The organism is Citrobacter sp. Igbk 16 (genome assembly GCF_028069755.1).
GTDB lineage: Bacteria > Pseudomonadota > Gammaproteobacteria > Enterobacterales > Enterobacteriaceae > Citrobacter.
This window is the reverse complement of sequence record NZ_JANEWJ010000025.1, coordinates 1-57,671: the sequence shown is the minus strand read 5'-3', so window position 1 is coordinate 57,671 and position 57,671 is coordinate 1. Positions and strand designations below refer to the sequence as shown.

The following is a 57,671-nucleotide window of genomic DNA, read 5'->3' as shown; positions in this document are numbered from 1 at the left end:
GATAAAATCGCGGTCCTGTTAGGGGGAACCTCCGCAGAGCGAGAAGTGTCGTTGAATTCTGGCGCAGCAGTGCTGGCGGGTTTGCGCGAAGGCGGTGTGGATGCACATCCGGTTGACCCAAAAGAGGTCGACGTTACGCTTCTGAAATCGATGGGTTTTCAGAAAGTGTTTATTGCACTGCATGGCCGAGGTGGTGAAGACGGAACGTTACAGGGCATGCTGGAGCAGATTGGTTTGCCTTATACCGGTAGCGGTGTCATGGCATCGGCTATCTCAATGGACAAACTACGCAGCAAACTGCTGTGGCAGGGGGCAGGATTGCCCGTTGCGCCATGGGTGGCATTGACCCGTGCTGAGTTTGAAAAAGGACTTAGCGATGAAGTGGTTACGAGAATTTCTGCGTTAGGCTTGCCGTTGATTGTGAAGCCAAGCCGTGAAGGTTCCAGCGTAGGGATGTCAAAAGTTGAAGAAGAAAATGCTTTGCAAGCTGCATTAGCATTGGCTTTTCAGCATGATGAAGAAGTACTGATTGAAAAATGGCTCAGTGGACCGGAATTCACAGTTGCGATACTTGGCGAAGAAATTTTACCGTCAATACGTATCCAACCCGCGGGAACCTTCTATGATTATGAGGCGAAGTATCTGTCTGATGAGACACAATATTTCTGTCCTGCAGGTCTGGAAGTTGACCAGGAGGCCGAATTACAGGCATTAGTCCTGAAAGCGTGGAACGCATTGGGCTGTAAAGGTTGGGGCCGTATTGACGTCATGCTGGACAGCGATGGCCAGTTTTATCTGCTGGAAGCGAATACCTCTCCGGGTATGACCAGCCACAGCCTGGTGCCGATGGCGGCGCGTCAGGCGGGGCTGAGCTTCTCGCAGTTGGTGGTACGAATTCTGGAGTTGGCGGACTGATATGTCGCAGGCTGCGCTGAACACGCGAAACGGTGATGAAGACGAGGTAGCCTCCTCACGCCGCAATAATGGAACGCGTCTTGCAGGAATTCTGTTTCTGCTGACAGTGCTGTGCACCGTGTTTGTGAGCGGCTGGGTCGTGTTGGGATGGATGGAAGATGCGCAACGTTTGCCATTGTCGAAGCTGGTATTGACCGGTGAGCGACACTACACGCGCAATGACGATATTCGGCAGTCCATCCTGGCGCTTGGCGCACCGGGAACCTTTATGACCCAGGATGTGAACATCATCCAAAGTCAGATTGAACGTCTCCCCTGGATTAAGCAGGCGAGTGTCAGAAAGCAGTGGCCTGATGAATTGAAGATTCATCTGGTTGAATATGTGCCGATAGCGCGTTGGAATGACCAACATATGGTGGATGCCGATGGAAATACGTTCAGCATACCAACCGGTCGGGCTAACAAGCAGGTATTACCTATGTTGTATGGCCCTGAAGGCAGCGCAAGTGAAGTGTTGCAAGGGTTCCGCGATATGGGGCAGGTGCTGGCTAAGGATAGATTCACCCTGAAGGAAGCGGCGATGACCGCTCGTCGTTCCTGGCAGTTAACGCTTAATAACGATATTAAGCTCAATCTGGGCAGGGGCGATACGATAAAACGTTTGGCTCGCTTTGTGGAACTCTACCCGGTTTTACAGCAGCAGGCGCAAACCGATGGCAAACGGATTAGCTACGTTGATTTGCGTTATGACTCAGGAGCAGCAGTAGGCTGGGTTCCCTTGCCTCCTGAGGAATCTAATCAGCAACAGAATCAGGCACAGGCAGAACAACAATGATCAAGGCGACGGACAGAAAACTGGTAGTTGGACTGGAGATTGGCACCGCGAAGGTAGCCGCTTTAGTAGGGGAAGTTCTGCCCGACGGTATGGTCAATATCATTGGCGTGGGCAGTTGCCCATCGCGAGGTATGGATAAAGGCGGGGTGAATGACCTTGAGTCAGTGGTGAAATGCGTACAGCGCGCCATTGACCAGGCTGAACTGATGGCAGATTGCCAGATTTCCTCGGTGTATCTGGCGCTTTCAGGTAAACATATTAGCTGTCAGAATGAAATTGGTATGGTGCCCATTTCCGAAGAGGAAGTGACCCAGGAAGATGTGGAAAATGTTGTGCATACGGCAAAATCCGTACGTGTGCGCGATGAGCATCGTGTACTGCATGTTATTCCACAGGAATACGCGATTGACTACCAGGAAGGTATTAAAAATCCGGTCGGTCTTTCCGGCGTGCGTATGCAGGCAAAAGTACATCTGATTACCTGCCACAATGACATGGCGAAGAATATCGTCAAAGCCGTTGAACGCTGTGGACTGAAAGTTGACCAACTGATATTTGCCGGGTTGGCAGCCAGTTATTCCGTGTTAACGGAAGACGAACGTGAGCTGGGTGTCTGCGTGGTCGATATTGGTGGTGGTACAATGGACATCGCCGTTTATACTGGCGGGGCGTTGCGCCATACCAAAGTAATCCCTTATGCAGGGAATGTGGTCACCAGCGACATTGCGTATGCCTTTGGTACGCCGCCGAGCGATGCTGAAGCTATTAAAGTTCGTCATGGTTGTGCGCTGGGTTCTATCGTTGGCAAAGATGAGAGCGTTGAAGTGCCAAGCGTCGGTGGTCGTCCGCCACGCAGTCTGCAACGTCAAACTCTGGCTGAGGTCATTGAGCCGCGTTATACCGAGCTGCTTAACCTGGTCAACGAAGAAATTTTGCAATTACAGGAACAACTTCGCCAGCAGGGTGTGAAACATCATCTGGCGGCGGGGATTGTGTTAACCGGTGGTGCTGCGCAAATTGAAGGTCTTGCGGCCTGCGCTCAGCGCGTGTTCCATACGCAGGTGCGTATTGGTGCGCCGCTCAATATTACCGGTCTGACAGATTATGCCCAGGAGCCGTATTATTCAACGGCAGTGGGGTTGCTTCATTACGGGAAAGAATCCCATTTAAGTGGTGAAGCTGAAGTTGAAAAACGTGTAACGGCATCAGTTGGCTCGTGGATTAAACGACTCAATAGCTGGCTGCGAAAAGAGTTTTAATTTTTTATGAGACCGGCATCGATTACGGTCTCAGGCGACAGGCACAACGGAGAGAAAAACTATGTTTGAACCTATGGAACTGACCAATGACGCGGTGATTAAAGTCATCGGCGTCGGCGGCGGCGGCGGTAATGCCGTTGAACACATGGTGCGTGAGCGCATCGAAGGTGTTGAATTCTTCGCGGTGAATACCGACGCTCAGGCGTTGCGTAAAACGGCGGTTGGACAGACCATTCAGATTGGTAGCGGCATCACCAAGGGTCTGGGCGCGGGTGCAAACCCGGAAGTCGGTCGCAATGCGGCAGACGAAGATCGTGAAGCTCTGCGTGCAGCGCTTGACGGCGCAGACATGGTGTTTATCGCAGCAGGCATGGGCGGCGGTACCGGGACCGGTGCAGCGCCAGTGGTTGCTGAAGTGGCAAAAGATTTAGGTATTCTGACCGTTGCTGTCGTGACTAAGCCTTTCAATTTTGAAGGCAAAAAGCGTATGGCATTTGCGGAGCAGGGTATCACCGAGCTGTCCAAACATGTGGACTCTCTGATCACTATCCCGAACGACAAACTGCTGAAAGTACTGGGTCGCGGTATCTCCCTGCTGGATGCGTTTGGCGCAGCGAACGACGTGCTGAAAGGCGCAGTCCAGGGTATCGCTGAACTGATCACCCGTCCGGGCCTGATGAACGTCGACTTTGCCGACGTGCGCACCGTAATGTCCGAAATGGGCTATGCGATGATGGGTTCTGGCGTGGCAAGCGGTGAAGATCGTGCAGAAGAAGCGGCTGAAATGGCTATCTCTTCGCCTCTGCTGGAAGATATTGATCTGTCTGGCGCGCGTGGCGTGTTGGTAAACATTACTGCGGGCTTCGACCTGCGCCTGGATGAGTTCGAAACCGTAGGTAACACGATTCGTGCATTTGCATCGGATAACGCGACCGTGGTTATCGGTACTTCTCTGGACCCGGATATGAATGACGAACTGCGCGTTACCGTTGTTGCCACTGGAATTGGTATGGACAAGCGTCCTGAAATCACACTGGTGACCAACAAGCAGGTTCAGCAGCCGGTAATGGATCGTTACCAGCAGCACGGTATGGCGCCGTTGACGCAAGAGCAGAAGCCGGTAGCGAAGGTGGTTAACGACAATACGCCGCAGACCACTAAAGAACCGGATTATCTGGATATCCCTGCATTCCTGCGTAAGCAAGCTGATTAAGAATTAGCTGGAATTTGGGAATTGTGGCTCTTTGTGCTAAACTGGCCCACCGAATGTATAGTACACTTCGGTTGGATAGGTAATTTGGCGAGATTATACGATGATCAAACAAAGGACTCTTAAACGTATCGTTCAGGCGACTGGTGTCGGTTTACATACCGGCAAAAAAGTCACCCTGACATTACGCCCTGCGCCGGCCAACACCGGGGTCATCTATCGTCGCACCGACTTGAATCCTCCGGTAGATTTCCCGGCCGATGCCAAATCTGTGCGTGATACCATGCTCTGTACGTGTCTGGTCAACGAGCATGATGTGCGGATTTCAACCGTTGAGCACCTTAATGCTGCTCTGGCGGGCTTAGGTATCGATAACATCGTTATTGAGGTTAATGCCCCGGAAATCCCGATCATGGATGGTAGTGCTGCTCCGTTCGTCTACCTGCTGCTTGACGCAGGTATTGAAGAACTGAACAGTGCGAAGAAATTTGTCCGCATCAAAGAGACTGTTCGCGTCGAAGATGGCGACAAGTGGGCTGAGTTTAAGCCGTATAATGGTTTTACGTTGGATTTCACCATCGACTTTAACCACCCGGCGATCGACTCCAGCACGCAGCGCTATGCGATGAACTTCTCTGCTGATGCGTTCATGCGCCAGATCAGCCGTGCGCGTACTTTCGGCTTCATGCGTGATATCGAATATCTGCAGTCCCGCGGCCTGTGCCTGGGCGGCAGCTTCGATTGTGCCATCGTTGTTGACGATTATCGCGTACTGAACGAAGACGGCCTGCGTTTTGAAGATGAATTCGTTCGTCACAAAATGCTCGACGCGATCGGTGACTTGTTCATGTGTGGTCACAACATTATTGGTGCATTTACCGCGTATAAATCCGGTCATGCATTGAATAACAAACTGTTGCAGGCGGTCCTGGCAAAACAGGAAGCCTGGGAATATGTGACCTTCCAGGACGACGCAGAACTGCCGCTGGCGTTCAAAGCGCCTTCGACCGTACTGGCATAATAACTATACACAAAATCATTCAAGTTGCATCAAGGCGGCAACTGAACGAATCCACAGGAGCGTACACTAGTACGTGACTGGGGTGAGAGAAAGCAGCCAACAAAGAGGCAGCTTGAAAGATGAAGTGTATATCTGTCGCATAAATTCGACTGGTTAATCTGGCACTCTCTCCGGCCAGGTGAGCCAGTCGTTTTTTTTATCCTCCGATAGCTCACCGTCTTTTCCGATGCGACTTTTCCCCCGCTGTCAGATTAAAATACAGCGCGATCGATGCTTTCTTAAGCATATTTAACCGCGACTTGCTGTCATTACTGCTGTGGAGTGCACGCTTTAATGATAAGATTTGTGCGCAAAAATCGTTTTGAATTTAAAACCCCAAATGCAGGGTAGATCAGGTGGCACTAACGTGAGTGGAATACTGACGCGCTGGCGACAGTTAGGCAGACGGTACTTCTGGCCGCATCTCTTATTAGGGATGGTCGCGGCGAGTTTTGGCCTGCCCGCGATCGGTAATGCCGCTGAACCGAATACGCCCGCGAAAGCGACCGCCAGCAACCACGATCAATCCGCTAAGGTTAACTTTAGCCAGCTTGCTTTGCTGGAAGCCACTAACCGTCGCCCGAATTTTACTGTCGATTACTGGCACCAGCATGCCATTCGTACGGTTATACGTCATCTTTCCTTTGCAATGGCTCCTCAGGCACTGCCCGTTGCCGAAGAACCTTTGCCAATCCAGGCGCATCATCTTGCTTTACTGAATACGCTCAGCGCGCTGCTGACGCAGGAAGGCAGACCACCGGCGACTGTCAGTCGCGTGACATATGCCCATTTCACTTCTCAGGCCGCGTTTAGTGTTCCTGTCTGGATAAGCCTGCAGCAGGGGATCCGCGCTGGCCCTCAACGCCTCAGCTAAAAAAGAACCTTCCAACTTATAATTTTTGACTCCGCACCGCGGGGCGTTTGAGATTTTATTATGCTAATCAAATTATTAACGAAAGTATTCGGTAGCCGTAACGAGCGTACGCTGCGTCGTATGCGCAAAGTGGTCAACGTCATTAACGCGATGGAACCGGAGATGGAAAAACTCTCCGATGACGAGCTGAAAGCGAAGACTGCGGAATTCCGCGCGCGTCTGGAAAAAGGCGCCAGCGTTGAAAGCCTGATCCCGGAAGCATTCGCGGTCGTCCGTGAAGCCAGTAAGCGTGTGTTCGGTATGCGTCACTTTGACGTGCAGTTGCTGGGCGGTATGGTCCTCAACGATCGCTGTATCGCTGAAATGCGTACCGGTGAAGGTAAAACACTGACCGCAACGTTGCCGGCCTACCTGAACGCATTAAGCGGGAAAGGTGTACACGTGGTTACCGTGAACGACTATCTGGCTCAGCGTGACGCCGAAAATAACCGCCCACTGTTTGAGTTCCTCGGCATGACCGTAGGTATCAATATGTCAGGTCTGCCAGCACCGGCCAAGCGTGAAGCTTACAACGCTGACATCACTTACGGTACCAACAACGAATACGGCTTTGACTATCTACGCGACAACATGGCGTTTAGCCCGGAAGAGCGCGTTCAGCGTAAACTGCACTATGCGTTGGTGGATGAGGTCGACTCCATCCTGATTGATGAAGCGCGTACGCCACTGATCATTTCCGGCCCGGCTGAAGATAGCTCGGAAATGTACAAGAAAGTGAACAAAATCATTCCAAACCTGATCCGTCAGGAGAAGGAAGATTCTGACACGTTCCAGGGCGAAGGCCACTTCTCTGTCGATGAGAAGGCGCGCCAGGTTAACCTTACCGAACGTGGTCTGGTTCTGATTGAAGAACTGCTGGTGAAAGAAGGCATTATGGATGAAGGCGAGTCGTTGTACTCTCCGGGCAACATCATGCTGATGCATCACGTGACTGCCGCACTGCGCGCACATGTGCTGTTCACCCGTGATGTAGACTACATTGTGAAAGACGGCGAAGTTATCATCGTCGACGAACACACGGGTCGTACCATGCAGGGGCGTCGTTGGTCCGACGGTCTGCACCAGGCTGTTGAAGCCAAAGAAGGCGTAGAAATCCAGAACGAAAACCAGACGCTGGCTTCCATTACCTTCCAGAACTACTTCCGTTTGTACGAAAAACTGGCCGGTATGACTGGTACAGCAGATACCGAAGCGTTCGAATTCAGCTCTATCTACAAACTGGATACCGTAGTGGTGCCAACTAACCGTCCGATGATTCGTAAGGATTTACCGGATCTGGTGTACATGACCGAAGCGGAAAAAATTCAGGCCATTATCGAAGATATTAAAGAGCGTACCGCGAATGGTCAGCCGGTGCTGGTGGGTACGATCTCCATTGAAAAGTCTGAAGTGGTTTCCAACGAGCTGAACAAAGCGGGTATCAAGCACAACGTGCTGAACGCCAAGTTCCACGCTAACGAAGCGGCAATCGTCGCTCAGGCGGGTTACCCGTCAGCTGTCACTATTGCCACAAACATGGCCGGTCGTGGTACTGATATCGTGTTGGGTGGTAGCTGGCAGGCAGAAGTTGCCGAGCTGGAAGATCCGACGCCAGAGCAAATTGCACAGATCAAAGCCGAGTGGCAGGTGCGTCACGACGCGGTGCTGGCTGCCGGTGGTTTACATATCATCGGTACTGAGCGTCATGAATCTCGTCGTATCGATAACCAGTTACGCGGTCGTTCCGGCCGTCAGGGTGATGCGGGTTCCTCTCGTTTCTACCTGTCGATGGAAGATGCGCTGATGCGTATTTTTGCCTCCGACCGTGTCTCAGGCATGATGCGTAAACTGGGTATGAAGCCAGGCGAAGCAATCGAACACCCATGGGTAACGAAAGCTATTGCTAATGCCCAGCGTAAAGTAGAGAGCCGTAACTTCGATATTCGTAAGCAACTGCTGGAATACGATGACGTTGCGAATGACCAGCGCCGCGCTATCTATACCCAGCGTAACGAACTACTGGACGTGACTGACGTTAGTGAAACCATCAACAGTATTCGCGAAGATGTCTTCAAAGCGACTATTGATGCGTACATTCCGCCTCAGTCTCTGGAAGAGATGTGGGATATTCCGGGTCTGCAGGAACGTTTGAAAAACGACTTCGATCTGGAAATGCCGATTTCAGAGTGGCTGGATAAAGAGCCTGAACTGCATGAAGAGACGCTGCGTGAACGTATTCTCGCCAACGCTGTAGAGGTCTATCATCGCAAGGAAGAAGTCGTAGGCGCAGAAATGATGCGTCACTTTGAAAAAGGTGTGATGCTGCAAACGCTCGATTCCCTGTGGAAAGAGCACCTTGCGGCGATGGACTACCTGCGCCAGGGGATCCACCTGCGTGGTTATGCGCAGAAAGATCCGAAGCAGGAATATAAACGCGAATCCTTCTCCATGTTTGCCTCTATGCTGGAGTCACTGAAATATGAAGTGATCAGCACCCTGAGCAAAGTGCAGGTGCGTATGCCTGAAGAAGTCGAAGCAATGGAGCAGCAGCGTCGCGAAGATGCTGAGCGTTTAGCGCAGATGCAGCAACTGAGCCACAAAGATGATGAGTCTGCTGTTGCAGAAGAGCTGGCTGCACAGACCGGCGATCGTAAAGTGGGACGTAACGATCCGTGCCCTTGCGGTTCCGGTAAAAAATACAAGCAGTGTCATGGCCGTCTGAGCTAAGAAAGTAACTTACTGAAAAGGCGCAGAATTCTGCGCCTTTTTTATGGGCGATAAATATGAAAGTACTGCAAATTGCTGTTGGAATTATTCGTAATAAGCACAACGAGATTTTTATCACTCAGCGTGCCGCCGATGCTCATATGGCAAACAAACTGGAATTTCCCGGCGGTAAAATTGAACCGGGTGAAACACCAGAGCAGGCGTTAATTCGTGAGTTACAGGAGGAGGTGGGGATTACACCCGTTAATTGCTCACTGTTCGAAAAACTGGAGTACCAGTTTCCGGACCGGCATATCACTTTATGGTTCTGGCTGGTTGAACGCTGGGAAGGTGAACCGTGGGGGAAAGAGGGGCAACCCGCTCAGTGGATTGCGCAAGATGCGCTAAATACGGACGATTTCCCGCCTGCGAATGCACCGGTCATTGAAAAGTTGATTGCTGGCTAATGGTGTTCTTAATTTGTCGTTCGTAGGCAGGATGCGGCATTTTATGTTGTTTTGCCTGATGGCGCTGCGCTTATCAGGCCTACGAACTAAAACGTAGGGCGGGCAAGCGTAGCGCCCCCGCCATAATTGGCCGGATGCGGCGTTGCCTTATCCGGCCTACCGTATTAGCAGAATTACTTCTGCTCTTCGCTCCAGTCATCGCTTTCTGATAGATCGCCAGAGCTTGGGATTCGCTTCTCTTCCGCGGCCCATTCACCCAGGTCGATTAACTGACAACGTTTGCTGCAGAATGGACGAAACGGACTGACTTCTGCCCACACGACAGCTTTACCGCAGGTTGGGCAGTTTACGATAGTTTGTTCAGACATCTTAACTCCTTAACAGCACGCCAGATCGAAATCGAGGCGTTCAGGTACCTGACCGTTCTCGCTATCCAGCGGCATAAAGCGAATGGCAAAGCGGCTCTTATGACCTGATATTTGCGGATAAAGCTGCGAAGCGAGCGGCAATTGTAGACGCAATAGATCTGCATCATCGCCGTTGTCCTGGTAAAAACCATTCAGGCTGGTTTGCTTACGAAACGGTGCAGAGTTGCGGATTAAATCCAGCACCAGAGACAATGCCTGGTTGAGAGGATTCAGGCTGGCAAGCCAGGTCTCAACCTGCGCGTCACGCTGAGTCTGTGGTAGATGCAGCCAGATATGTAAAGTCGGCAAATCAAAACTGCAGCATCCGCCGGGAATACTTAAACGCTGACGAACAAGGCCAATCAGACGGTCTTCACGCAGGGTTTGTCCGATGCGCGGGGCTGAAATCAGAATGCTGCCCGCACTTTTTAACTGCTGACGTAAAGAGTCGATTCTGCTTTGATCGACGCCGGGAACTTCAACCCAGGCCTGAAGTTTTCGCTGCTGTCTTTCCAGCTCTTTGAGGAGTTCAGTACGGACTTCGCCACGTTCAAATACATCCAGTAAATCCCCCACATTGCGGAAAAAATGCAGTGCACCTGCGTGATCCACAATGGGCAAATTAACGGAGAGTTGCTGGATCAGAAACTCAATGCGCAGCCATGTACGCATCTTCTCATTGAGAGGGTGTTCAAAAAGGACCTGGGTGTGCATTACGGTTTTTCCTGTGAGACAAACTGCGACGCGAGTTGCAAATAGAGCGCGTGCAGGCGGGCGACATCCGAGACGATAGCATCCGGTGCGCCATTATTATCAATAACATCATCTGCCACGGCAAGGCGCGCTTCACGTGTTGCCTGGGCAGCCAAAATTTGTTCAACGTGTTCGCGCGTAACATCATCACGCTGCATGGTTCGCCTGAGTTGAGTCTCAGGGGTGACATCCACGACGAGTACGCGATCGGCTTTTTTATACAGCGCGTTTTCTACCAACAAGGGAACGACCCATAACAGATAAGGGGAGGTCGCTTGCTGAAACTGACGCTGTGTTTCCTGCTGAATAAGTGGGTGGAGCAAGGAATTTAGCCATTTTTTCTCATCAGGATCGGAAAAAATGCGTTCGCGTAAAATTCGCCGCTGTAACGAGCCATCCGCAGCAATAACGTCGGAGCCAAAATGTTCCGCAATTGCCTGTAGGGCAGGCATGCCGCGTTCGACCACCTGGCGCGCAATGATATCCGCATCAATCACGTTTATTCCGAGGTCAGCGAATGCATTTGCAACGGTACTTTTACCACTGCCAATGCCGCCGGTTAAGGCTACCGTATACCTCATAGATCCAGATCCTGGAGTTTTGGTTTGATTATCAAACAGTTAAAAATTAAGCATGCAAAGGCGAAGCTGATGCAGGATTAACCTACTAATCGCCAGGTAAATTTATGGGATTGTAGCGTAAAAAAAGAGAATTTCGCAGTCTTGCGCGGCATTGATTAGTGCGTATGATAGCGTCACTGGAGTTGTGAGTTTCGATTTTTCGCCATTAACCCCAGGAATCCGCACATGCGTATCGAAGAAGATCTGAAGTTAGGTTTCAAAGACGTTCTTATCCGCCCTAAGCGTTCTACTCTCAAAAGTCGTTCCGATGTTGAACTGGAACGTCAATTCACCTTTAAACATTCAGGTCAGACCTGGTCCGGCGTGCCGATTATCGCCGCGAACATGGACACCGTCGGGACGTTTGCCATGGCAACGGCGCTAGCCTCCTTCGACATCCTGACCGCTGTGCATAAACACTATTCTGTTGAAGACTGGGCCGCTTTCATTGCGGATTCCTCTGCCGATGTACTGAAACACGTGATGGTTTCAACCGGGACTTCGGACACTGATTTCGAAAAAACCAAACAGATCCTGGCACTGAATCCAGCGCTGAACTTTATCTGCATTGATGTGGCAAATGGCTACTCAGAGCACTTTGTTCAGTTTGTGTCGAAAGCACGTGCGGCCTGGCCGACAAAAACGATTTGTGCTGGCAACGTGGTCACCGGCGAGATGTGTGAAGAGTTGGTACTTTCCGGTGCTGATATCGTCAAAGTGGGTATTGGCCCAGGTTCTGTATGTACCACCCGCGTAAAAACCGGCGTTGGCTATCCGCAGCTTTCTGCCGTCATTGAATGTGCTGATGCAGCGCACGGTCTGGGCGGCATGATTGTCAGCGACGGTGGCTGCACAATGCCTGGTGATGTGGCAAAAGCGTTTGGCGGTGGTGCGGACTTCGTGATGCTCGGCGGCATGCTGGCTGGTCATGAAGAAAGCGGCGGTAAAATCGTTGAAGAGAACGGCGAGAAATTCATGCTGTTCTACGGTATGAGCTCTGAGTCTGCTATGACGCGCCATGTTGGTGGTGTTGCTCAGTATCGTGCCGCTGAAGGTAAAACCGTTAAGCTGCCACTGCGTGGCCCGGTTGATAACACGGCTCGTGATATCCTTGGCGGCCTGCGTTCAGCCTGTACTTATGTCGGTGCATCCCGCCTGAAAGAGCTGACCAAACGGACAACCTTTATTCGCGTACAGGAACAAGAAAACCGCGTCTTCAATAGCCTGTAAGAACAGCTTGTACTGTTAAACGCCTGATGGCGCACAGCATATCAGGCCTACGCTCATGCTCGGTGTAGGCCTGATCAGGCGTTTATGCAGCCATCCGACATTTGAACTTATCCCACGCCACTCATTGCATCTCCCAGATGAAATATCGGTAAATACATTGCCACAACCAGCGTACCGATAATCAACCCCGTAATGACAAGCAAGGCTGGCTCAAGTAATGCCGCCAAATTTTCGGCCTGAGACAGCGTGTATTCGCTGTGATGTCGGGCGAGGTTTTGCAGCATCGCATCCAGAGAGCCGGAAGCTTCACCGGTTCTCACCAGTTGCAAGCACAGTGGACTAAATTCACCGCTATTCTTAAGTGCCAGCCAGACTGGCTCCCCGGCGCTGATATCGTGATGCACCTGTGCCAAACGTTGGGACCAATAAGGGCAGTTAAGGGTTTCAGTGACACTTTCCAGACCTTGCAGAAAGGGAATGCCCGCGTTTTGTGTTAATGCCAGTACGGTGAAGATCTGTGTGAGTTTTTGCCCCCTGACCATCGGCCCGATGATGGGAAAGTGCAGCAGTATTTTCTGGCGTAGAATAAGCCAATAAGGCTTCTGCTTTATCAACCCGTATGCTGTTCCCAGCCCCAGGCAGAGCAACCCTGCCAGCCATCCCCATCGACTGCTGTAATATGCCGCGTTAATCATCCATTGAGTGAGCGCCGGTAGCGGTGTGTTGAACGTGCGATAGATGGCTGCAAATTCAGGTAACACAAAATGCAGCATCGCCAGCACGACCATTATCGCCATGGCAAGAATGATAATGGGATACCGTAGTGCTTTTTTAACTTTATCCGCCAGTTGCTGTTGGTTTTTTTGCTGACGGGCAAGTTCAAAGCAGCAGTCGTCCAGTTTTCCCGTTAGCTCTCCGGTGCGGATCATTGCTTGGTACAGCGGGGGAAATACGTGTTGCCACCGTGAAAGCGAGGCTGACAGCGCAATGCCTTGTTCCATATCGTAAGCCAGTGTGCGCAGCAATGCTTGCCACTGGTTGCTGGGATGCTGTTCAGCAAGCAGAGTTAACCCAGCGGAAAGCGTCAATCCCGCTTTAAGCAATGTTGCCAACTGGCGTATGGCTTCGGCACTGTTTGTTCTGCTCCAGTGCGAGGTTTTAACTCGCATCCGGTTAATGCGAATCGGTGTAATCTGCTGTTGTTCGAGCACAAACAGGAGCGATGGTCGGGTATCAGCCCATAGCATCCCCGCTACAGGCTGGCCTTCGCGCGTTATTCCTTGCCAGCGCCATAGCTGTTTAGCTGACATGGGGCATGCCCAGTACGCGGATCAGTTCTTCAAATGTCGTTAACCCTTGTTCCACAGCCTGACAGCCATCTTCGAAAAGAGTACTCATGCCCGCTTGCTGAGCATCTGATTCCACAACGTCTGCGGATGAGCCATCGGCAATACGTTGCCGTAATGCTGGCGTAATGGGCAGTACTTCAAACAGAGCGGCTCGCCCATAGAATCCGTGATAGCAGTGTTGGCAACCGGGTGCCTGCCAACGCGGTAGTGGCGTGGGCCAAAGTGTTGCCGGGAGTGTTATGGGAGTATCAAGTCGTCGCCGACAATGTGGGCATAATTTTCTGACTAATCGCTGTGCAACAATTAACGTCAGCGCGGAGGCAATCATCCAGCGTGCAACCCCCATTTGTTGCAGCCGTATCAGTGTTTCACTGGTGGAATTGGTATGCAGTGTCGAAAGAACCAGATGACCGGTTTGTGCGGCTTTTAGGGCAATCTCAGCTGTTTCGCCGTCGCGGATTTCGCCCACCATAATAATGTCGGGATCCTGGCGTAGCAGTGCACGTAATACACCCTGAAAATTAAGCCCGGCGCGAGGATGGATTTGTGTCTGATTGAGCCCATCAATGGGGATCTCGACCGGGTCTTCTACGCTACAGAGATTCACGTCGGGGGTGTTTCGGGTTTGTAGCGCACTGTACAGGGTAACCGTTTTGCCGCTCCCGGTCGGCCCGGTGACCAGAATCAATCCCTGTGGTTGCTGTAATGCTTGTGAAAACGCAGCCAACTGTGCCTCATGCATGCCCAGTGCGTTGATCTCCAGCGTTTGATTAACCTGGTGAAGCAGGCGTAGCACTACTTTTTCACCCCATCGGCAAGGCAGCGTGGCGATGCGAAACGAAATGGGTTCACCTGAAATCTCCACGGTAAATTGCCCATCTTGCGGGAGCCGGTGCTCGGCAATATCCAGACTGCCTAATACCTTTAATCTTGCGGTGAGAGCTATGCCCATCTCTGTGGTGACTTCCGGCAATGTGTGTAGTACGCCATCCACACGCATCCTGATCCGGTAGTGATTCTCCGCAGGTTCAATATGAATATCAGAAGCCCGCTGTGCCAACGCGGATTGAAAAGCATGGTTCAGCAAACCCGCGGCAGTTGCGCTGCTTTCTGTGATGATGGCCGGGAGCATTTTATGTGGCGTGTGTGTGTGGCCCTCCATTTGCTGACGTGTCCAGCACACAATATCGATACGCCTGGTCGTTGCAAAATGCAGTGCATCCAGCAGTTCGTGGGAAGGGGCATCCACAACGGCGATATGCACCACGTCATTGTCTGCATCCAGCAATATTCCCTGATAACGTTGGCAAAGTGCCGTCAGTTGTGTGGTATTCATCTCTTTTCCTTAGTTGGCATCAAAGCGAAAAACGTCTTCACAAGCCTGTTGCAGCGCACTGTCATTCTGGATAGCGCAGTTGCGATTCCAGCCCGTTATACCGTTGGCGTTGTCCCAACCGGGCGTCATCGTGATGCTTAGCCCGTTCAGGCTTTCCTGCCCAGTGAGGCTGACGACACCTTTTTCAACGCTCATACCTGAGACATAGCGGGTGGTGGTCGCAGAGGGGATCCCATTTGTCCCAGCATCACAGGTTTCTGTTCCGCCGTGCTCCAGTGCGCAGAGTTCGACGGCAGTACGGTAGGGGACAAAGGTTTGCAGCATGTCTGTCAGCGCGGCTTTGCGCAGATAGTTTTGATAAGCAGGGATACCGATAGCGCTGAGGATGGCAATGATGCCAATGACCACCATCAGTTCGATAAGCGTGAAGCCTCGTTGTTTGTCCATTGTTGATTTGCTCCTTGAGTTAGCTGGCGCTACTTTGGCAAATCGAAGGGATTTTAGGCGAGGGGCAAAAAATAGAACGAGAAAGCCGGTTCAGAGGAATTTTACGAAATTACAGAGTCAGACAACGTATTTGCGAAGGCACTCGAATAAACAGCCAGACTGCGGCGTATAAGGCTTATCTGGCTGGGGGCTGTAGCCCGGTAGGCGAAACGCCATCGGGCAGAACAGTCAGCGATTAGCGAAAACGCATCGAAAGATCGAGTGCGCGGACATGTTTGGTCAGTGCGCCTACAGAGATGAAATCCACGCCGGTTTCCGCGAATTCGCGTAGCGTTTCATAGGTGACGTTACCAGATACTTCCAGACGCGCCTGGCCGTTGGTACGTTTGACCGCTTCGCGCATTTGGTCGGTTTCGAAGTTGTCCAGCATGATGATGTCCGCTCCGGCTTTCAACGCATCGTCCAGTTCATCCAGGCTTTCCACTTCCACTTCAACCGGAACATCCGGGTGTAGCCAGAAGGCTTTCTCCACGGCCTGACGTACCGAACCGGAAGCAATAATGTGGTTCTCTTTAATCAGGAAGGCGTCAGAAAGACCTAAACGATGATTCGCACCGCCGCCACAGAGCACCGCGTATTTCAGCGCCGTACGCAGCCCAGGCAGCGTTTTACGTGTATCCAGCAGTTGGGTTTTTGTCCCGGCCAGCAGGTCGACGTATTTTCGCACTTCGCTTGCCACGCCAGACAGCGTCTGCACAAAGTTGAGTGCGGTACGTTCGCCGGTTAGCAACACGCGGGAAGGGCCGTCCAGTTCAAACAGCGGTTGGTTAGCCTTAATGCTGTCGCCATCTTCAACATGCCAGTTGATGCTGACATCATCGCCAGCAAGCTGAATAAAGACCTCTTCCACCCAGCGTTTCCCACAAAAAACACCCTCTTCGCGTGTAATGACGGTGGCATGGGAACGCATATCCTCAGGTAAAAGCTGTGCGGTGATATCGTTATTGGCATCAACTTCTCCGCCTAAATCTTCGCGCAGCGCCTGGGCAACCGCGGCAGGGATATCGAGATTTATGCGTTCCAACAGCGCGTCACGTCGGTAGTCAGGGTTATAGCGGCGAGGCGGCATGATAAAACTCCAAATTGCTAACGAATCATAAGGTAGAAACATGCTACCCTGAACCTGATATGAGCACCACCAATAAGGAGATTCTGCATGTTGTTAGACGAGGGCTGGCTGGCAGAGGCACGACGCGTTCCCTCTCCTCATTACGATTGCCGCCCGGATGACGAAAGCCCTTCTTTGCTGGTGGTGCATAATATCAGCCTGCCACCCGGTGAATTTGGCGGCCCATGGATAGACGCGTTATTTACTGGAACAATTGATCCCAACGCCCATCCCTTTTTTGCACAAATTGCCCATTTGCGCGTTTCTGCCCATTGCCTGATCCGCCGTGACGGTGAGGTTGTGCAATATGTTCCCTTTGACAAACGTGCCTGGCATGCAGGCGTCTCCTGCTATCAGGGGCGTGAACGCTGTAATGATTTTTCAATTGGTATTGAGCTTGAAGGTACGGATACGCTGGCTTATACCGATGTTCAGTACCAGCAACTGGCTGCCGTGACGCAGACGCTGATTCAGCGTTATCCGGCGATTGCCAGCAACATGACTGGGCATTGCAATATTGCGCCCGAACGGAAGACCGATCCTGGGCCATCTTTTGACTGGGCAAGGTTTCGCGCCCTGGTCACCCCCTCGTCACACAAGGAGATGACATGACGCTGTTTACAACATTACTGGTGCTGATTGTTGAGCGCTTGTTTAAGCTGGGTGAGCACTGGCAGCTTGATCACCGGATTGAGGCTTTTTTCCGGCGGGTTAAGCATTTCTCTATGGCGCGAACGTTAGGAATGACCATTATTGCGATGGTAGTGACATTCCTGTTACTGCGCGCGCTGCATGGGTTGTTGTTTAATGTTCCGCTGTTGGTGGTGTGGATCTTAATTGGTTTGCTGTGCATCGGTGCTGGCAAGGTGCGCCTTCATTATCATGCCTACCTGAATGCGGCTTCACGTAATGATGCGCACGCCCGTGAGGCGATGGCCAGTGAGCTGACGCTGATTCATGGCGTGCCGCCGGATTGTGATGAACGAGAGTTTCTGCGTGAGCTACAAAATGCGCTGTTATGGAACAACTTTCGCTTTTATCTGGCTCCGCTATTCTGGTTGATCGTCGGTGGTCCGTGGGGACCGGTGACGCTAGTCGGCTATGCTTTTTTACGTGCGTGGCAGTCATGGCTGGCGCGCTACCAGACGCCGCATCAGCGTCTGCAGTCAGGTATTGACGCGATCCTGCATGTCCTGGATTGGGTTCCGGTACGTCTGGCGGGTGTGGTCTATGCGCTGTTAGGACACGGTGAGAAGGCGTTGCCCGCCTGGTTTGCATCGCTGGCGGATCTGCATACTTCGCAGTATCAGGTGTTGACCCGTCTGGCGCAGTTCTCGCTGGCGCGTGAGCCGCATACTGATAAGGTCGAAACGCCGAAAGCAGCCGTTGCAATGGCGAAGAAAACGTCGTTTGTCGTGGTTGTGGTGATTGCGCTGCTCACCATTTATGGGGCATTAGTGTAGCGTTGTGCCGGATGGCGCTAACGCTTATCCGGCCTACACCATATGTAAGTGCCGTAGGCCCGGTAAGCGCAGCGCCACCGGGCAAACATTTTAAAGCGTATCGGCAGGCGGCACGCCAAAATCTGGCATCCCGTTTTCGTCCCAGCGCACGAGCTTCAGACGAGTGTGGCGATTCGGGTCATACAGCGGATCGCCCTCGATTTCGGTATAATTCCTTGCGTGATACACCAGTACATCATCCCCTTCCGGCGTTTGCGTAAAGCTGTTGTGCCCGGGTCCATACTGACGGTTTTCATAGCTGGTGGTGAAGACCGGACGCGGTGATTTGTGCCAGTTTTCCGGGTTTAGTGGATCGGCATGGAGATCAACCCACAGTAACCCCATGCAGTAGTTCTCATCGGTTGCGCTGGCGGAGTAACTGACAAACAGTTTGTCTCCGTGCACCACGACGGCTGGACCTTCGTTGACCCAAAAGCCCCGACATTCCCAGTCATATTCCGGATGGCTGAGCATCACCGGCTGACCTTTGATTGTCCAAGGGTTTTCCATCTCTGCGAGATAAACATTGGAGTTTCCGGCAATATCAGGCGATTTCTGCGCCCACAAATACCACTGTTTCCCCTGATGGTTAAACGTTGTGGCATCAAGCGCGAAGGTATCAAACTGGGTTTTAATTTGCCCCTTCTCAACCCACTTTCCGCTTAGTGGATCGGCATCTGCGCACTCCAAAGCAAACATGCGATGCTGGAACATACCCAACGTATCAAGCGCCTGGGTGTGCGTGGCCGCAAAGTAGATGTACCACTTACCGGCAATAGTGTGGATCTCGGGGGCCCAGATAAGTTGACTCATTGGGCCGCTGTCCGGTTTGCGCCAGACAACAACGGGCTCCGCGGTGCGTAATCCCTCCAGAGAGTCAGCCCGACGCAGCTCCAGTCGGTCATATTCAGGTACTGAAGCAATGAAATAATAGTGGTTACCGTCACGCAGGATAAACGGATCGGCACGCTGTTCGATAAAGGGATTCGGCCACTGATTCATCAGGCTTTCCTTACATGGTCAGTCGATTTAATGTCGTGATACTCATTTAATTCGCGGTAGTTGGCGCGGCGTTTTTCCAGGTCTGACTGGATTTGCTGCATAAATTCGCGGTCAACTTTCAGCAGACGAACCACGCCTGCGGTAATCAGATAACCGACGCCCGGAATAATAGTGAACAACAGCATAATGCCGTTAATCGCGGAGTCACTTTGCGCTTTCGCGCCTGCGTCGTAACCGTACCAGGAGAGCAGGAAGCCCACCATCGCGCCGGCAATCGCCAGCCCCAGCTTCAGGAAGAACAGGTTGCCCGAGAAGCTGATCCCGGTAATACGTTTACCGGTTTTCCACTCGCCGTAGTCATCCACATCCGCCATCAGCGACCAGTGCAGTGGAGAAGGGATCTGATGCAGGATGTTGAGCAGGAAGTAGAGCACCATAATCATCATGGTGGCTTTCGGATCGAAAAAGTAAAACGCGCCGGAGAACACCGCCAGTACGATGTTGGTCCAGAAGAAGACTTTCAGTTTGCACCAGCGGTCAGTTAATACCTTCGCGAGCATACTGCCGATCATCATGCCGACAACGCCAAGGCTGATAAACAACGTTGCGAACTGTGTGCTTTGCTGCATAACCCAGGTGACGTAGTACATGGTGGCAGCCATACGAATAAAGCCCGGGCAGACGTTGCACAGGGTTAATAGCAGGATTTTTACCCACTGATCGTTCTTCCACACGTCTTTTAGATCGGCTTTCAAATCGTCGTTCGTGGGTACCGCAGGGCGTACACGTTCGCGCACGGTTGCGAAACAAAACAGGAACATGCACATACCAATGAAAGCCAGCACGGCCATCGCCATCTGATAGCCTTTGGCTTTATCTTCCCCGCCAAACCACTCTGCCATTGGCAGTAGCGTGAGTGAGAGTAGCAGAGTGGCAATCCCGACCAGCACGAAACGATACGACTGGCAGGCGACGCGTTCTTTCGGATCGTTGGTGATGACGCTACCGAGTGAACAGTAGGGAATGTTGATTGCTGTGTAGGTAATAGAGAGCAGGAAGTAGGTGACAAACGCATAGATAACTTTGCTGTTATACGTCCACTCCGGGGTGGTAAACATCAGTACGCTGAATAATGCGTAGGGGAAAGCCATCCACAGAAGCCATGGACGAAACCGACCATATTTACTGCGAGTACGATCGGCCATTGCCCCCATGATAGGGTCAGTAACAGCATCAATAACGCGTACCGAGAGCAGCAACACGCCGACAAGTGCAGGCGCAAGACCGAAAATATCTGTGTAAAAATAGTTAACAAACAGCATGATAGCGCCGAATATGATGTTGCATCCGGCATCGCCCATTCCATAGCCGATCTTTTCTTTCACCGACAGCTTTCTGGTTTCCATCAAGCGCACTCCATTAATGTGATATGGAGAGAATTATTGTCTGGTGCTGGTGTTTTTGCGTTGCAGGATAGCGCCGCTGATATGGACTAAACAGTCATCTGTGGGAAAGTGTGAAGCAGATAACAACCCCCACCTGGTGCAGGTGGGGGGGGGGGAAAGGATTAATGCGCTTTTACGGCCCCGGCCGTTTTCTGTTTACACAGATAGCCAATGCCAAGAATGGCAATCCATACCGGGATCAGGTACACAGAGATCGCCATGCCCGGCGTCATCAACATAATCACCAGTACTGCAGCCATGAAAATCAGGCAGATCCAGTTACCTAGCGGGTAGAGCAGTGCCGGGAAGCGAGTGGCGACGCCCTGCTGCTGTTTCGCTTTGCGGAACTTAATATGCGCAAGGCTAATCATTGCCCAGTTGATGACCAATGCGGAAACCACCAGTGCCATCAGCAAGCCAAACGCAGATTCCGGTGCCAGATAGTTAATCAGTACGCACAGTGCGGTAACCAGTGCGGAGACCAGAATGGTGTTAACCGGCACGCCGCGTTTATCCACGTTCATCAGCGCTTTTGGCGCGTTACCCTGCTGAGCCAGGCCGAACAGCATACGGCTGTTACAGTATACACAGCTGTTATAGACAGAAAGGGCGGCGGTCAGCACCACGATGTTCAGGGCGTTAGCAACAAAGGTGTCACCCAGTTCGTGGAAGATAAGGACAAACGGGCTGGTATCTGCTGTTACGCGCGTCCATGGCATCAGGGAAAGCAGTACCGCCAGGGAGCCTACATAGAAAATCAGGATACGGTAGATGACCTGATTAGTCGCTTTTGGAATGCTTTGTTCCGGGTTATCGGCTTCTGCTGCGGTGATCCCGACCAGTTCCAGACCGCCGAAAGAGAACATGATGATAGCCATCATCATTACCAGCCCACTGAAGCCGTGTGGCAGGAATCCACCCTGGCTCCACAAGTTGCTGACGCTGGCCTGTGGGCCGCCATTGCCGCTAAACAGTAGCCAACCGCCGAACAGGATCATTGCGACTACGGCAATGACTTTAATAATGGCGAACCAGAACTCCATCTCACCGAACACTTTTACGTTGGTCAGGTTGATGGCGTTGATGATCACAAAAAAGGCTGCTGCCGAAGCCCATGTTGGGATCTCCGGATACCAGAACTGGATGTATTTACCCACGGCAGTTAGCTCAGCCATGGCAACCAACACGTACAGCACCCAATAGTTCCAGCCGGAAGAGAACCCCGCGAAACCGCCCCAGTATTTGTAGGCAAAGTGACTAAAGGAGCCTGCCACCGGCTCTTCCACCACCATTTCACCTAACTGACGCATAATCAGAAAAGCGATAAATCCGGCGATAGCGTAACCCAGAATAATACCCGGCCCTGCAGACTGAATAACGGATGCGCTACCGAGGAATAACCCGGTACCAATCGCGCCACCCAGCGCGATAAGCTGTATATGGCGGTTTTTAAGGCCGCGCTTTAGCTGATCGCCATGCTGTTGACTTTCCATCATGAAACCTCGTGTGTGGTTTTACTCTTCATCTTTCGAGTACTTATATTTTGAACCACGCAGTGACGCGTGTGTAAGTTTGCAATTCCGTTTGTTGTATTAATTTATTTACAGTAATGAATTATGAAATGTTGCCTAAAGACTTTTGTCTTGATCAGAATAATGTTATGCGAGCGCGAATGCACCTGCTTTATGCGGCGTGAGTGACGAGTTGAATAAAAAGAAACCATTTGTAAGCGCGAGTTTATCTACCACAAAATTTCCAATTTGAATTTTTATTCGAAAATAGTGATTGATAAATCGATAAATAAGCAGGTGAATCGGTTCAGATAATATATTTTTTCGTTTCAATTCGGTTAAAACTACCTCGGGATGGGTAAATTTAACATTTGTGCATAGTTACATGTTTGAAACGTTATTTCTGTAATGTTGTTAAAATATGCCTCCTTTACTGATTTCAATCAAAACCTGTATGGACAGAAGGTGAATACTTTGTTACTTTAGCGTCAAGAACATGAAATTGGTAAGACCAATTGACTCCGGGCAAATGGCTTAAGACAGGAAATCATGGCCTACAGCAAAATCCGCCAACCAAAACTCTCCGATGTGATTGAGCAGCAGCTGGAGTTTTTAATTCTTGAGGGGACACTTCGCCCCGGAGAAAAACTCCCACCGGAACGCGAGCTGGCAAAACAGTTCGACGTTTCCCGCCCCTCCTTACGTGAGGCGATCCAACGCCTCGAAGCGAAGGGCTTACTGCTTCGTCGTCAGGGCGGTGGCACTTTTGTTCAGAGCAGCCTGTGGCAGAGCTTTAGCGACCCACTGGTAGAGCTGCTCTCCGACCATCCTGAATCCCAGTTTGACCTGCTCGAAACGCGCCATGCGTTGGAAGGTATTGCGGCCTATTACGCCGCACTGCGCAGCACGGATGAAGACAAAACGCGTATCCGTGAACTCCATCAGGCGATCGAGCTTGCGCAACAGTCCGGCGATCTTGACGGTGAATCTGATGCCGTACTTCAGTATCAAATTGCTGTCACCGAAGCGGCACATAATGTGGTATTGCTCCATTTGCTAAGGTGTATGGAGCCGATGCTGGCCCAGAATGTCCGTCAAAACTTTGAATTGCTGTATGCGCGTCGCGAGATGCTGCCTCTGGTAAGCAGTCACCGCACCCGTATTTTTGAAGCAATTATCGCCGGGAAGCCGGAGGAGGCGCGTGAAGCGTCGCACCGTCACCTGGCATTTATCGAAGAGATTCTCCTGGACAGAAGCCGTGAGGAAAGTCGTCGTGAACGCGCCTTACGCCGCCTGGAGCAACGAAAGAATTAGTGATTTTTCTGGCAGAACGTTAACCAGAAGATGTTGTAAATCAAGCGCGAACTAAAAGCGCGCGGCAACTAAATGCCAGGCCCATAAGGCTATTTTATTTGCCATTTTGGCCCTGGGCAGTGCTCACAATCCTCACGTACTACGTGTACGCTCCGGTTGTTCCGCGCTGTCCGTGCCCAAACTGGCTGCAACAATGACGCCTGATGGGTCAGGCAATAAACGCAGAACCTGTCTTATTGCGCTTTTAGTTGTTCAAAATAATTCGGGTTGTATCGCGGCGGCAAGCGAGCGAGTCGCCAGGAGCATAGTGAACTATGTGACTGGTGCGAGGAAGCGCAGCCAACAAAGAGACAACCTGAAGTATGAAGAACAAAGAGCGCAATGGGACAGGTTCCAGATAACTCAACGTATTAGATAGATAAGGAATACCCCCATGTCAGAACGTTTCCCAAATGACGTGGATCCGATCGAAACTCGCGACTGGCTACAGGCGATCGAATCGGTCATCCGTGAAGAAGGTGTTGAGCGTGCTCAGTATCTGATCGACCAACTGCTTTCAGAAGCCCGCAAAGGCGGCGTGAAAGTAGCGGCAGGTGCAGGGGCCAGCAATTATGTAAACACTATTGCCGTTGAAGATGAACCGGAATACCCGGGCAATCTGGAGCTGGAACGTCGTATTCGTTCTGCTATCCGCTGGAACGCCATCATGACCGTACTGCGTGCGTCTAAAAAGGATCTTGAACTGGGTGGCCATATGGCATCCTTCCAGTCCTCCGCAACGGTATATGATGTTTGCTTCAACCACTTCTTCCGTGCACGCAACGAGCAGGACGGTGGCGATCTGGTGTACTTCCAGGGTCACATCTCCCCGGGCATCTACGCACGCGCATTCCTGGAAGGTCGTCTGACTGAAGAGCAGATGAACAACTTCCGTCAGGAAGTGCATGGCAAAGGCCTGTCTTCCTACCCGCACCCGAAACTGATGCCGGAATTCTGGCAGTTCCCGACCGTATCTATGGGTCTGGGTCCAATCGGTGCTATCTACCAGGCTAAATTCCTGAAATATCTGGAACACCGTGGCCTGAAAGATACCTCTAAACAAACCGTTTACGCTTTCCTGGGCGACGGCGAGATGGATGAGCCAGAATCTAAGGGTGCTATCACCATCGCGACCCGTGAAAAACTGGACAACCTGGTCTTCGTTATCAACTGTAACCTGCAGCGTCTTGATGGCCCGGTCACCGGTAATGGCAAGATTGTCAACGAACTGGAAGGCATCTTCGCTGGCGCTGGCTGGAACGTAATTAAAGTCATGTGGGGCGGTCGTTGGGATGAGCTGCTGCGTAAAGATACCAGCGGTAAGCTGATCCAACTGATGAACGAAACCGTTGACGGCGACTACCAGACCTTCAAATCCAAAGACGGCGCTTACGTACGTGAGCACTTCTTCGGTAAATACCCGGAAACCGCAGCACTGGTTGCTGACTGGACTGACGAGCAGATTTGGGCGCTGAACCGTGGTGGTCACGATCCGAAGAAAGTCTACGCTGCACTGAAAAAAGCGCAGGAAACCAAAGGCAAAGCAACTGTAATCCTGGCCCATACCATCAAAGGTTACGGCATGGGTGACACCGCCGAAGGTAAGAACATCGCTCACCAGGTTAAGAAAATGAACATGGACGGCGTGCGTTATATCCGCGACCGTTTCAATGTGCCAGTAACCGATGAGCAGGTTGAAAACCTGTCTTACATTACCTTCCCGGAAGGTTCTGAAGAGCACACCTATCTGCACGCTCAGCGTCAGAAACTGCACGGTTACCTGCCGAGCCGTCAGCCGAACTTCACTGAGAAGCTGGAACTGCCGGCGCTGGAAGACTTCGGTGCGCTGCTGGAAGAGCAGAACAAAGAAATCTCTACCACTATCGCTTTCGTTCGTGCCCTGAACGTGATGCTGAAGAACAAATCGATCAAAGATCGTCTGGTTCCAATCATTGCCGACGAAGCGCGTACTTTCGGTATGGAAGGTCTGTTCCGTCAGATCGGTATCTACAGCCCGAACGGCCAGCAGTACACCCCGCAGGACCGTGAGCAGGTTGCTTACTATAAAGAAGACGAAAAAGGTCAGATCCTGCAGGAAGGTATCAACGAACTGGGTGCAGGCGCGTCCTGGCTGGCTGCTGCAACATCTTACAGCACCAACGATCTGCCGATGATTCCGTTCTACATCTACTACTCCATGTTCGGGTTCCAGCGTATCGGCGACCTGTGCTGGCAGGCAGGCGACCAGCAGGCTCGCGGCTTCCTGATTGGTGGTACTTCCGGTCGTACGACGCTGAACGGCGAAGGTCTGCAGCACGAAGATGGTCATAGCCATATTCAGTCTCTGACTATCCCTAACTGTATCTCTTACGATCCGTCTTACGCGTACGAAGTTGCGGTCATCATGCATGATGGTCTGGAACGCATGTACGGTGAGAAACAAGAGAACGTTTACTACTACATCACCACGCTGAACGAAAACTACCACATGCCGGCAATGCCAGCAGGTGCCGAGGAAGGTATCCGTAAAGGTATCTACAAACTCGAAACCCTTGAAGGTAAGAAAGGTAAAGTTCAGCTGCTGGGCTCCGGTTCTATCCTGCGTCACGTCCGTGAAGCAGCACAGATCCTGGCGAACGACTACGGTGTAGGTTCTGACGTATACAGCGTAACGTCCTTCACTGAACTGGCGCGTGATGGCCAGGATTGTGAGCGTTGGAACATGCTGCACCCGATGGAAACTCCGCGCGTTCCGTACATCGCTCAGGTGATGAACGACGCTCCGGCAGTTGCATCTACTGACTATATGAAACTGTTTGCCGAACAGGTTCGTACTTATGTACCGGCTGATGATTATCGCGTACTGGGTACTGACGGTTTCGGTCGCTCTGACAGCCGTGAAAACCTGCGTCACCACTTCGAAGTTGATGCTTCCTACGTGGTTGTAGCGGCCCTGGGCGAACTGGCTAAACGTGGCGAAATCGATAAGAAAGTGGTTGCTGACGCAATCATCAAATTCAACATCGATGCAGATAAAGTTAACCCGCGTCTGGCGTAAGAGGTAAAAGAATAATGGCTATCGAAATCAATGTACCGGACATCGGGGCTGATGAAGTTGAAATCACCGAGATCCTGGTCAAAGTGGGCGACAAAGTTGAAGCTGAACAGTCGCTGATCACTGTAGAAGGCGACAAAGCCTCTATGGAAGTTCCGTCTCCTCAGGCTGGTATCGTTAAAGAGATCAAAGTCTCTGTTGGCGACAAAACTGAGACCGGCAAACTGATCATGATTTTCGATTCCGCCGACGGTGCAGCAACTGCTGCACCTGCTCCGGCAGAAGAGAAGAAAGCAGCCGCTCCGGCCGCTGCACCAGCTGCAGCTGCGGCAAAAGACGTACACGTACCAGACATCGGCGGTGACGAAGTTGAAGTTACCGAGATCATGGTTAAAGTGGGCGATACCGTTGCGGCTGAACAGTCTCTGATCACCGTAGAAGGCGACAAAGCGTCTATGGAAGTTCCGGCGCCGTTCGCAGGAACCGTTAAAGAGATCAAAATCAACACCGGCGACAAAGTGTCTACCGGCTCCCTGATTATGGTCTTTGAAGTCGCAGGCGCAGCGCCTGCTGCTGCACCGGCTCAGGCTGCGGCTCCTGCTGCTGCACCGGCTCAGGCTGCGGCTCCTGCTGCAGCGGCAGCTCCGGCGGCAACGGGTTCTAAAGAAGTTAACGTACCGGACATCGGTGGTGACGAAGTTGAAGTCACTGAAGTGATGGTTAAAGTGGGCGATAAAATTGCCGCTGAACAGTCACTGATCACCGTTGAAGGCGACAAAGCCTCTATGGAAGTGCCGGCACCGTTCGCGGGCACCGTGAAAGAAATCAAAATCAGCACCGGCGACAAAGTGAAAACCGGTTCTCTGATTATGGTCTTCGAAGTTGAAGGCGCAGCACCTGCTGCTGCACCGGCACAAGCTGCGGCACCGGCTCCGGCCGCTGCACCTGCACAAGCAGCTCCAGCTCCGGCTGCAAAAGCGGAAAGCAAATCTGACTTCGCAGAAAACGATGCTTACGTCCACGCAACTCCGCTGATCCGTCGCCTGGCGCGCGAATTTGGCGTGAATCTGGCGAAAGTGAAAGGTTCAGGTCGTAAAGGCCGTATCCTGCGTGAAGACGTTCAGGCATACGTGAAAGACGCGGTTAAACGTGCTGAAGCTGCTCCGGCAGCCGCTGCTGGCGGCGGTATCCCGGGCATGCTGCCTTGGCCAAAAGTTGATTTCAGCAAGTTTGGTGAAATCGAAGAAGTGGAACTGGGCCGTATCCAGAAAATCTCTGGTGCTAACCTGAGCCGTAACTGGGTGATGATCCCGCACGTTACCCACTTCGATAAGACCGATATCACCGATCTGGAAGCGTTCCGTAAACAACAGAACGCCGAAGCGGAGAAACGTAAACTGGACGTGAAATTCACCCCAGTGGTCTTCATCATGAAAGCCGTTGCTGCCGCTCTGGAACAGATGCCGCGCTTCAACAGCTCTCTGTCTGAAGACGGTCAGCGTCTGACCCTGAAGAAATACATCAACATCGGTGTTGCGGTAGATACCCCGAATGGTCTGGTTGTTCCGGTCTTCAAAGACGTGAACAAGAAGAGCATTACCGAGCTGTCTCGTGAACTGACCGTGATCTCCAAGAAAGCACGTGATGGCAAGCTGACCGCTGGCGAAATGCAGGGCGGTTGCTTCACCATCTCCAGCATCGGTGGCCTGGGTACTACCCACTTCGCACCGATTGTTAACGCGCCGGAAGTGGCTATCCTCGGTGTCTCCAAGTCCTCTATGGAGCCAGTGTGGAACGGTAAAGAGTTTATGCCGCGTCTGATGATGCCGATTTCGCTCTCCTTCGACCACCGTGTAATCGACGGTGCAGATGGTGCGCGCTTTATCACCATCATCAACAACATGCTGTCTGACATTCGCCGCCTGGTGATGTAAGCGAAAAAGCCGGCCCGACGGCCGGCTTTTTTCTGGTAATCTCATGAAGTCAGTGAGGTTATTGTGCGAAAGACAAATCGGTTGCCGTTTGTTGTTTCAAAATTGTTAACAATTTTGTAAAATACGGGCGGATAGAACGACCCGGTGGACGACGGGTATAAATTAAGAGGTCATGATGAGCACTGAAATCAAAACTCAGGTCGTGGTACTTGGGGCAGGCCCGGCAGGTTACTCTGCTGCCTTCCGTTGCGCAGATTTAGGTCTGGAGACCGTCATCGTAGAACGTTACAGCACCCTTGGTGGTGTTTGTCTGAACGTCGGCTGTATCCCTTCTAAAGCGCTGTTGCACGTAGCAAAAGTTATCGAAGAAGCCAAAGCACTGGCTGAACACGGTATTGTTTTTGGCGAGCCGAAAACTGATATCGACAAGATTCGTACCTGGAAAGAAAAAGTTATCACTCAACTGACCGGCGGTCTGGCTGGTATGGCCAAAGGCCGTAAAGTGAAAGTGGTTAACGGTCTGGGTAAATTTACCGGGGCGAACACCCTGGAAGTTGAAGGCGAAAACGGCAAAACCGTCATCAACTTCGACAACGCGATCATCGCGGCGGGTTCCCGTCCGATCGAACTGCCATTCATTCCGCATGAAGATCCGCGCGTGTGGGATTCCACCGATGCACTGGAACTGAAAACTGTTCCTAAGCGCCTGCTGGTAATGGGCGGCGGTATCATCGGTCTGGAAATGGGTACCGTGTACCATGCGCTGGGTTCAGAGATTGACGTGGTTGAAATGTTTGACCAGGTTATCCCGGCTGCCGATAAAGACGTGGTGAAAGTCTTCACCAAACGCATCAGCAAGAAATTCAACCTGATGCTGGAAACCAAAGTGACTGCCGTTGAAGCGAAAGAAGACGGTATTTACGTTTCCATGGAAGGCAAAAAGGCGCCTGCTGAAGCACAGCGTTATGATGCCGTGCTGGTTGCTATCGGTCGTGTACCGAACGGTAAAAACCTCGACGCGGGCAAAGCTGGCGTTGAAGTTGATGACCGTGGTTTCATCCGCGTTGACAAACAGCTGCGCACCAACGTGCCGCACATCTTTGCTATCGGCGATATCGTCGGTCAGCCGATGCTGGCGCACAAAGGTGTTCACGAAGGTCACGTTGCCGCTGAAGTTATCGCCGGGAAGAAACACTACTTCGACCCGAAAGTTATCCCATCCATCGCGTACACTGAACCAGAAGTTGCATGGGTTGGCCTGACTGAGAAAGAAGCGAAAGAAAAAGGCATCAGCTACGAAACCGCCACCTTCCCGTGGGCTGCTTCTGGCCGTGCTATCGCTTCCGACTGCGCAGACGGTATGACCAAACTGATTTTCGACAAAGAATCTCACCGTGTGATCGGTGGTGCGATTGTCGGTACCAACGGCGGCGAGCTGCTGGGCGAAATCGGTCTGGCGATCGAAATGGGTTGCGACGCTGAAGATATCGCACTGACCATCCACGCGCACCCGACTCTGCATGAGTCCGTGGGCCTGGCGGCAGAAGTGTTCGAAGGTAGCATCACTGACCTGCCAAACCCGAAAGCGAAGAAAAAGTAATCTTCCCGCTTTTGTGAAAACGCCTCTTTGGAGGCGTTTTTTTTTGCCTAAAGCTACCCGTTATTTCAGGCAACATGCCGGGTGGCGCTAGCGCTAACCCGGCCTACGGCTTAACCTCGCTTTACGGTGCTACGGGCTGCCAGTTTTTATCCGGATGGAATGTGGTTAACGCCTGTGCTTTTTGCTGAGAATCAACGCCGAGATTGGCCTGATAGACTTTGTCATCGCCGCTAATCATAAAGCTCATCACCCCTGTGTGACCGTAGCTAATGGGCCATGCAATCATGGCAAAACCACTGGCGTTGTCCGGCAGTATGCGGAAACTATAACCGTGATAACCCGTGCCGGGCTCTTGTGGGCTGAAGGCGGGTCCCAGAGGGCTTGGCGCTTCGCCTGGTGCGGCGGGCCAGTAAAGCCCATCTTTTTTACCTTCGCTACTGACAATTTTTTGCGCATACGATTTGTTCAGCGCGTAATAGCTTTGCTGCGCGTCAACGTAGGCGTGCAGTGCTTCGATGGCTGAAAGCTCGTTGCGACCGATCGTTCGAGTGAGGATCTCCTCCTGGGCTTCGGTCATATCGAACGCCCAACCTTTGCTGGTTTTCACCATCGGTATGGGTAACTGCCAGTCATCTTGCCCTACGTTGAGATGCGCCATGTTGTCCTGCAGCACAATGTGATGGCTCACCTTCCAGTCGCGATTAAAGCGTGCCACCGCTTCCGGATCGGCCCCTTCTGGTGGTAAAAAATGTCGCCAGTTTTCACCCAGTAGCGCCGTGAGCTGCTTTTCATTTTGCTGCGCCACCGCAGCGGCAAATGCACTGGCCGCTTCTTCGGGGGAGGTGAACGCCTGTTGCGCATAGCTCACCAGCGGCAAGGAGAGCAACAGGGCACTTAACATAATTTTTTTCATCATCGGCTCCGGTTAACGACGGCGAAATTCGTGGTGCTCAGAAAAATTCTCGCGTGCCGCAGCGCGCTGCCCGCTGTTGAGGTTGCTCGCGCGACGGCTTTCCTGTCCACGCAGTTGCTGGGACTGCCACGACGGTGAGCGGCTGTCATTCCCGCTGAAGACGTTTGAATGTGTATTCTGACGGGAGGCCAGACGTTGTTGCGAGTTGGATGATTCAACGCGTTGGCGAGCGGTTTCCCTTTGCTGCTGTGAAACCGGATGTTGCTGAGCTTTTGACTTCAGTTCAGAGCGGTGCTGCTGTTGCGTAGTGGATTTATTCAGCGTCTTCTGTGCTGCTTCACGACGGCTGTTGTTTTGTGTTTCGTCATAGCCACGATAGTTATTGCGCTGGGCAATTTGATTTAGCTGTGAAGAGGCGGCTTTACGTTGAGCATCCCGCGATGTCTGACCCGACAAGTTTGCCGGAGAGGTCTGGCTACGCTGTTGGAACTGCGTCATTGCGGCCTGACGCTGGCTGTCTCGTGTGGCAGCGGTGGTCGGTGTATGTTGAGTGGCGCTTAAACCCCCGCTAACGTTGGTCTGATGAAAACGTTGTGCGACCGCGTCGTTCTGGTAAGGCACGCCGTTACGGTACGCAGGGTTGTGCTGCCAGGCAATGTTTTGCCCTTTCAGGTTTTGTCCGGAGATATGGTTGAAATTGTTAACATCAATATTGATGTTATCTCCGTTGTGCTGGTAGCCATTACCGCCGTGAGGGCCGTCATGGTCATGGTAGTCATCATCATGGTGATGGTCGTCGTCATCCCAGTCGATGTTACTGAACAGCGCATAGGTCGTCGCAACGCCCAGGCTATAGCCGAAACCTTTGACGAAGCTATCGGCAAACTGCTCTCCCGGAGGGGGCGGCAGATAGACGGGCGGGTAGGCGGTATTAGGCCAGCTGCCGTAAACAACGGTTGGATTGTAGTTCGGCACATATACCACCTGTGGATCGGTCGGCTCAATTTTGATAACCGTCGAGGTGGGGGCGCTACTGGTCACTTTCGTCGTTGATGATGATGGCGTCTGAACCACGGTTGTTTTCTGGGTGTTCGTGACCGTTTGCTGTGGTGTGGATTTTAGCGAACCTGTTTGCTGAGCCAGCAAACGCAGGCGTTGTACGGCATCCATCACGTCCTGTGGCTGTGCCAGAAACGCATTCCCCAGGTTTTGTACCCAGTCAGGGTTTTCGCCCATCAGAGCCATCAGTTGCGGAAATGCCACCAGCGACTTCACGCTGGGGTCCCATGACTGGCCGGACACTGCCTGAATGGCGGCATCACCTTGCAGTGTCGGATTATCACGAGACCACTGAACCGCCTGTACCACGTTCGATGGATACGTTGAGGCCATCAACACCTGAGAAAGTAACGGGTCAGGGTAGAGCGCAACTGGGGCGACCCACTGATCGAGTTGAGCAGTGGTGTACGTTGTTGCCGCAACCGGGGCGACTGCGGGAGCCGCTGCAACGGGCGGTTGAGGCGCTACTGCCGGGGCAGGCTGCGAGGGGGCTTCTGGTGTGCGGCTGTTTACAAACAGCACGCCCGCACCGACAAATAACCCTGCACTGCACGCCAGAGCAATGATATGGGGCTTAAAGGGCAACGTCATTTTATCTCTCCCGACTCAGTAAGAATCGTCATAGTCATTATGCCTGCCGCCAGTGGGTGCAGTGTTCCGTGAGTATAAAGAGACAATAGTTTAATTTTTGACGAATCTTGGGATCGTTAACGCAAGTTTATTATCAGGGAGCTAAATAATGTGACTAAACATTGCTGGTGAAAATTATCATTCCCCTTCTGCTATTGTGAAGAGCATTAGACCATCCTTAACGATTCAGCCAATTTTTTATGTTGCTTTTTTGTAAACAGATTAACACCCAACGAAAATCCTGTTATTGTGCCTTTTGCGGTACCGGGCATTTACCCTACTAACTGCTGTCTCACAGGAGCGTGAAGAGAATCGCCCATATACAAAAGCGCCGCATTATGACAATGAGAGCGAGGAGATATCGTCGTGCTAGAAGAATACCGTAAGCACGTAGCTGAGCGTGCCGCCCAGGGGATTGTGCCGAAACCCTTAGACGCAACCCAAATGGCTGCACTTGTCGAGCTGCTGAAGACCCCGCCTGTGGGCGAAGAAGAATTCCTGTTAGACCTGTTGATTAACCGCGTTCCCCCTGGTGTAGATGAAGCCGCTTACGTTAAAGCCGGTTTTCTCGCCGCTGTCGCTAAAGGTGACACTACCTCTCCGCTGATCACGCCAGAAAAAGCCATCGAACTGCTGGGTACCATGCAGGGCGGTTATAACATTCATCCGCTGATTGATGCGCTGGACGATGCCAAACTGGCGCCGATTGCCGCCAAAGCGCTCTCTTCAACGCTGCTGATGTTTGATAACTTCTACGATGTAGAAGAAAAAGCCAAAGCTGGCAACGAATATGCTAAGCAAGTGATGCAGTCCTGGGCTGATGCCGAATGGTTCCTGAACCGTCCTGCGCTGGCTGAAAAAATCACCGTTACCGTCTTCAAAGTGACGGGTGAAACCAACACTGATGACCTGTCTCCGGCCCCGGACGCGTGGTCTCGCCCTGATATTCCGCTGCACGCCCTGGCGATGCTGAAAAACGCCCGTGAAGGTATCGAGCCGGATCAGCCGGGTGTCGTTGGCCCGATCAAACAGATCGAAGCATTACAGAAAAAAGGTTACCCGCTGGCCTATGTGGGTGACGTTGTCGGTACCGGTTCTTCGCGTAAATCTGCGACCAACTCCGTGCTGTGGTTTATGGGTGATGATATCCCTCATGTACCGAACAAGCGTGGCGGTGGTTTGTGTCTGGGCGGCAAAATTGCACCGATCTTCTTCAACACCATGGAAGATGCGGGCGCGCTGCCGATTGAAGTGGACGTAAGCAACCTGAACATGGGCGACGTAATTGACGTTTACCCATTCAAGGGCGAAGTGCGTAACCACGAAACCAACGAACTGCTGGCTACCTTCGAACTGAAAACCGATGTGCTGGTTGACGAAGTGCGCGCCGGTGGCCGTATTCCGCTGATCATCGGCCGTGGCCTGACCACCAAAGCGCGTGAAGCGCTGGGTCTGCCGCACAGTGATGTATTCCGTCAGGCGAAAGATGTGGCGGAAAGCAGCCGCGGCTTCTCTCTGGCTCAGAAAATGGTTGGCCGCGCATGTGGCGTAACCGGCGTCCGTCCGGGTGCCTACTGTGAACCGAAGATGACTTCCGTCGGCTCTCAGGATACCACCGGCCCAATGACCCGTGACGAACTGAAAGACCTGGCGTGCCTGGGCTTCTCTTCTGACCTGGTGATGCAGTCGTTCTGTCATACCGCTGCGTATCCGAAACCGGTTGACGTGACCACCCACCATACTCTGCCTGACTTCATCATGAACCGTGGCGGCGTGTCGCTGCGTCCGGGTGATGGCGTAATCCACTCCTGGCTGAACCGTATGCTGCTGCCGGATACCGTAGGTACCGGTGGTGACTCCCATACCCGTTTCCCAATCGGTATCTCTTTCCCGGCGGGTTCTGGTCTGGTGGCGTTCGCGGCTGCGACTGGCGTGATGCCGCTGGATATGCCGGAATCTGTTCTGGTGCGTTTCAAAGGCAAAATGCAGCCGGGTATCACCCTGCGTGACCTGGTTCATGCCATCCCGCTGTACGCGATCAAACAAGGTCTGCTGACCGTTGAGAAGAAAGGTAAGAAAAATATCTTCTCTGGCCGCATTCTGGAAATTGAAGGTCTGCCGGATCTGAAAGTTGAGCAGGCATTTGAACTGACCGATGCCTCCGCTGAGCGTTCCGCTGCCGGTTGTACCATCAAGCTGAACAAAGAGCCGATCGTTGAGTACCTCAGCTCCAACATCGTTCTGCTGAAATGGATGATCGCGGAAGGCTACGGCGATCGCCGTACGCTGGAACGTCGTGTACAGGGCATGGAAAAATGGCTGGCGGATCCGCAGCTGCTGGAAGCCGATGCTGACGCCGAATACGCGGCAGTGATCGACATCGATCTGGCGGATATCAAAGAGCCGATCCTGTGTGCACCGAACGATCCGGACGACGCGCGTCTGCTGTCTGACGTGCAGGGCGAGAAGATTGACGAAGTGTTCATCGGTTCCTGCATGACAAACATTGGTCACTTCCGTGCCGCGGGTAAACTGCTGGATGCGCATAAAGGCCAGTTGCCAACGCGTCTGTGGGTTGCTCCACCAACGCGTATGGATGCGGCACAGCTTACCGAGGAAGGCTATTACAGCGTCTTTGGTAAGAGCGGGGCGCGTATCGAGATTCCTGGCTGTTCACTGTGCATGGGTAACCAGGCGCGTGTGGCAGACGGTGCGACAGTCGTTTCTACCTCAACCCGTAACTTCCCGAACCGTTTAGGTACGGGGGCGAACGTCTACCTGGCTTCTGCAGAGCTGGCGGCGGTTGCTGCGCTGATCGGTAAACTGCCGACAGCGGAAGAGTATCAGACCTATGTGGCGCAGGTAGATAAAACGGCCGTGGATACTTACCGGTATCTGAACTTTGACCAGCTCTCTCAGTACACCGAGAAAGCAGATAGCGTGATTTTCCAGACTGCGGTTTAATTCGCGACCACATTTAGCGTAAAAACGCATCAATGCCCGAAGAAGCTGACTTCTCCGGGCATTTTTATTTCTATTCCTTATACCCGCTACACTTTTTTTCTGCCGCGCTGCTGCGATAATTACAGCAAGGTGCAATGCGGTATTGGCGCATTGCCGGGAGCAGAGGAAGACATTATGGATTACGAATTTCTGCGCGATGTTACCGGGCGGGTTTTAGTGCGTATGTCCATGGGCCATGAAGTCGTGGGGCACTGGTTTAATGAAGAAGTGAAAGAGAACATGGCCTTGCTTGATGAAGTGGAACAGGCAGCGCGTGCGGTAAAAGGCAGTGAACGTTCCTGGCAGCGAGCAGGGCATGAATACACGCTCTGGCTGGATGGCGAAGAGGTTATGGTTCGCGCCAATCAACTGGAGTTCACGGGCGATGAAATGGAAGAAGGAATGAATTACTACGACGAAGAGAGTTTATCTTTGTGCGGCGTTGAAGATTTCTTGCAGGTGGTTGCCGCGTATCGTGAATTTGTGCAACAGCGTTAATTTGCACTCGCCTCTGCCGGGGGCGCTGTGCTACCCGGCCTGGCACAACGATGTCATTCCTGGTTCGTAGGCCCGATAAGCGTAGCGCCATCGGGCAAGGTGTATTATTTGACGTAAGCCAACAGACTTAAGGAGTCGCGCGCCAGCGCTTTGCATTTTTTCGCGACCGGAATACCAATACCGCTCAAATCGCGATAGCTGTCTTCACCGAGTGCTTTCATATCGAAGGTATCGTAATTACTGAGGTCCCACTGGTTCTGTTGGGCAAAAAAGACCAGTGCGCGACGTATCTGCCCGTTGGGCAAATTCTGGTAGCCACAGTCATTTTTCAGAAAAACAAAAACTGCCGTTAAATCGGCCATATCTTCGGCTTCGGATTCACTAAGCGCGTAGCTATTTGCGCATACTGCCATCAGGCTGCCGAACAAAACTGTTCTGAAAAACGTCTTCATTGCTTCTACCACTGCATCACGGAAATTAAACGTTAGCATACTGCGAGCGAAGCGACGACCTTTATTATCAGCCGTTCACTTGACCTTCCCGTAAGGGGAGGGCTTATGCTTAAAAGATAGCCTGCTTAAGCTGCTGAATATAAGGAAATGAATATGCAACGTCGTGACTTTTTAAAGTACTCCGTGGCGCTGGGCGTCGCGTCAGCTTTACCTTTGTGGAGCCGCACCGTTTTTGCGGCTGACCGTCCTGCGTTACCCATTCCTGACCTGTTAACTGCGGATGCTTCTAATCGCATACAGCTGATTGTGAAAGCTGGGCAGTCGACGTTTGCGGGGAAAACCGCCACCACCTGGGGATATAACGGTAACGTGCTCGGACCCGCGGTAAAACTGAATAAAGGTCAGGCGGTGAGTGTGGATATCCATAATCAACTGGCCGAAGAGACGACGCTGCACTGGCATGGGCTGGAAATCCCCGGAGAAGTCGATGGCGGGCCGCAAGGCGTTATTCCGGCGGGTGGGAAGCGTTCAGTGACCTTTACCCCTGCGCAACGGGCAGCAACCTGTTGGTTCCACCCACATCAACACGGGAAAACCGGACGTCAGGTTGCGATGGGCCTGGCCGGACTGGTGCTGATTGAAGATGACGAGATCCGCAAACTACTGCTACCGAAGCAGTGGGGTATCGACGATGTGCCGGTGATTATTCAGGACAAACAGTTTTCCGCAGACGGGCAAATTAATTATCAGTTGGATATGATGACCGCCGCCGTCGGTTGGTTTGGCGATACGCTGCTAACCAATGGGGCGATTTACCCACAACATGCCGCACCACGCGGCTGGTTGCGCCTGCGTCTGCTGAATGGCTGTAACGCACGCTCGCTTAATATCGCGACCAGCGATAACCGTCCCCTGTATGTGATTGCCAGTGATGGTGGATTGTTAGCTGAGCCGGTAAAAGTGACCGAACTGCCGATGCTGATGGGTGAGCGTTTTGAAGTATTGGTGGATGTGAGCGACGGAAAAGCCTTTGATTTGGTCACTCTGCCGGTGAGCCAGATGGGGATGGCGATCGCGCCATTTGATAAACCACATCCGGTGATGCGTATTCAACCGCTGCTTATTACCGCTTCCGGGACGCTGCCGGATACGCTGACCACCCTGCCAGCGCTGCCTTCTCTGGATGGACTGACGGTGCGTAAACTGCAATTGTCGATGGACCCGATGCTCGACATGATGGGCATGCAGATGCTGATGCAAAAGTATGGCGATCAGGCGATGGCCGGGATGGATCACGGGCAAATGATGGGCCATATGAACAGCAGCAACATGAGTCACGGTAACATGAGCCACGGCAATATGAATCACGGCAATATGGGCAGCATGAAACAGGGTGATATGAGCAATATGAAACATGGCGGGTCGTTTGATTTCCATAACGCCAATCGGATTAATGGCCTGCCCTTTGATATGAATAAACCGATGTTTGCTGCGGCGAAAGGCCAGCATGAACGCTGGGTCATTTCCGGTCAGGGTGACATGATGCTGCATCCGTTCCATATTCACGGCACGCAGTTCCGCATCCTCTCTGAGAATGGCAAAGCGCCGGCCACGCATCGCGCAGGCTGGAAGGACACCGTGCGTGTCGAAGGTGGCGTCAGTGAGGTGCTGGTGAAGTTTGACCACGACGCGCCGAAAGAACATGCCTATATGGCGCACTGCCATCTGCTGGAGCACGAAGACACCGGCATGATGCTCGGTTTTACGGTTTAAACAACGACGTCTCTTCGCTTACCCGGCCTACAGGATATTTCTTGTCGGCCGGGTATGGCGCATCCCCTGCATATTCTGCCATTGAACATAAAGTAATCGCCTTTGGGGCCGATAATCATCATGTACCCAATGTGAGTTCAATGGATGAAAAAACGTGATTAAAAATATTCGTGTTATTACCGGTATCCTGCTGGTTCTCGCCATTTTCTGTTTACTGCAGGCCGTTACGGGAAGCCTGTTTTATTCTGCGGTAAACAATGATAGGCAGAATTTCCAGAACTCAGGCACCCTCAACGCTCAGCAAGAAAATCTGAGTGACAGCGTCAATACGTTGATTAAAACCCGTGTTACGGTGACACGCGTCGCCATCCGCTTTTTAAAAAATCAGAGCGATCCTGCCTCTTTAGCCGCGATCAACACGCTGCTCAATACCGCCAGTGATTCAATGAAGAAGGCGGAAGGCTATTTCGCCCAGTATCAGGGATTACCACAGGTTACAGGGCAAGATCCGCAGATCGCCAGTGAAATGGAAAAGCAATATCGCCAGATGCACGAAGTGATGAAATTATCGATTGAGTATCTGCGAGCGAATAACTATCAGGCCTATGGCGATCTTGATGCCCAGAAAGCGCAGGATGAAATGGAAGCGAGCTATGACCACTGGCGAAACGAGAATAATGCGCTGCTGCAGCACGCTGCTGCGGAGAATCAGCTCAGTTTTTCCCGTATGCAGTGGACGCTGGGAGGCATCGTTCTGGTTGTGCTGATCGTTCTGGGCATGATCTGGAGCGGGTTGCAACACATCCTGCTGAAGCCGCTGGCGCAGATTATGGAGCATATTCGCGTCATTACCGGTGGAGATTTAACCCATAAGCTTAATGTTGAAGGTCGCAACGAAATGGGCCGACTGGCGATGGGGTTGGAAGAGATGCAACAGTCGCTGATTTCGACAGTCACTGCCGTACGTAATAGCTCGGAGTCAATTCATACCGGGGCCGCTGAAATTTCCTCGGGCAATAACGACCTTTCTTCGCGCACCGAGCAGCAGGCGGCCTCGCTTGAGGAAACAGCCGCCAGTATGGAGCAGTTGACTGCGACAGTGAAGCAGAATACGGACAATGCGAAACAGGCGACCCAATTGGCGAAAAACGCCTCTGATACTGCCGCTCGCGGGGGGCGTGTTGTTGATACCGTTGTTCATACGATGAGTGAAATAGCGGACAGCTCGCAGCAAATCGCGCAGATCACGAACGTTATCGACAGTATTGCATTCCAGACCAACATTCTGGCGCTGAACGCCGCGGTAGAAGCGGCCAGAGCCGGAGAGCAGGGGCGCGGTTTTGCGGTTGTGGCAGGTGAAGTCCGGACTCTGGCAAGCCGTAGTGCCCAGGCAGCAAAAGAGATCAAAGCGCTGATTGATAATTCAACTCACTGTGTCGGCATGGGATCGCAGCAGGTTTCGGATGCCGGTAAAACCATGGCAGAAATTGTCGCGGCGGTAACCCGTGTGACCGATATCATGGGCGAAATTGCGTCTGCTTCTGAAGAACAGAGTCGGGGGATTGAACAGGTTAGCCTCGCGGTTTCGCAGATGGACAGCGTCACCCAGCAAAACGCCGCCCTGGTAGAGGAGTCTGCGGCGGCGGCGGCCTCACTGGAGCAACAGGCCGAGCAGTTGCGGCAGGCTGTTGCGGTATTTCGTATTACCCGTGAGAAGGCGGTAAGCGGGGCACGAAAACCATCGCAGGACGCTCCGCGCCAGGATCGCGTTGTCTCTACTACCCAGGATCAACATTGGGAAACGTTCTGACCTGAAAAAGTCCGATTTTGTTCACGCTAAAAGCCGGGTTCGTTGCCCGGCTTTCGTATATTCAGTGCACGTTAAAATGCGTGTGCAGGTTCTCTGAGTAACTATCAGAGGAATGCGGTCTCTTTGCTGGTATACTTCACCCACTGAATTGTTTGTATGCTGTCGCAAGTTTTGTGGTTAGTGCGAGCCACCGCCTCTCTGTCGGTGTATCAAGGTAAGCGCTTTCTTTCGATTTGCATGATGTGTTAACTGATAAAAATCAGTGAGTTATTTCTTTTATGAAACATACTGTAGAAGTCATGATCCCGGAAGCGGAGATCAAAGCGCGTATTGCCGAATTGGGGCGTCAGATTAACGAGCGTTACAAGGACAGCGGCAGTGATATGGTGCTGGTAGGCCTGTTACGCGGTTCATTTATGTTTATGGCTGACCTGTGCCGCGAAGTGCATGTCTCCCACGAAGTCGATTTCATGACCGCCTCCAGCTACGGCAGCGGAATGTCCACCACACGTGATGTTAAAATCCTCAAAGACCTGGATGAAGACATTCGTGGCAAAGACGTGCTGATTGTTGAAGACATCATCGACTCCGGCAACACGCTGTCTAAAGTGCGTGAAATCCTGAGCCTGCGTGAACCTAAATCTCTGGCGATTTGTACGTTGCTGGATAAACCTTCTCGCCGTGAAGTGAATGTACCGGTCGAGTTTATCGGTTTCTCCATTCCAGATGAGTTCGTTGTTGGCTACGGCATTGACTATGCACAACGTTATCGCCATCTGCCGTATGTTGGCAAAGTGGTGTTGCTGGACGAGTAATTGGCTGGAGCGCCTGATGGCGCTTCGCTTATCAGGCCTACAGCGCTGATTTGTAGGCCTGATAAGGCGTAACTGCCACCCGGCAGTATCGCCTTACTTATGGTTGCTGTGCTTCTGGCTGAGGTTCGACAACCCCTGTCGGTAGCGTTGTTCCAGCGTTTCGCGGCTGGTGGCCGTGACGTCCAGATCGCGCAGCAGGCCATCATGAATACCGTAAGCCCATCCGTGAATCGTCACTTTCTGACCGCGTTTCCAGGCTGAACGCATGATTGTCGAATGGCCCAGGTTATAGACCTGCTCCATGACATTCAGTTCGCACAGGGTGTCCATGCGACGTTCCTGCGGCATTTCGCCCAGCAGTGAGCTGTGTTTAAACCAGATATCGCGAATATGCAGCAACCAGTTATCAATCAGCCCCTGTTCTTTATTTTCAATGGCTGCCTGGACACCGCCGCATCCATAGTGGCCACAAATAATAATGTGTTCCACTTCCAGCACATCCACCGCATACTGAACCACTGAGAGACAGTTCAGGTCGGTGTGAATAACCAGATTAGCAACATTACGGTGAACAAACAGTTCACCCGGTTCAAGACCGGTTAAACGTTCAGCGGGAACGCGACTGTCGGAACATCCAATCCATAGAAAACGCGGATTTTGTGCATGTGTCAGCGTTTCAAAAAATCCGGGATCCTCTTCTACCAGCATCTTTGACCATAGTGCATTGTTGCTGATAAGTGTATCTATGTCTTTCATGGAGTTGTACAACCCGAAGCCAGATAAATTCGATGGGCTAATATAGGGTAACTCCAGCATTATTTAAACTATATATAAAATGTCAGAACGTAAGGTAAGTAAAAAACCATGACCATTGCTCTGGAACTTCAAAAACTTAAAAAAACCTATCCCGGTGGCGTTCAGGCGTTGCGTGGCATAGATTTGCAAGTCGAAGCGGGTGATTTCTATGCGCTGCTAGGTCCCAATGGCGCGGGAAAGTCCACTACCATCGGCATTATCAGCTCGCTGGTGAATAAAACCTCCGGTCGGGTTAGCGTCTTCGGGTTCGATCTTGATAAAGATACGGTTAATGCCAAGCGCCAGCTTGGGCTGGTGCCGCAGGAGTTCAACTTTAACCCGTTTGAAACCGTGCAACAGATCGTGGTGAATCAGGCGGGTTATTACGGCGTTGAGCATAAAGAGGCGGTTAAGCGCAGTGAAATTTATCTAAAACAGCTCGACCTGTGGGAAAAACGCAACGAGCGTGCTCGTATGCTGTCCGGCGGGATGAAGCGCCGCCTGATGATTGCCCGCGCGCTGATGCATGAGCCAAAGTTGCTTATCCTCGATGAACCTACTGCCGGTGTTGATATTGAATTACGCCGCTCAATGTGGGGATTTTTGAAGGATTTAAACGATAAAGGTACGACGATTATTCTGACAACCCACTATCTCGAAGAAGCGGAAATGTTGTGCCGGAACATCGGCATTATTCAGCATGGTGAGCTGGTAGAAAATACCTCGATGAAGAATCTGCTCTCCAAGCTCAAATCTGAGACGTTTATTCTCGATCTGGCGGCGAAAAGTCCGCTACCTAAGCTGGAAGGCTATCAATACCGTCTGGTTGATACCTCAACGCTGGAAGTTGAAGTTCTGCGCGAGCAGGGGGTGAACAGCGTGTTCTCGCAGCTGAGCGCTCAGGGTATTCAGGTATTGAGTATGCGGAACAAGGCGAACCGACTGGAAGAGCTGTTTGTTTCTCTGGTTCATGAAAAACAAGGAGATCGCGCATGATGCAGCTCTACTGGGTCGCGCTGAAAAGCATCTGGGCGAAAGAGATCCACCGCTTTATGCGTATCTGGGTGCAAACCCTGGTGCCGCCCGTTATCACCATGACGCTCTATTTTATTATCTTTGGTAATTTGATTGGCTCACGGATCGGTGAAATGCACGGCTTTAGCTACATGCAGTTTATCGTGCCGGGGCTTATCATGATGGCGGTGATTACCAACTCGTACGCCAACGTGGCGTCGTCATTTTTTAGCGCCAAGTTTCAGCGCAACATTGAAGAACTGTTGGTTGCACCGGTACCGACGCACGTTATCATCGCCGGTTTTGTCGGCGGTGGTGTGGCTCGCGGTCTGTGTGTGGGCATTCTGGTCACAGCTATCTCTCTGTTCTTTGTTCCGTTCCAGGTGCACTCCTGGGTCTTCGTGGCGCTGACGCTGGTGCTGACGGCGGTACTGTTTTCGCTGGCGGGTTTACTGAACGCGGTTTTTGCCAAAACCTTTGACGATATCAGTCTGATCCCGACCTTCGTGTTAACGCCGCTGACCTATCTGGGGGGCGTTTTCTATTCGTTAACGCTGCTGCCGCCATTCTGGCAGGGACTGTCGCACCTGAACCCGATTGTCTACATGATTAGCGGCTTCCGCTACGGCTTCCTCGGCATTCACGATGTGCCGCTGGTGACGACCTTCGGTGTGCTGGTGGTGTTTATCGCCGCATTTTATTTACTGTGCTGGTATCTGATTCAGCGCGGGCGCGGGCTGCGCAGCTAAATGTTAAAAGGCGACGTGAGTCGCCTTTTTTTAGCGAATTTGTACTTCCAGTGTGGCCGTTGCCTGATACTGTCCGGTGCGTGGAATATTGCCGGTGGTATTTACCGGAGCGGTGGTAAATGTCGAACTGCCACTGCCATCCTGATAATCATCGACGGGCAATTCCGTGCTGCCGTTCGGCACGATGGTATTGTCCTCTTTGTCAGAAATACGAATTCCAATATTCTCATTATCGGTTTGCAAATAGTCGTTGTTATGCGGATCGTTAGTGCCTGCTAATGACAGCGAGAGATTGGTGCCATTGGCAACGTTGCTGCAGGTTAAGTTGACGCGGGTTGTGACATGAGATTCCTGCGGGCTGTCGCCAAGGTTGCGGATATCTTTTCCCTGAATATCCGGTAGCTTCACTTCGATAATCTGTCCGGCGTTTATAGAGCAAGACTGAGGAACGGTGATCGTGCCAGAGAGCGTGACGCGCGCGACCGGCGGCACGCCTGGCGGTACGTTATCGCCGCCGCCGGTGGCGGATTTCGATAGAAACAGGTTCACGATGGTGGTTTCTGGGATGATTATCTCACCGACCAACGGATGGGTAATGTAGATCCTGACCCTGCCGCGGTTTCCTGCTGTCATCGCCCTCATATCTGCCCCAGTGCAGCCACCTCCTGTTGCGTCAAGGTTGCTGACGGCGGAAAAAGGCACGGGGACAAATTGCCCGAGTTTGCCAGCAATGTAGGTTTCAGAGCCGATCTCCAGCTTTCCCGCGACCAGTACGTAATAATACATATAGCCGTAGTAGCGGCTCTCACTGTAGGTGCCTTTTTGCGTCAGGTCGCCGGTTGTGGCGGTAAAGTAGTTATAGCCCCGATAATCAGTATTATCGCAATCACATACGGCGTTGTAGGTAGCGCTGCCGGACCAATTCGATTCAATAATCGTCCCCCGCTGGTTGTTGTCTGTGCTGTCGATCGTCTGATTGACATCAAACGGATAATTTCGGGTGCCGCTTGTCGATTCGCACCATCCTGTACCGTTGCCAAAGTCTTCGGCCCTGGCGCATCCGGAAAGCGCGACTAACAGTAGTGCACAATACTTCAATTCTTTCAGGTTCATCGTATTCCTTTATTGGCACTGAGCCTGGCTTGTCACAATGCCATTGAGATTTTTTTGCGGGTCGAGGTGGTAGCTGGCGCGGCAGGTTTCATTCGCACTGTTTCCCCATCTCACGACAAGCACGCCTTCCTCTGGCAGCCCGCTCAAGAACACCTGTCCTTTATCAGCGACAATATTGGCCAGACTCTCGTTTTGTTGCGTAAGGCTGACTGTCGCGCCAAAGGGCACCGCGCTTGCGTTCGCGCGCAGAAGCGTGATGAGTGCCCGGTAGCCTTTGCGCGCGTCGTAATCAGCACGCACGATGGCATTACGTGTCGGGTAGACGGTCTGGTTATTCATGGGGATATCAACGTTGTCTGCAAAAGTGCTGCTGTCCAGCGCGATATCGTAGCGGTAGTAAGGCGTGACGTTCGGGATCACTGTATATCCGCGGAAGTCGGTCGTAACGCCAGTCTGGTTGACGACCGAGACATTAGACGCGCCGGGCGCTTTGATGAGCACGGCCGCTCCGGTAATCGGTTGGCTCAGCGTTAGCCCATTTTCGTGGGCCAGCATGCCGCCGCTAATACCGTAGCTGACTTGCCGGGAGTCGGGAGACTGGCTATAACCGGCGTTCACGTTGGCATACGTTCCTTTATAGTTGGCGCTTAACCCGCCGGAGTCGCCGCCGGTAGTGCTGTGGCTTTGCTGTATGGACCAGTTCAGGTTATCGTCGCGAAGGGCAGTACCGCTCAGGCTGGTGCTGTTAACGGTAGCGTCATGCTTACGGGTGCTGAGCATATAGTTAGCGTACATGCGCGAATCGAGCAGCGCGAAAGGTACGCTTACCGAGAGCGTGAACAGTTGATCGTTTTGATAATACCGATCGTTATCTGTTGAGCTGGACTGATAGGTATTGCGGTTATAGCTGTAACCCAGGGTGTAACTCACCGCGCCAAAACGGTTGTTATAGCTTGCGCCCAGTGATTCCATTTTACGTTCACTGTGCCAATAGTTTTCTTTTATCCAGCTCAGTGTGAAGGCCCCAAGTTTTCCACCAAGCTGCTGATTTAACGAACTTTCAAAACGATTGTGGCGCTTGCCATAGTAATCGTTGAAGCTCTCGTCTGGGTCCAGCACTTCTTCAAGCGAGTTGTAGTGTTCGCTGGCGTAGCGATACCCGGCAAGTGAAAGCGTGGTCCCTGTACTGACTACCCCTTTGCTATAGCGGACGCGCCAGGATTGACCGGTTTCTTTGTGACCATCATCAAACCGGGCATGTGACCAGGTTCCGTCCAGCGAGATAGCGCCGAGCATCTGCATATTCTGCCCGATCCCCAGTGCGGCAGATTGGTATGTGTTTCCGGCAACCTGTCCGCCGCCATAGAGTGTGATCCCCCAGGGAAGGCCATAGAGCAGGGTTGCCTGGGTGAAGCTATCGCCGGTGTGGTTGTTGCCGTCCCGGTACTTCCCTGCCGTTACGCTATATTTGGCGTGCCCGGTTCGTTGCAGAATAGGCAGTGAAGCGTAGGGGACAATAAAGTGTTGTTCACTGCCGTCGGCTTCCTTGACCGTCACGTCGTAGTCGCCGTTGCTGCCGGTGGGGAACATATCGTTAATTTCGAACTCGCCAGGCGGGACGGCGGTCTGGTAAGCAACCCGGCCATTTTGTCGCACGGTGACCTGCGCGTTCGAACGGGCAATGCCGCGAATTGTCGGCGCGTAACCACGTAGGCTGTCCGGTTGCATTTGATCGTCTGATGCTAGCTGTATACCGCGAAAGGCAAGGCTGTCGAAGATGTCCGTGGGCGTGTTGCTGTCGCCGAGGGTGAGTTGACTCTTCAGCGCAATAATGTCGCGCTGAAGATAATTGTATACGGTATTCCAGCTCTGCTGCGTGTTGCCATCGCTGGTGTTGGCGTTCCAGTTGGTATAGTTACGAAAACGCCATGGTCCAACATTAATACCCGGCTGAAGTGCCAGATATTGCGAGTCGGTATCCGCCACATCGCGATTTTTTCCGAAGGTCTGATAACCGCTGAAACTGTAGTTGAGCAACAGGGCTGGGATTCCCTCCTGCCACTTTTCCGGCGGCACGTATCCTCGGGCGCTACTGGCAATGTACATTTGCGGGATGCTAATAAACAGTTGCTGTGCCTGAAAATCAAACTGCTGGCTGGCACCTGGGATCAGTGAAAGATCGGCGCATCCCCTGGCGGTATTCAACGCGGGAAAAAGTTCAGTCTTTACTCCTGCGCTTTTTAATTCCGCTGTGAGTAAACAACCCTGTAATACCTGGCGGCCATCGGGTAGAGCGACCTGTTGATAATCAACGTTTCGCGAACCCAGTGATGTCTTGTTGATTAAAATATCGGTGTAATAAGTACCCGGTAGCTGGCTTTGGTCAGTGGAAAATATGGAGAGATCTGCCGCTGTGATCTGTTGCGATCCGCGGTTTTCAATAAATGCCGGATCGAAGTAGTCCCTGGCCCAAACCTGATGCGTCAGCGCGCAGTGAAGCGCAACCATAAGAGCACTGCGTGAGAGATAAAACTGCACAGATTGTCCATTCCTCGTGCCCATAAATCATCCTTGGCCGTGTTTTTACTGCTCTTGTTTATGTATTGGTCCCGTCCCCCCAAAGTCATTAATAATTGACCAGGTGATGACACCACTCGCCCCCGACTGCAATGTGTACTGCGCGCTACCAAACGGCGGTGCATAGCGCGGTGCTTTCAGTTTGCTGCCACCGACCGCTATTTCGCCGAAATTCATGTAGTAGGGCGTTGGGTTGCGGACCGTTAATATGCTGCCGCTTCTTGACCACTGCAGCTGATTGGTCACTTTTTCGGGTGTTTGCTTTAATGACGTGGGACGGTAAATCAGTTTAAATTCCGCTTTAATCGCAATTTTAAGTTTGTTGCCTTTATCATCCGGATTAGTTCCGGGAATGGACTTGATATCTAACCAATAAAGGGACTCTCTGTCTTCGGGTATATTTCCACCTGTGCGAATAACACGTAAAACATTTCTTTTACCACCATCAAGTCGAAATAGTGGAGGGGTTACCATAAAAGGTGCATCACCTGTTTTACCCGTTTCACTAATTGACTGTACCCACGATTGAATTAAGTATGGGACGTTGTCATTATTGCTTATTGATATTGACTCATCTTTTGCATCGCCGTTAAAAATAACGCGCGTGGCACCAATGTTGATTCCTGCAGCATGAGCAAAAGGACAGGCGAAAAGGCTGACAGCAAGAACTGCCTTCGTCAAAGGATTCATCATGACCTCAACAAACAAAAGGGCCAACCCGCGTTGGCCGCTATGGATTAGTTGTATTGCAGGTAGAAGGTTGCAGTCGCGTCAACGCTGCCCGCCGTTACGGTGTCGCTGGTTGAGATAAACTGGGCAGAGAATGGCATGGAAATTTCGGTCTGGCCGCTGGTGAGCGTAGATTTCGTTGACCATGCTGATTCATCATTCAACGCCAGCGCAGTATTGGCACTATCCAGAATTTGCACGCCTACACCGGTTGCATCACCCGTGTTTGCCAGTACGCTGGTGTCATACGGGTCCTGCGTACCTTCAAAACGGGTTTGGATATTTTCGTAGATTGATGAATCGCAGTTTTCCAGATCGATGGTGAAGGCTTCATTACTTTGCGTTTGCCCGGCAGCGGTAAAAACGGAGGCAAACTGGTCTTTCAGCGTGACGTCAATAGAGCTGGTCTTGACAGTACAGGCGTTTTGCAGAATTGTCCCTGTGATGTGGACGGTGCCATCGCTTGCGGTATCGGCTAATGCAGAAGTGGATATCAATAATGAAGCGAAAACCATTGTTTTCATTTTTTTGTTCATGAGCTTAATCCTTTAAGACTAATTATTAATAACACAGTGTTAATCAAGAGTGTTAATTCATTTACTTCGTTTTTATTTTCTTATTTTGCTATATTAAAGTAAATATATAATGCTTGCTGAAATATGAGGCTGGTAAAAAATAGGAATAAACCCATACTATATTCGAATGGTGTTTAATTTATTATTTGCGCCAATTATGCCTTATGGTTTTTAAGTGTGTGTATTGTTAATAAAGTATTTAATTTTATTAATGATTCGATTAATAATATGAGGGGAATGGCTATTTCATGCGTTAAAAAAATAAATTAACCCAGGATGATCGCCATCACTGTCAAGCATGTTTGTCTGTGTCAGGATGGTTTATAGCAAAAGGAGGGATGATGATGCTAGGTTGGGTAATTACCTGTCATGACGATAAGGCACAGGATATGCTGCAGCGTCTGGAAAGAAAGTACGGTCCACAGGCACAGTGCCAGGCAGTCAGCTTCTGGCGTGGACTCAGTTCGAATATGTTAAGCCGTATGATGTGCGATGCTTTGCATGCCACAGACTCCGGTGAGGGCGTCATCTTTCTGACGGATATTGCTGGCGCTGCGCCGTACCGTGTCGCCTCGCTGATGAGTCATAAGCATCCCCAGTGTGAAGTTATTTCCGGTATCAGCTACGCATTGCTGGAGCAAATGCTAATGTCGCGGGAATCTTTGAGCAGTTCTGCCTTTCGTGACCGTATCGTGACGCTTGGTGGGCCTGACGTCTCGAGCCTCTGGCATCAACAACAGAAAAATCCGCCTTTCGTATTGCTGCATGATTTGTATGCGTGTTAATCATTGGTATTGATAGCGATTTTGCTACAATAATCGGAGTTTCTCGCCTCGGTTATCTTATATGGTGATGCGCGTTCTGTTGGTTTTGTTGCTCCTGTTCTCCGGTAGCGTTGCTGCGGCGTTGCCAGCTCGTTATATGCAAACGACCGAAGCGGCTGCTGTTTGGGCACAGATCGGTAATAAAATGGTGACGGTAGGGAATATTCGTGCCGGCCAAATCCTCTCAGTAGAGCCAATTGCCGCTGACTACTATGAATTCACCTTTGGCTTCGGTACCGGGTTTATCGATAAGGGACATCTGGAGCCTGTTCAGGGGCGGCAGAAAGTTGACGATGGTTTAGGTGACCTCAACAAACCGCTCAGCAATCAAAGCCTGATAACCTGGAAAGACACACCCGTTTATAATGCCCCGGATGTTGGGAGTGCTCCGTTTGGCGTACTGACGGACAACCTGCGCTATCCCATAATTAGTAAGCTTAAAGACCGACTCAATCAGACCTGGTTTCAGATTCGCATTGGTGGCAGGCTGGCTTATATCAGCGCGCTGGATGCACAGGAAGACCACGGTATTCCCGTGTTGACCTACCATCATATTCTGCGTGATGAAGAGAATACCCGTTTTCGCCACACCTCCACGACCACCTCTGTGCGTGCGTTCAGTAACCAAATGGCCTGGCTACGGGATCGCGGTTACACAACGTTGACGATGTATCAACTGGAAGGCTACGTGCAGAATAAAATGAATCTGCCAGCACGGGCTGTTGTGCTGACGTTCGACGATGGCCTGAAGTCGGTCAGCCGTTATGCTTATCCTGTCCTCAAGCAGTACGGGATGAAAGCGACAGCGTTTATCATTTCGTCGCGTATCAAGCGCCACCCCCAGAAGTGGGACCCGAAATCGCTGCAGTTTATGAGCATCTCTGAATTGAACGGTATCAGGGATGTTTTTGACTTCCAGTCACATACCCATTTTTTACACCGGGTAGATGACAACCATCGGCCGATCCTGCTGAGTCGTAGCTATCACAATATTCTGTTTGATTTCGCGCGCTCGCGGCGGGCGCTTGCGCAGTTTAATCCCCATGTTATTTATCTTTCGTATCCGTTTGGCGGCTATAACGCAATAGCTGTCAATGCGGCAAAAGAGGCCGGGTTCCACATGGCGGTCACGACGGTGAGAGGGAAGGTGAAGCCTGGGGATAATCCGTACTTATTGAAACGACTCTATATTTTAAGAACGGATTCACTGGAAACGATGTCGCGGCTGATCAGCAATCAGCCGCAGGGGTAGGTCAGTAGTAGGTCATCAACACGGTGGCGGCGGCTTTGAACTCTCCAGCCTTCATCGTATTGCCGTCTTTGACCAACTGAGCGGTAAAGTCGATTACGTTGGCCGTGGTACTTGAGCCTGTATCGAAGTTATAGTGTGTCTCGGCGAATGAGTTGGGGATAAACTGAGATGACGTGTTTGACCCAGACATCAGCTTGACGCCCACGCCGGAGGCGGCGTTGGTGGTGAGCGTATTCCCCAGTAGATCGTTACTGCTTCCCGTGGTTTTATTCGAGGTGATTTTTACATCAACGCCAAACAGGTTATTGCAGCCCTTAAGCTGTACGGCAACGTCATGACTACGTGCCGACTGGTTAAAATCGGCAATCATATAGTCACCGAGGTCGATATTGGTTGAGCCATCGCTGAGTGCTGCGGTCTGGCAGGTGGTGGTAGTAATGGGGATTTGAAAGCTGGTTGGGGTAACGTTGAATGTCCAGGGCTTGTTATTGCTATCGGTTCTGTCGCCAATCGCCATTTGTCCCAGCGAGAAGCTGGCTTTTGGCGTTAACGTGGCGATACCGCTGGTATTCCCGGCAAACTCGGCGTTGTACTGATAAATATGAATAAGCGCTTTCCAGGTCTTGTTTTTCCAGCGTTCGTCGTCGTGGTCAGCTTCAAGAGTTTCCCAGCCATCGGTGGTGACTCCCGTCTCTTTAAAAAAACCACCGCCTGCATCGGAATAAATTTTGGCAGTAAAGTAGATACCTGGAATATTGGTGTAATACAACGCTGCGTTGTCATCATACGCGCTCCCGGCGCGAACATAGGCTGTATCTACCTTTTCCTTCAACACCTCGCCATCGTTACCCAGGCTACAGGTGGATTGCAGAGACGGGCTTAGCGTTAAATTAACTGTGGCGAGCAATACCTCATCATTCGAATACCCGGGCCCACTGGACTGGCTCCAGCGGATATTATTTGAGGATATGCCATTCACCAGTGTTGTCGTACCGCCGCCGCCGTTACCAAACCGACACTCAATAGCGGCTTGCGCTGGACCCGCCGTAATTAACAGCGCGGCGAGCAGAAAATAAATATGCCTTACTGGCGTTCGCCGTGTGATAAACATGAGTAACCTTCCTTCATCCTGAATTAGTTATAAATGGTGCTGACCAGTACGTTGCTGGTAATTTTTCCTGTACTCACCGGGCCCGTATTTTGCAGCCGGGCATAGAACTCATACTCGGCGGCCCAGGCACTGTTCTCTATATTCATTGTGACGTTAGATGTGCCATCGCTATTGAGCACGTTAGTGTGGTGCGCAGTAGAGAAAATAACGATGCCGACGTTATCCGCGCCGCTTGCTGTCACGGGGGTCTCATTGATAAACACCTGCTTGCTGCCCGTTGGCCACTGTCCGTTTTGCGGCTGGAAACTAAAGTTCAGTGAATTTACCGTAATATTATCTCCCGGGCAGTTTTCCACTTTTATTGAGAAGGCCGTACCCGCAGCCGCATCGGTGGGGGCAAGACGTGAGCTGCCGTCAGCGTTATAAAACCAACCTTTTCCGACGGTGGGGAGATGTACCTGCCCACCGTCAGAAACCGAGATCTGGCAGGTGTTTTCAACAATATTGGCGCTGAGGGTCATCTCCAGATTTGCGTCACCGGCCTGGCAACCACATGCGACTGCCAGGCACGCCGAAAGGCTGAAGATAGAACGTATTTTTTTACTCAGCGTGAATAACACGATTCCCTACCTTATCTTCTATTGGTACGTCACCAGGAATGTGACCGGAGCTCTGATGTTGCCAGCCTTCACGTCGCTGATAGTGCGTGCCTTGGCAATCACGATCCGGGCATCCATCTCAACATCGACGTTGCTATCGCTAATGGTGATGTTCTGTGCGGGTTTGCTATTGCAGCTTAAGAGCGTGCCCGCGCCAGCTTCTCCCTTCCAGATTTCAAAACCAGTGGCGTTGCCCGCCGAGAAAGAATCGCCGTCAGAATCCGGGCCGGAACAGCCGCCACCGCTGCCGGAAGTGGCCTGAATACTGGCAGATTTAACGCCTACGCAATCGCTGAAGGCAATTTTGAAGGCTTCGCTGCGGCTCTGAGCAACCAGATCGGATTTAAATACGTCACCAAAAGCGAGTTCACTGATAGATTGTCCGCCCGCACTCTGGATTTGCGCTGTGCAGGTACCGGCTTCAATCGTTGATGTGAACGTCGCCTGGACGCTGGTGGTGCCGGTGATGTCCGCGAGCGTCACCGTGGAGTAACCGGCGGTGAGTAAGGTGGCGACGATCAAAGATGTCAGGATATATATTTTCATTTTTTGGTTCCTTGCCGTTATTCATACTCAAAATTGAACGTTGCGATGGCGCTGAAAATACCGGTTGTTCCTTTACCGGTTGCCGTTTCCATGAGGCGGGCAACTAATGGCACCTCCTGGGCGCTGATTTCGCTTGATGTCCAAAATAGGCTTTTGGCATCGTCGGTGGCGTTTATTTCAAAAGGCTGATCGGGAGTCACGGCTCGGGCAATGCTGACGCCAACGTTGCTGGCCGCATTATCGGTCGCCGAATTGCCAATGGCCGTCTGGATGCTGGAGACGTTACCGGTGATGGTGGTTTTCAGTTTGGTTAAGCTTGATGGGCAATCGACGATTTTGAGCTTAAACGCGGTTGTCGCGGAGTTGTCGGCGTTGATGATTTTATCCAGTTGGGTAATCCCGCCGCTGCCGATGGGAATAATATTGTTTGTGCCGTCACCGCTACCGCCTTCAAGGGTCATATCGCAGGTGGTCTCGCGAAGCGTTGCGGTTAATGTCAGGTCGAGATTGAGCGTGCCGCTGGCCATAGCCGACGTGCTTACGCACAGCGTTAGCAGGATGATAATACGTAAAAAGAACCGTGATGATTGCATAAAAACTCCTTGTACAAACTATTCCATCTGGCAGATTTGGTTATTTAGCATGATGCCTAATCCCACTTTCTGTGCAGACTCCGTAATGCGATATGTCACTGTACAACTACTGTTGGCGGTATTTCCCCATATGACGCGTAGCGTGCCATTGTCCTGCACGCCGCGGACATAAGCCTGCCCCGCCTGGCCGACTGCGCCTATTGAAAGCCCTTGCTCATTGAGCACGTCTGCACCAAGCGGAATAAAACCGTTGTCTGAGCGGTGCAGGTCGAGCAGCAGTGAGCGGCCCTGATCGGTTTCAAAATCAACACGAATGACGGCGCCGCTGCGCGGTACGGCGGTTGTACTGGTGTTTTTAATCTCCACGTCGGATTCAAGGTCAGAGATATCAAGACCAATCGTGTTTTCCCGGTAAGCAGATAAATACGGCATGATGGCATAGCCAGAGCCGTCGATAACGCCATCACCAGTCGTTAAATGCGCACCCTCTGCGCCGGGAGCGCTGACCAGCGCCAGCGTATCGGTGTCGCCGATGCTGCCGGGGGCGAGCGTGAGTCCGCCGGCGTGCAGCAGCATGCCGCCACTGTAGCTCAAGGAGGTCTGGCGGTTACTCCTGTCTGCTGCGGAGGCCGAAAGGCTTAAGGGGCCATAAGCGCTGTTGTAGCTACCGTATCCGCCGATTTGCCTGGTGTCGCTACCATCAGCATGAGTCGTGCTGGCATTGATGCTATAGCTGAAGCGGTAATCTTCGGTATTGCCGTTAGCGCTGGTATTCAGCGTTGAATTCTTTTTGAAGTCGGAACTCAGGCTGGTGTTGATGCTGGAGAACCCGCCCGGGGATTCTCCGTGGTTAAACAGCGTTCCCAGCGGAATACTGAGGTTGAGATACAGCCGATCGTCTTTTTCGCCGTATTCGTTATAGCTGCGCTGCAATGAAATACTGTAGCTGCCAAGACTGAATGAGTTGTTATAACCTACTGAATACTGGGATGTTGTGCTGCTGCTATTCCAGTAGTTTTGCCAGCTTCCGGTCAGATAAAGCGAACCATAATCCTTTTTTTCCGCAGCCAAAGGTTGGCTCACGTTAATCTGTATCTGATTTTTCATCCGCTGATAGCTGTCATAGGTGCTGTTACTATTGTTGTCTGTGTTGTTTTGAATTTCGTCGGTGAGCGTGGCCGCATCGCTTAGTGTCAGATAGTTTGCCGTTGAAAAACGGTAGGCGGCGACGTTGAAAGAGGTGCGTGTTGGCTCAATCAGCTTGCTCCAGGAGAGGCGATAGCTTTGGCCACTTAACGGGCCCAGGCCGCTGATATCAGCATCGGAATAGGTGGTATCGAATGAGAATGCGCCCAGCCGTGTATTGATGGCCAACCCCAGCAGGCCGGAGAAATAATGGTTATCGGCATACTGTGCGCCAGCGTATCCCGTGACAAGATCCGTTAAGCCGTAAAAGCCGGAGAGGTAGCCTACTTTGGGCCGTGTCTTCAAATTGCTATCATTCAGCTCACCCAAGCCAATATCCCAGCGGGCATTGCCGGGGCGAATGAGCTGGCTAACGGAAGAGTAGGGGACGGAAAAGGTTCGCTGGCTGCCGTCGGATTCTTCGACGGTAACTACCAGATCGCTGCCGTAGCCCACGGTGCTCAGGTCGCTAATTTCGAATTCGCCCGGCGGGACGGTGCTTTCATAAATTTTATTGCCGCTTTGCGTCACGGTGACTTTAGCATTACTGGTGGCGACACCATGAATCCTGGGCGCATACGTGGAGATCCCGCCCGGCAGCATGCGGTCATCGTTATAAATACGCATTCCGCGCAGGTTGAAAGCGTTAAATATATCGCCACGCGTATAGGAGTCGCCAAGCAACAACTGCGAATGTAGCCTTGTAAGGTCGCGCTGTAGATAAATGTCCTGACTGGCGTAGTCGGCGCCGCTATCCTGATCCCAGTTGAGGGTGCCTCGCGAACGCAGGCGCCACGGCCCAAAATTCAGACCATATTTTAGTCCAGCATAGGCGGTTTCTGTCGTGCTGTTTGCGCTATGGTTACGCCAGGCGTTGAGATCGTATGAAACCATGGCTGCGACTATCCCATCATCCCAGAGCGAAGGATCAATATAGCCGTTCGGGTGACTGTCGATATAAATCTGCGGCGAATTAAGGTTGAGCTCCTGATTACCAGAGTCAAAATTCCAACTCATACCGGGAAAGACGCTGGTGATATCAATGCAGGTTTCTTCGTCGTTATCTTTCAATTTGTCTTTAATTGCATCTGCTTTAATCCCTATCTGCATCAGTATTTTGGTAGTAAAGCAGGGGGTGGCTCGCGGCGTGTTATTGTCCTTAAAGGTAAAGTCTGTCAGTAGCTTTTTTCTTTTGTTTAGCGACAGTTGGGTTTTGAACGTCCCTGGAATAATGGGATTGCCTTTTGAGAAGCGGCTAACATCAATATTATTGCCAGTGTTAAACAAGAACAGATCGTTGAATTCGACATCTTCATCAGAAGATTGGGGTGTAGAGGTATCGACCGCATAGGATGGAGCCTGAGCAGCAAAATAGATAAAAATGCAGTAAATAGAGCGGCGCAGTAACAATCTCTTCACTAATCCATTAGTTACTAACAGCAGAGGCTCTGCTGGCAGGTTGTTATGTTATTTAATGACTGCCTGGTGTTGTTCTACTCCTCCGAAATCATTAATCGATGCATAAGTAATTTTTGCGACTTTAGCCGAACGGGTATGCGTTAATGCCATTGCCTGACTGCTGAATGGCGCGACAGTGTGTGGCTCAACCTCTTCGGGTGTGCCTCCTAACTGAGCGGTTACTTTTGCCAGCGAGATGTAATAGGGCGAATCGTTGTGTGCAACCAAAACGGATTTGCTGTTTTGCTGCTGTTGAGACCATGTGAGCTGTGCCGCTGCGGTTGAAGGACTGCTTTTCAATCCATTTGGGCGGAAGAACATTTTGATACGGGTACGGAACGCCAGTTGCAGCATATTCTGGGTTTCAACGTTTTTGGCTTTTGATGGCACCTCAAGTACGTTAAACCAGAACAGGGTTTCTCTGTCCTGAGGTAAAGGTTGACCAAGCCAGGTAATACGTACCGTCTGACCGTTTCCGGCATCGACGCGCGATACTGGTGGTGTGATGACAAAGGGAAGCTTCAATTCCTGCGGGCTCGTGGTATCGCGGCCATCGTCCAGCCAGGTTTGCACTAATAACGGCTTTTTACCGCGGTTTTCCATATTCACCGTTACGTCTTTTGCTGATTCCGGATAGATAACACGGGTGCCGGAAATCACAATATCGGCGAGAGCGACATGAGATGTCAGTAGGGTCGCGCTAAACAATAGCGCTGATTGGGCGGTTTTAGTGAGATTCATCATATTCATCCATAAATATCAAAGGCGCTTCTCCTGATAGTTAAGCGCCTGTTTATCAAATAATTATTGATAGGTCATTGTGAAGGTTGCGGTGCTGCTTACGCTACCAGAGGTGATATCCGTTGTACCTTTGACCCAGTCAGCACTGGGGACATAGGCCACGCGATAGGCGAGGGTGCCTTCACCGGTACTGATATCTGCGGTTTGAGAGTTGTTATCAGCGAGCCCGATGTTAATACGCGTTTTATCCGTGCTAGCGTTGTTGTAGAGCGCCAGGTTGACGTTGTTAGCATGGCCAGACACGACAGGATTGTTTTTTAGCGTACCGTTACTGAGATCGGCAAACTGCTGTGAGGTAAAGACCGCGGAGGCTTTTGTTAGCCCATCAGGGCAATTACTGAGTTTCAGTTCGAACTCTTTTTCACCCACCCCTTTATCGATGGTTGTGCCTTCAACATCGCTTTTCTTTACAACGGGGAGCGGAACGTAGACATCGTTTGTATCAAAGCCGTCATTGGTCGTGATGGTACAGGTCGTATCCGTGACTGCGCCATCAAATGTAATAAGACCTATGTCGACAGCCTGGGCTGAAAGAGAACCCATTGTGGCTACAGCGAAGGCGGTGGCCAGAGTTGTTTTATAAATCATATATAACATCCATTTATGAGTGGTGATGGAAAATTAATTCATTTAATTTTCTATGTGCACTTACGATTATAT

Annotated in this window: 50 protein-coding genes (2 of these 50 only partly in view); 25 read left to right on the top strand and 25 right to left on the bottom strand. The window is 51.7% G+C overall.

What is annotated here, in order from left to right; translation table 11 throughout:
• On the top strand, positions 1-2 hold a 2-nt sliver of the coding sequence (gene murC / locus NNO03_RS16320; protein WP_003837436.1) for a UDP-N-acetylmuramate--L-alanine ligase. The gene continues 1,474 nt to the left of window position 1, outside the view; just 2 of its 1,476 coding nucleotides fall inside the window; its start codon lies beyond the left edge, outside the window; only part of the stop codon is in view: it crosses the left edge, with 2 bases visible at positions 1-2.
• Positions 1-915, top strand: partial view of a D-alanine--D-alanine ligase gene (locus tag NNO03_RS16315; RefSeq protein ID WP_271440501.1) — the 3' portion only. 6 nt of this gene lie to the left of the window's left edge; the window shows 915 of its 921 coding nt (coding positions 7-921); its start codon lies off the left edge, out of view; the stop codon is at positions 913-915. Before murC ends, NNO03_RS16315 begins: the two co-directional genes overlap by 8 nt.
• Before the next feature lies 1 nt (position 916).
• On the top strand, positions 917-1,750 hold the full coding sequence (gene ftsQ, locus NNO03_RS16310) for a cell division protein FtsQ (RefSeq protein WP_271440502.1): 834 nt from the start codon (positions 917-919) through the stop codon (positions 1,748-1,750).
• Positions 1,747-3,009 carry a cell division protein FtsA gene (gene ftsA, locus NNO03_RS16305; protein ID WP_003018755.1) on the top strand — a complete coding sequence of 421 codons (1,263 nt, stop codon included), beginning with the start codon at positions 1,747-1,749 and terminating at the stop codon, positions 3,007-3,009. Before ftsQ ends, ftsA begins: the two co-directional genes overlap by 4 nt.
• 61 nt (positions 3,010-3,070) lie before the next feature.
• On the top strand, positions 3,071-4,222 hold the full coding sequence (gene ftsZ, locus NNO03_RS16300) for a cell division protein FtsZ (RefSeq protein ID WP_003018753.1): 1,152 nt from the start codon (positions 3,071-3,073) through the stop codon (positions 4,220-4,222).
• 100 nt (positions 4,223-4,322) lie between these two features.
• Complete coding sequence (gene lpxC, locus NNO03_RS16295; RefSeq protein WP_048212691.1) at positions 4,323-5,240, top strand: UDP-3-O-acyl-N-acetylglucosamine deacetylase; 918 nt, start codon at positions 4,323-4,325, stop codon at positions 5,238-5,240.
• 406 nt (positions 5,241-5,646) lie between these two features.
• Positions 5,647-6,153, top strand: coding sequence for a secA translation cis-regulator SecM (secM, locus tag NNO03_RS16290; protein ID WP_271450015.1), 507 nt, complete (start codon positions 5,647-5,649; stop codon positions 6,151-6,153).
• A gap of 60 nt (positions 6,154-6,213) precedes the next feature.
• Positions 6,214-8,919 carry a preprotein translocase subunit SecA gene (gene secA / locus NNO03_RS16285; protein ID WP_271440504.1) on the top strand — a complete coding sequence of 902 codons (2,706 nt, stop codon included), beginning with the start codon at positions 6,214-6,216 and terminating at the stop codon, positions 8,917-8,919.
• Positions 8,920-8,975: 56 nt separating this feature from the next.
• Positions 8,976-9,365, top strand: a complete 390-nt coding sequence (gene mutT, locus NNO03_RS16280; RefSeq protein WP_271450014.1) for an 8-oxo-dGTP diphosphatase MutT — start codon at positions 8,976-8,978, stop codon at positions 9,363-9,365.
• A gap of 173 nt (positions 9,366-9,538) precedes the next feature.
• On the opposite strand, the gene yacG is transcribed toward mutT, so the two are convergent.
• From yacG to coaE, 3 genes are read right to left on the bottom strand one after another with little or no spacing between them, the layout of a single operon-like run.
• Positions 9,539-9,733, bottom strand: a complete 195-nt coding sequence (yacG, locus tag NNO03_RS16275) for a DNA gyrase inhibitor YacG (protein WP_005124648.1) — start codon at positions 9,731-9,733, stop codon at positions 9,539-9,541.
• Positions 9,734-9,742: 9 nt separating this feature from the next.
• Positions 9,743-10,486, bottom strand: coding sequence for a cell division protein ZapD (zapD, locus tag NNO03_RS16270; protein ID WP_271450013.1), 744 nt, complete (start codon positions 10,484-10,486; stop codon positions 9,743-9,745).
• Entirely contained in the window at positions 10,486-11,106 is a 621-nt protein-coding gene (coaE, locus tag NNO03_RS16265) for a dephospho-CoA kinase (protein ID WP_202039492.1), read from the bottom strand. Before coaE ends, zapD begins: the two co-directional genes overlap by 1 nt.
• Before the next feature lie 225 nt (positions 11,107-11,331).
• On the opposite strand from coaE, the gene NNO03_RS16260 reads away from it, so the two are divergent.
• Positions 11,332-12,375: a GMP reductase gene (locus NNO03_RS16260; protein ID WP_040229985.1), complete on the top strand. Its 1,044-nt coding sequence runs from the start codon at positions 11,332-11,334 to the stop codon at positions 12,373-12,375.
• Between the two features lie 107 nt (positions 12,376-12,482).
• Here NNO03_RS16260 and hofC read toward each other — a convergent pair whose 3' ends face one another.
• The 4 genes from hofC to nadC form a co-directional block, all read right to left on the bottom strand.
• Positions 12,483-13,685: a protein transport protein HofC gene (gene hofC / locus NNO03_RS16255; RefSeq protein WP_271450012.1), complete on the bottom strand. Its 1,203-nt coding sequence runs from the start codon at positions 13,683-13,685 to the stop codon at positions 12,483-12,485.
• Positions 13,675-15,060, bottom strand: coding sequence for a type II secretion system protein GspE (gspE, locus tag NNO03_RS16250; protein WP_271450011.1), 1,386 nt, complete (start codon positions 15,058-15,060; stop codon positions 13,675-13,677). Before gspE ends, hofC begins: the two co-directional genes overlap by 11 nt.
• A gap of 9 nt (positions 15,061-15,069) precedes the next feature.
• Positions 15,070-15,507 (bottom strand): prepilin peptidase-dependent pilin, encoded by a 438-nt coding sequence (gene ppdD, locus NNO03_RS16245; RefSeq protein WP_271450010.1) that lies wholly within the window; start codon positions 15,505-15,507, stop codon positions 15,070-15,072.
• Positions 15,508-15,742: 235 nt separating this feature from the next.
• Entirely contained in the window at positions 15,743-16,636 is an 894-nt protein-coding gene (gene nadC / locus NNO03_RS16240) for a carboxylating nicotinate-nucleotide diphosphorylase (RefSeq protein WP_271450009.1), read from the bottom strand.
• A gap of 87 nt (positions 16,637-16,723) precedes the next feature.
• Between nadC and ampD the strand changes: the two genes are divergently transcribed.
• Complete coding sequence (ampD, locus tag NNO03_RS16235; RefSeq protein ID WP_271450008.1) at positions 16,724-17,287, top strand: 1,6-anhydro-N-acetylmuramyl-L-alanine amidase AmpD; 564 nt, start codon at positions 16,724-16,726, stop codon at positions 17,285-17,287.
• The gene (gene ampE, locus NNO03_RS16230) at positions 17,284-18,138 is read left to right on the top strand and encodes a beta-lactamase regulator AmpE (RefSeq protein WP_271440512.1); all 855 of its coding nucleotides are present in this window, start codon (positions 17,284-17,286) and stop codon (positions 18,136-18,138) included. Before ampD ends, ampE begins: the two co-directional genes overlap by 4 nt.
• 90 nt (positions 18,139-18,228) lie before the next feature.
• On the opposite strand, the gene NNO03_RS16225 is transcribed toward ampE, so the two are convergent.
• The 3 genes from NNO03_RS16225 to aroP form a co-directional block, all read right to left on the bottom strand.
• Complete coding sequence (locus NNO03_RS16225) at positions 18,229-19,179, bottom strand: family 43 glycosylhydrolase (protein ID WP_271450007.1); 951 nt, start codon at positions 19,177-19,179, stop codon at positions 18,229-18,231.
• The gene (locus NNO03_RS16220) at positions 19,179-20,585 is read right to left on the bottom strand and encodes a glycoside-pentoside-hexuronide (GPH):cation symporter (RefSeq protein ID WP_271450006.1); all 1,407 of its coding nucleotides are present in this window, start codon (positions 20,583-20,585) and stop codon (positions 19,179-19,181) included. Before NNO03_RS16220 ends, NNO03_RS16225 begins: the two co-directional genes overlap by 1 nt.
• Before the next feature lie 161 nt (positions 20,586-20,746).
• Positions 20,747-22,120, bottom strand: a complete 1,374-nt coding sequence (aroP, locus tag NNO03_RS16215) for an aromatic amino acid transporter AroP (RefSeq protein ID WP_271450005.1) — start codon at positions 22,118-22,120, stop codon at positions 20,747-20,749.
• 564 nt (positions 22,121-22,684) lie between these two features.
• On the opposite strand from aroP, the gene pdhR reads away from it, so the two are divergent.
• From pdhR to lpdA, 4 genes are all read left to right on the top strand, one after another.
• A complete protein-coding gene (gene pdhR, locus NNO03_RS16210) occupies positions 22,685-23,449 on the top strand; it encodes a pyruvate dehydrogenase complex transcriptional repressor PdhR (RefSeq protein ID WP_137383704.1) in 765 nt (254 codons plus the stop codon).
• Between the two features lie 433 nt (positions 23,450-23,882).
• Complete coding sequence (aceE, locus tag NNO03_RS16205; protein WP_202039483.1) at positions 23,883-26,546, top strand: pyruvate dehydrogenase (acetyl-transferring), homodimeric type; 2,664 nt, start codon at positions 23,883-23,885, stop codon at positions 26,544-26,546.
• Between the two features lie 14 nt (positions 26,547-26,560).
• The gene (gene aceF, locus NNO03_RS16200) at positions 26,561-28,477 is read left to right on the top strand and encodes a pyruvate dehydrogenase complex dihydrolipoyllysine-residue acetyltransferase (RefSeq protein WP_271450004.1); all 1,917 of its coding nucleotides are present in this window, start codon (positions 26,561-26,563) and stop codon (positions 28,475-28,477) included.
• A gap of 175 nt (positions 28,478-28,652) precedes the next feature.
• Positions 28,653-30,077 (top strand): dihydrolipoyl dehydrogenase, encoded by a 1,425-nt coding sequence (lpdA, locus tag NNO03_RS16195; RefSeq protein WP_003018686.1) that lies wholly within the window; start codon positions 28,653-28,655, stop codon positions 30,075-30,077.
• Positions 30,078-30,198: 121 nt separating this feature from the next.
• Here the strand turns inward: lpdA and NNO03_RS16190 are convergent, their stop codons facing one another.
• Both NNO03_RS16190 and NNO03_RS16185 read right to left on the bottom strand, forming a co-directional pair.
• Positions 30,199-30,993, bottom strand: coding sequence for a DUF2950 family protein (locus NNO03_RS16190; RefSeq protein WP_271450003.1), 795 nt, complete (start codon positions 30,991-30,993; stop codon positions 30,199-30,201).
• 9 nt (positions 30,994-31,002) lie between these two features.
• Positions 31,003-32,640 carry a DUF3300 domain-containing protein gene (locus NNO03_RS16185; RefSeq protein ID WP_271450002.1) on the bottom strand — a complete coding sequence of 546 codons (1,638 nt, stop codon included), beginning with the start codon at positions 32,638-32,640 and terminating at the stop codon, positions 31,003-31,005.
• Between the two features lie 405 nt (positions 32,641-33,045).
• Between NNO03_RS16185 and acnB the strand changes: the two genes are divergently transcribed.
• Positions 33,046-35,643 (top strand): bifunctional aconitate hydratase 2/2-methylisocitrate dehydratase, encoded by a 2,598-nt coding sequence (gene acnB / locus NNO03_RS16180; RefSeq protein ID WP_271440518.1) that lies wholly within the window; start codon positions 33,046-33,048, stop codon positions 35,641-35,643.
• Positions 35,644-35,817: 174 nt separating this feature from the next.
• Entirely contained in the window at positions 35,818-36,180 is a 363-nt protein-coding gene (yacL, locus tag NNO03_RS16175) for a protein YacL (protein ID WP_271440519.1), read from the top strand.
• Positions 36,181-36,284: 104 nt separating this feature from the next.
• Here the strand turns inward: yacL and NNO03_RS16170 are convergent, their stop codons facing one another.
• Complete coding sequence (locus NNO03_RS16170; RefSeq protein ID WP_001295568.1) at positions 36,285-36,632, bottom strand: YacC family pilotin-like protein; 348 nt, start codon at positions 36,630-36,632, stop codon at positions 36,285-36,287.
• Between the two features lie 153 nt (positions 36,633-36,785).
• Here NNO03_RS16170 and cueO point away from each other — a divergent pair, with 153 nt between their 5' ends.
• The 3 genes from cueO to hpt all read left to right on the top strand — a co-directional run bounded on the left by cueO (position 36,786) and on the right by hpt (position 41,030).
• A complete protein-coding gene (gene cueO / locus NNO03_RS16165; protein WP_271450001.1) occupies positions 36,786-38,405 on the top strand; it encodes a multicopper oxidase CueO in 1,620 nt (539 codons plus the stop codon).
• 154 nt (positions 38,406-38,559) lie between these two features.
• Positions 38,560-40,215 carry a methyl-accepting chemotaxis protein gene (locus NNO03_RS16160; protein WP_271450000.1) on the top strand — a complete coding sequence of 552 codons (1,656 nt, stop codon included), beginning with the start codon at positions 38,560-38,562 and terminating at the stop codon, positions 40,213-40,215.
• Positions 40,216-40,493: 278 nt separating this feature from the next.
• On the top strand, positions 40,494-41,030 hold the full coding sequence (gene hpt / locus NNO03_RS16155; protein WP_003018658.1) for a hypoxanthine phosphoribosyltransferase: 537 nt from the start codon (positions 40,494-40,496) through the stop codon (positions 41,028-41,030).
• Between the two features lie 93 nt (positions 41,031-41,123).
• On the opposite strand, the gene can is transcribed toward hpt, so the two are convergent.
• Positions 41,124-41,786, bottom strand: a complete 663-nt coding sequence (gene can / locus NNO03_RS16150) for a carbonate dehydratase (protein WP_003018654.1) — start codon at positions 41,784-41,786, stop codon at positions 41,124-41,126.
• 108 nt (positions 41,787-41,894) lie between these two features.
• Here can and NNO03_RS16145 point away from each other — a divergent pair, with 108 nt between their 5' ends.
• Complete coding sequence (locus NNO03_RS16145) at positions 41,895-42,821, top strand: ABC transporter ATP-binding protein (protein WP_271440522.1); 927 nt, start codon at positions 41,895-41,897, stop codon at positions 42,819-42,821.
• Positions 42,818-43,588, top strand: coding sequence for an ABC transporter permease (locus tag NNO03_RS16140; protein WP_003829467.1), 771 nt, complete (start codon positions 42,818-42,820; stop codon positions 43,586-43,588). Before NNO03_RS16145 ends, NNO03_RS16140 begins: the two co-directional genes overlap by 4 nt.
• Positions 43,589-43,618: 30 nt before the next feature.
• Here the strand turns inward: NNO03_RS16140 and NNO03_RS16135 are convergent, their stop codons facing one another.
• Genes NNO03_RS16135 through NNO03_RS16120 form a run of 4 tightly spaced genes read right to left on the bottom strand, consistent with a single transcriptional unit; the run spans position 43,619 to position 48,552 of the window.
• Positions 43,619-44,701 (bottom strand): fimbrial protein, encoded by a 1,083-nt coding sequence (locus tag NNO03_RS16135; protein WP_271449999.1) that lies wholly within the window; start codon positions 44,699-44,701, stop codon positions 43,619-43,621.
• A 9-nt stretch (positions 44,702-44,710) separates the two neighbouring features.
• Complete coding sequence (locus tag NNO03_RS16130; RefSeq protein WP_271449998.1) at positions 44,711-47,263, bottom strand: fimbrial outer membrane usher protein; 2,553 nt, start codon at positions 47,261-47,263, stop codon at positions 44,711-44,713.
• 21 nt (positions 47,264-47,284) lie between these two features.
• Entirely contained in the window at positions 47,285-47,968 is a 684-nt protein-coding gene (locus tag NNO03_RS16125; RefSeq protein ID WP_271440527.1) for a fimbria/pilus periplasmic chaperone, read from the bottom strand.
• Between the two features lie 47 nt (positions 47,969-48,015).
• On the bottom strand, positions 48,016-48,552 hold the full coding sequence (locus NNO03_RS16120; RefSeq protein ID WP_271450024.1) for a fimbrial protein: 537 nt from the start codon (positions 48,550-48,552) through the stop codon (positions 48,016-48,018).
• 374 nt (positions 48,553-48,926) lie between these two features.
• Between NNO03_RS16120 and NNO03_RS16115 the strand changes: the two genes are divergently transcribed.
• Both NNO03_RS16115 and NNO03_RS16110 read left to right on the top strand, forming a co-directional pair.
• Positions 48,927-49,367, top strand: coding sequence for a PTS sugar transporter subunit IIA (locus NNO03_RS16115; RefSeq protein WP_271442765.1), 441 nt, complete (start codon positions 48,927-48,929; stop codon positions 49,365-49,367).
• A gap of 61 nt (positions 49,368-49,428) precedes the next feature.
• Positions 49,429-50,658, top strand: coding sequence for a polysaccharide deacetylase family protein (locus NNO03_RS16110; RefSeq protein WP_271449997.1), 1,230 nt, complete (start codon positions 49,429-49,431; stop codon positions 50,656-50,658).
• A gap of 1 nt (position 50,659) precedes the next feature.
• On the opposite strand, the gene NNO03_RS16105 is transcribed toward NNO03_RS16110, so the two are convergent.
• The 7 genes from NNO03_RS16105 to NNO03_RS16075 are packed head-to-tail and all read right to left on the bottom strand — an operon-like array spanning position 50,660 to position 57,596.
• Positions 50,660-51,769, bottom strand: coding sequence for a fimbrial protein (locus NNO03_RS16105; RefSeq protein ID WP_271449996.1), 1,110 nt, complete (start codon positions 51,767-51,769; stop codon positions 50,660-50,662).
• 23 nt (positions 51,770-51,792) lie between these two features.
• Positions 51,793-52,389 carry a fimbrial-like protein gene (locus NNO03_RS16100; RefSeq protein WP_271449995.1) on the bottom strand — a complete coding sequence of 199 codons (597 nt, stop codon included), beginning with the start codon at positions 52,387-52,389 and terminating at the stop codon, positions 51,793-51,795.
• Between the two features lie 18 nt (positions 52,390-52,407).
• Positions 52,408-52,974: a fimbrial protein gene (locus NNO03_RS16095; RefSeq protein ID WP_271449994.1), complete on the bottom strand. Its 567-nt coding sequence runs from the start codon at positions 52,972-52,974 to the stop codon at positions 52,408-52,410.
• A 17-nt stretch (positions 52,975-52,991) separates the two neighbouring features.
• Complete coding sequence (locus tag NNO03_RS16090) at positions 52,992-53,567, bottom strand: fimbrial protein (RefSeq protein ID WP_271449993.1); 576 nt, start codon at positions 53,565-53,567, stop codon at positions 52,992-52,994.
• Positions 53,568-53,585: 18 nt separating this feature from the next.
• Complete coding sequence (locus NNO03_RS16085; RefSeq protein ID WP_271450023.1) at positions 53,586-56,162, bottom strand: outer membrane usher protein; 2,577 nt, start codon at positions 56,160-56,162, stop codon at positions 53,586-53,588.
• A gap of 57 nt (positions 56,163-56,219) precedes the next feature.
• Complete coding sequence (locus tag NNO03_RS16080; RefSeq protein WP_271449992.1) at positions 56,220-56,954, bottom strand: fimbrial chaperone; 735 nt, start codon at positions 56,952-56,954, stop codon at positions 56,220-56,222.
• A 60-nt stretch (positions 56,955-57,014) separates the two neighbouring features.
• Positions 57,015-57,596, bottom strand: coding sequence for a fimbrial protein (locus NNO03_RS16075; RefSeq protein ID WP_271450022.1), 582 nt, complete (start codon positions 57,594-57,596; stop codon positions 57,015-57,017).
• Positions 57,597-57,671: the final 75 nt, after the last annotated feature.

Excerpts from the sequence above, each read along its gene's own strand:
- ftsQ (WP_271440502.1), top strand. The coding sequence starts at position 917 with ATGTCGCAGGCTGCGCTGAACACGCGAAACGGTGATGAAGACGAGGTA.
- ftsA (WP_003018755.1), top strand. The coding sequence starts at position 1,747 with ATGATCAAGGCGACGGACAGAAAACTGGTAGTTGGACTGGAGATTGGC.
- ftsZ (WP_003018753.1), top strand. The coding sequence starts at position 3,071 with ATGTTTGAACCTATGGAACTGACCAATGACGCGGTGATTAAAGTCATC.
- lpxC (WP_048212691.1), top strand. The coding sequence starts at position 4,323 with ATGATCAAACAAAGGACTCTTAAACGTATCGTTCAGGCGACTGGTGTC.
- secA (WP_271440504.1), top strand. The coding sequence starts at position 6,214 with ATGCTAATCAAATTATTAACGAAAGTATTCGGTAGCCGTAACGAGCGT.
- mutT (WP_271450014.1), top strand. The coding sequence starts at position 8,976 with ATGAAAGTACTGCAAATTGCTGTTGGAATTATTCGTAATAAGCACAAC.
- yacG (WP_005124648.1), bottom strand. The coding sequence starts at position 9,733 with ATGTCTGAACAAACTATCGTAAACTGCCCAACCTGCGGTAAAGCTGTC.
- zapD (WP_271450013.1), bottom strand. The coding sequence starts at position 10,486 with ATGCACACCCAGGTCCTTTTTGAACACCCTCTCAATGAGAAGATGCGT.
- coaE (WP_202039492.1), bottom strand. The coding sequence starts at position 11,106 with ATGAGGTATACGGTAGCCTTAACCGGCGGCATTGGCAGTGGTAAAAGT.
- NNO03_RS16260 (WP_040229985.1), top strand. The coding sequence starts at position 11,332 with ATGCGTATCGAAGAAGATCTGAAGTTAGGTTTCAAAGACGTTCTTATC.
- hofC (WP_271450012.1), bottom strand. The coding sequence starts at position 13,685 with ATGTCAGCTAAACAGCTATGGCGCTGGCAAGGAATAACGCGCGAAGGC.
- gspE (WP_271450011.1), bottom strand. The coding sequence starts at position 15,060 with ATGAATACCACACAACTGACGGCACTTTGCCAACGTTATCAGGGAATA.
- ppdD (WP_271450010.1), bottom strand. The coding sequence starts at position 15,507 with ATGGACAAACAACGAGGCTTCACGCTTATCGAACTGATGGTGGTCATT.
- nadC (WP_271450009.1), bottom strand. The coding sequence starts at position 16,636 with ATGCCGCCTCGCCGCTATAACCCTGACTACCGACGTGACGCGCTGTTG.
- ampD (WP_271450008.1), top strand. The coding sequence starts at position 16,724 with ATGTTGTTAGACGAGGGCTGGCTGGCAGAGGCACGACGCGTTCCCTCT.
- ampE (WP_271440512.1), top strand. The coding sequence starts at position 17,284 with ATGACGCTGTTTACAACATTACTGGTGCTGATTGTTGAGCGCTTGTTT.
- NNO03_RS16225 (WP_271450007.1), bottom strand. The coding sequence starts at position 19,179 with ATGAATCAGTGGCCGAATCCCTTTATCGAACAGCGTGCCGATCCGTTT.
- NNO03_RS16220 (WP_271450006.1), bottom strand. The coding sequence starts at position 20,585 with ATGGAAACCAGAAAGCTGTCGGTGAAAGAAAAGATCGGCTATGGAATG.
- aroP (WP_271450005.1), bottom strand. The coding sequence starts at position 22,120 with ATGATGGAAAGTCAACAGCATGGCGATCAGCTAAAGCGCGGCCTTAAA.
- pdhR (WP_137383704.1), top strand. The coding sequence starts at position 22,685 with ATGGCCTACAGCAAAATCCGCCAACCAAAACTCTCCGATGTGATTGAG.
- aceE (WP_202039483.1), top strand. The coding sequence starts at position 23,883 with ATGTCAGAACGTTTCCCAAATGACGTGGATCCGATCGAAACTCGCGAC.
- aceF (WP_271450004.1), top strand. The coding sequence starts at position 26,561 with ATGGCTATCGAAATCAATGTACCGGACATCGGGGCTGATGAAGTTGAA.
- lpdA (WP_003018686.1), top strand. The coding sequence starts at position 28,653 with ATGAGCACTGAAATCAAAACTCAGGTCGTGGTACTTGGGGCAGGCCCG.
- NNO03_RS16190 (WP_271450003.1), bottom strand. The coding sequence starts at position 30,993 with ATGATGAAAAAAATTATGTTAAGTGCCCTGTTGCTCTCCTTGCCGCTG.
- NNO03_RS16185 (WP_271450002.1), bottom strand. The coding sequence starts at position 32,640 with ATGACGTTGCCCTTTAAGCCCCATATCATTGCTCTGGCGTGCAGTGCA.
- yacL (WP_271440519.1), top strand. The coding sequence starts at position 35,818 with ATGGATTACGAATTTCTGCGCGATGTTACCGGGCGGGTTTTAGTGCGT.
- NNO03_RS16170 (WP_001295568.1), bottom strand. The coding sequence starts at position 36,632 with ATGAAGACGTTTTTCAGAACAGTTTTGTTCGGCAGCCTGATGGCAGTA.
- cueO (WP_271450001.1), top strand. The coding sequence starts at position 36,786 with ATGCAACGTCGTGACTTTTTAAAGTACTCCGTGGCGCTGGGCGTCGCG.
- hpt (WP_003018658.1), top strand. The coding sequence starts at position 40,494 with ATGAAACATACTGTAGAAGTCATGATCCCGGAAGCGGAGATCAAAGCG.
- can (WP_003018654.1), bottom strand. The coding sequence starts at position 41,786 with ATGAAAGACATAGATACACTTATCAGCAACAATGCACTATGGTCAAAG.
- NNO03_RS16145 (WP_271440522.1), top strand. The coding sequence starts at position 41,895 with ATGACCATTGCTCTGGAACTTCAAAAACTTAAAAAAACCTATCCCGGT.
- NNO03_RS16140 (WP_003829467.1), top strand. The coding sequence starts at position 42,818 with ATGATGCAGCTCTACTGGGTCGCGCTGAAAAGCATCTGGGCGAAAGAG.
- NNO03_RS16135 (WP_271449999.1), bottom strand. The coding sequence starts at position 44,701 with ATGAACCTGAAAGAATTGAAGTATTGTGCACTACTGTTAGTCGCGCTT.
- NNO03_RS16130 (WP_271449998.1), bottom strand. The coding sequence starts at position 47,263 with ATGGGCACGAGGAATGGACAATCTGTGCAGTTTTATCTCTCACGCAGT.
- NNO03_RS16125 (WP_271440527.1), bottom strand. The coding sequence starts at position 47,968 with ATGAATCCTTTGACGAAGGCAGTTCTTGCTGTCAGCCTTTTCGCCTGT.
- NNO03_RS16115 (WP_271442765.1), top strand. The coding sequence starts at position 48,927 with ATGCTAGGTTGGGTAATTACCTGTCATGACGATAAGGCACAGGATATG.
- NNO03_RS16110 (WP_271449997.1), top strand. The coding sequence starts at position 49,429 with ATGGTGATGCGCGTTCTGTTGGTTTTGTTGCTCCTGTTCTCCGGTAGC.
- NNO03_RS16105 (WP_271449996.1), bottom strand. The coding sequence starts at position 51,769 with ATGTTTATCACACGGCGAACGCCAGTAAGGCATATTTATTTTCTGCTC.
- NNO03_RS16095 (WP_271449994.1), bottom strand. The coding sequence starts at position 52,974 with ATGAAAATATATATCCTGACATCTTTGATCGTCGCCACCTTACTCACC.
- NNO03_RS16090 (WP_271449993.1), bottom strand. The coding sequence starts at position 53,567 with ATGCAATCATCACGGTTCTTTTTACGTATTATCATCCTGCTAACGCTG.
- NNO03_RS16080 (WP_271449992.1), bottom strand. The coding sequence starts at position 56,954 with ATGATGAATCTCACTAAAACCGCCCAATCAGCGCTATTGTTTAGCGCG.